Source organism: Abyssisolibacter sp. ZYX002, assembly GCF_056892235.1.
Map to the genome: position 1 here is coordinate 1 of NZ_JARMXH010000012.1, position 57671 is coordinate 57671.

The following is a 57671-nucleotide window of genomic DNA, read 5'->3' on the forward strand; positions in this document are numbered from 1 at the left end:
ATCAAAGAGTTAGGTTATCTTAATATAATATTATTATACTTATAGGATTGCTTGCATTTTTTTGTCTATTCTTTTATACATCTAAATTATTGAAATCTCCTTTAATATAATAGCAGTACCTACTTAAAATTGTATTTTCTACTATTATATTATTAATTAGCTTAAAAACTATTCAAATATTATATAGCTATCTTAAACATATAAAAGCAAGGAGAATCTTCATTATTTAAGCTTCTCCCTTAATATTCAGTAGGTGCTTTTGTAGCTTCTCATTAAATACAATTTCAATGGTATCAATTTTTTACCTTTCTGTAACCGTGATTCTATTTACAGGTAGCTATAATACATCTTTTTATCTGATGTTGTGATTGTTCTATTAACTGATGGAAATTCATCATAGCTACTTTTTAACATGTTTAAATGAAATATGTTCAGTTAATTTTACTTGTAATTGGGCTAAACTTTAATAATTTTAACTCTTCACTAATACAGCTGATTCAAGCATTTTTAGTAATTCACTATGTACTGAATATCTTATATGTACAAAAAACTACCTTTATCTTCTGGTTATACTGTATTTACAAACTTTTCCCAAGCTTTTACATCCCAATTAAATATTTATACCTTATTACCTCAACTTATGCTGAGATTCACACAGATGTCTTATGTTCATAAGTGTACTTTGATACAATGAAACTTACTATTATTATTCCTAGGCACCAAGCTAATGCTATTATCCAGTCGTTACCTATTTCTGTTCCTGAGAATAGTCCTCTAATTGTATTTGTTATTGGTGTAAATGGTTGATAATCCGCGAAGTAACGTAATGCTTGTGGCATAGTTTCAGTGGGAATAAATGCTGAACTTACATATGGAGCAAATTGCACAAACATCATTATTCCTCCTACTGATTCTACATTGCTTCCAAGTAGTCCTATCATTAATGATACCATTGTTATCATCAAAATATAAATAATAATCATTCCTATTATTGCAAACCAATCCATCAATATTGCATCAGTTCTAAACCCTAATAAATATGCAAAAGGTATAATGACTGTCGTTCCTAATAGGTTGCGAACAACGGATGCAAAAATGTGCCCAGTTAGAACTGAAGATTGATTGATATTCATTGTTCTAAATCTATCTATAATCCCTTTTGTCATATCATTGTTTACGCCTAAAGATGTCATATACGCTCCAAATGCAGGTGCCATAATAATTATTCCTGGTAATACGTAATTTAAATATTTTATTCTATCTCCATCTGGACCTAATGCTCCTCCAAATACATATACGAATAGTAATGTTACAAATATAGGTAAAAAAATTGTCATTGCTATGGACTCAGGATTTCTAATCACGTGTATTAAATTTCTCTTTATCATTACTAGTACATTGCTACTGTTTTTTATTATTGTTTGCATCTAAAACCCCTCCTCTCTTCATCATGACCTATCACTTTTAGAAATACATCTTCCATGGATGCTTTTTTCTTCTCAAAGTTTTCAACTTCCAAGTTTACAGCTTTTAGATCATTCAATATATCAATGACTTCATTCACTGAATCATGTGTTTCAATTCTTAATTTATTACTATTTTCAACTATAATTGCATTATATTTATTTAATAGCAAATTTGCTTTTTTTGTTTCTTCTGCTGTTCTAAAATATAACTCTATGATATTGCTAGGGATAATATTTTTTATTTCATCATTTGTTCCTTTTGCAATTATTACCCCCTTATCTAAAATCGCTATTTTATCCGCTAACTCATCTGCTTCTTCAAGATACTGAGTCGTCAAGAAAATAGTTACTCCAGTTTTTGAAAGTTGTTTTATTGTTTTCCACATTGACTTTCTACTTTGTGGATCTAATCCTGTTGTCGGTTCATCTAGAAATATTATGTTAGGAGTTCCCATTAAACTCATTGCAATATCAATTTTCCTTTTCATTCCACCTGAGTATGTTGATACGCGTCTATCAGCGTCATCAAGTAGGTCGAATTGTTTTAGTAGCATTTCTACTTTTGCTTTTGTATTTTCTATACCCAGAAGTTTTCCAATCATAAACAAATTTTCTCTGCCCGTTAAGATTTCATCAACAGCCGTATATTGTCCAGTTAGTGCTATGTTCTTTTTAACTTCCCGAGGTTTTTTTACCACATCAAAACCAGCCAATTTTACTTCACCACCATCTGGTTTTAGCAATGTTGAAAGTATTTTTATTGTTGTTGTTTTTCCTGCACCATTCGAACCAAGTAATGCAAAAATACTTCCTTTTTCCACCTGTAAGTTTATACCTTTCAGTACTTCTACACCTTTATAGGATTTAGATAAGTTCATAACTTCTATCATTACTTGTTTATTCATGCTTCTGCTTACCCCCCCAAATATATAATAGATTAAATAATAACCTTCCACCTAATATTATATCAACTTTATTTTTCTATGTAAAAGAGTTACTATGTAGCAAGTATCATTATACATATTATTTGTTTCAGAATCTTTTCCCATCATATCTTACAATTTTGTAACTTGTTTATATTTACCTATACCATTTACATAAATTACATTTTAGTGTATTTACTATTACTTGCTTACTTTCGCCTAAATGCCTATAACATAAAAAGAGGCGATACACTACAAATTTAATTTGTTAGTATATCAGCCTCTTTTTACAAATATCAATGAGGTCTAGAATAAGAAGAACCGCAGTTATTTATGATACAGTTCATCTCACTTAGCTCAACTGCGTTTTCTCCAAACTTATTAACTACCACATATAAGCAATCAGCCTAGATTTAACCTCACTCGTATATTCTATATCCCCCTCAAGTTTAGTGCATAATGTCTTATACTCCATAAGTGTTCTTAATACGAATAAGACCATAATCAGTACAACTGGTATCAAAGCGATACACGAACGTAAGAGCGATACTGTGGGTATGACAAAACAATACCTGTTTACATCGGCGATCTTCCTATACTGTAAGGATAACTTTTGGCATCCCTCCCCAATCATCCTCCAATGGTAGTCATTTATTTCAAGCTCCACTGTGCTACAATATGTTCCCAAAACCACTTTGAACTCTCTGTTCTGAATTTCCTCACCAAATATATACTTGAACACCATCTTACTCCAGCTTTCATTAAAGACGGTCAGAATATGCATAGAGCCATCTATCTTAATCAATCGTTTACTACAAAGTTTATATTCAGTTTTTAATACTCTTTTTTCTAACTCTGATTAAATATCATCTCTCAACTTTATAGGAAAATACCTTTGCATCTGTTTATATCCAAGTCCCTTTTCTATGTCTTTATAGGCAATATCTCTTCCATCTTCATATAAGTAAGGCATATTGAACATAACATTGCGGCTTTTGTCAAGCTCAAAATTGGTGTTTTGAATCCATCGGCCAACTTTATCTTCCACTTTATTTATGCTCTCGTTATCTTCGTCTATACTGACTGCCATAGCGTATAAACCTCCCGGAAAATCGACCAACTTAAAAGGTGCTACATCCGCATTAGTGACACCATCTTTAACGGCACATATCCATTCAGCTTTGTCATCATTTTTAGAAATCAAAAAATCAAAACAATCGAAAATAACAACCTTATACAAATGACAGTACTGCCATAGTTGGTACATATATCCGCCTTCCTTGAACATCTCCCCCCACGGTTGGTCGCTGCAAGTTACTGCTTTAAATTCTGGTATCTTGACAACCATTATATCAGGAATTTTTTTGTCTAATCTTTCAGTTATTTTATTCAGGCGGTTTATATTGGAAGGTTTGCCTATATAGTCAGTACTTATCAATTGTGTTTCAATCTCTTTTGCCTTGGTATACAGCAGTTTTATATCGGAATTGTTTGCAAAGTTCACTTGTTCAATTTCGTGTATAAAATCCAACACGATTTCCTTCAATTCATGTAAAAGTGAAACCTCGTCGTCTATTCTCTCCACTTTTTTCCCCAGCACTTCTAAAACTACATCTGAACCAGAAGTGTTGAAAACACGTTGAATGTCTTTTATACTAATATTCAGCTTACGTAATATTAGTATTTGTTCAAGCCGTCTAACAGCATTTTCATCATACATTCTATATGCATAGTCTTCACTTCTAGTGCTGGATAGCAATCCCATACTCTCATAATAACGTAATGTACGGGCTGTAATGTTGTAATTCCTTGACATATCTTTGATTTTGATTAAGTTATTCATTTATCTCGACCTCTTTTCTTAAAATATAATGATAAACTTATTATAAAGGATTACCTAAAGGAAGAGTCAAGAATGTAATGCCTTTTCTAGTCTAAAAATTAATACTCCTCTCAAATCATCATTGCCCAATAACTATTACTTCATTACTTGATCTTTTTTTCTTTAGAGCCTTAGAATATTTTTTTCAAGGTCTTTAGCTACCTCAATCCAAATCTTACGACAATCATTGTAGTTTTAGCACTATAGATGTTAATGCCATAACCAATTCCATTGATTCTTTTAGATTTGGTTAAAATCTTCGTTACTTATGATAAGATTCACCGTAATAGAGTTATCGGCAGTTTTTTGCATACTTTCAATAAAATAAGCTAAGTAGATTATATATCAACTCCTACTTAGCTTCATCTAAATTGTAGTTGTATGGTCTAATATAAGCTTACCTGCATCACTAGGGTTTTTCATTATTACCATTGCTTTTTTCTTAGTCTTATTCCATTCTCTCTTTAGCAGGTATCTGTATTTTTCATCTTCTGAGAAATGGCTTCGGTTTTTATGGTACTGGGGTGTTGGCATAGGTGATTATCTCCTTTCGGGGTAAAAGTAAACCTCCAACAGATTCTTTATCCGTTGGAGGTTGTATTATCAATATTATTATACATACTTGTCTTTTTAGTTACTGCAATTTCACATATCAATCCATCAATCTTTAAGTGTATTCTATCCATTCAGTATTAAAAATGATGCTCTGTACATTCTACAATGTCCTTGAATAACTATTTTTCTTGTTGTAAAATTGTAAAATACATCTGTCTTACGTAGTTTTCTTGCAATTTTTTTGCTCTAATGCATCATGTTAGTTGAACTTTTCAACCCTGACTCCATTTTCGTATATAAGCCTATTAAAGCCTGTCATGAATATGTCAATCAAAGCGTACCCATGACATAAAGCAATTATTTATTATGTGTTCTAGCTTAGCCCTCTTCTTCCAGCTTAATGACAAACCCACGATATTTTTATTATAAGTTATGATTTTAAGTGAAAAAATTTGAGTATCATTTTATATATTAAAAGTTATCAGTCTTCAACTGTAGCACATGAGTATTTAAACTCTGGTTGTGTCTGTATATAATAACCTGTTCTTACATAACCCATCCAATTTTGAAAAATTGATTTCCAATCATTCCTTGCAAAAAATGTTTCAATAGGATTTGGTACTGTGGAGTCCCATTCTAAGATTAAGAATGGACCAATTCCAAAAGCCCATATTCCCTTCGACTCTACGCCTGTTTCTCTAATGAGCAGCAAAGGAAGCCCATATTGATAGGCCATTCCAGGCTCAATCTGTGCAAAAGGACTTCCTTCCCACACTTTTTCTCCTATAGGCTCATTAAGATTGTTTTTAATAATCTTAACTTTTTGTTGTCTTAAATTAAGTGCCACCATTCCATAACTATTTATAATCATTCGACGAATATTTGTTAACGGTGTCTCAGGGTATTGCTCAGTTTCAGGTAGTGTTCGTGGAAAGAGCAATGCCTTTTTAATTTGCCTAATCATTGCATCAACAAATTGATGCTGTATAGTATTTAGACGACTTGGATGACTTAAAAATACAGGCACTCTAAATAAAAGATTAGCAGATTCTTTCATAATCGCAGTAGGCACTGGGCACACGTTGCTTGAAATTTTATTTATACCTTCCATTTGTGTCTCTACACCTATTTTAGCTCTATTCATGATTTCTTCCCCCTTCCACTATATCTTATGAAATAGAGCTTGATAATTTACAAATTCTATAACAACAGATTTATATTTCATAGAATAGCCAATAAATAATGAAGGCATGTAAAAATCTTAGCGAGTTCAAATCAAAAACAACTTAAAGGGCAGATTCATCAATGTTTCTTAATGAAGTACTGCCCTTTAAGTCGCTATCTCTTACATTAGTCAAAAGCTCCACCCCTTATAAGTTTTTAGCTAATGTCCTATCAAAGACTTCTGATTCTAAGGTTTAATCTGTTCTAGATTTACATATGTTGAAGGGACAGAGTAGTTATTTACTTCTGTCTTTGCTATAACTTCCAAATAATATTTACTGATACCCCCCTAACTCTTGATAGCTACCTTGTTGATACGCCATTAATATTTAATATCTTTTTAAATATTATTTTCATCTCTTCCTATGACTCATTTCGTATCATCCACGATTCAATTTTAAACTGTTTTGTATTATTTTCCTTAGTCCATCATTTGATAGACTCTTTACTTTATACCCCAAATAACTTTTTTAACAGAGCCTAAAGTTATTCAATTAAATTTTCTATCTGATAATAGTTATAATAAAAATGTATAGAAAATGTAAATTTTTAGCAAAAGTGCCCTACTTCCTCTTATTCTTACAATACACTTCAGGTATATGTCATAAGAAAACATATATAAAACCGTCGTTACTTATGGTATGGTTCACCGTACTGTATGCAACGGCGTTTTTTACATTACTGATGTAAATTTATCGTTTTAAGCCATTCATTAAACTCTCAAGTAATACTAATCTATATTCAACTTGTTTTAGTTCAATTATCTTAGAGGAATTAATCACTTTCAATGTAGCTCCAACTAATTTAGATAAAGTATACTTGAGTAAATAGGTTAACTTTTCATCAACATCATCAATCATATCATTTGGTAAACTCTTTTCGTACTCAGAAAAGCAAGCTAATACTTCACAATAATTTATTTCATCATTCTTATACAGAATCTCCCAATAAATAAAAGACGCAACAGACAAGTAATGTGAATCAACTAATGGTGTAAAATCAATAAATTTAACGTGTTTATGCTTGGTAAGAATCATATTATCAATACCTAAATCAGAATGGATAAGTTGATTTCTTTTTCGAGTCAATAAATCAACTTTCTGCAATACATGATTGGTACAACTGACTATTCTCTTTTGGAGGTCTTTATCAAAACCATAGATACATAAATCCCTTAAGTACTCATCAGATATATAACTTGTATTGAATGCATCATCCCAATAATTATGTCTTTCAATTTTTATGTCATTAATATTTACGTCACGTAACTCAATGTTAAATAATGCTAGCTCTCTCAGAAAACTAGATATTGATAAATCATCAATATTTGAAATTACTTCACCGTCGATATACTCATACAATACATAGTTATCATCAACAATAAATTCTCCTTCAATAGATTCAATAATCCTATTCATTTTTCGTTTCAAACCCAAAGCTTTATTTGCTACTATTTGAACTTGAACATAGTCTTCTCTCTGATTCCTCTTAAGAACATATTTTCCAGCTAATGATTCAATTATCCAAGTGTCATTCGAACCAAATCCTGGCATTACAACACTCTTTATTTCTCCAATTTCATATTGAGCTATTATATCTTCAATACTTTTCATATTTAAATTTCCCATCTCCTTATGAACTTACTAATAGCAATTACTTATGATACGGTTCCCCCATCCTAATCCTAAACGCTCTATAAATCTGCTCAACTAGTACTAACCTCATCAGCTGATGAGGGAAAGTCATTTTTGAGAATGATAGTTTTAATTTGCTTTTTTGTGTTATCTTACTTGATAACCCTAGTGAACCTCCTATTATGAAGGTTATATGGTTGTCTCCTTCTAAAAATACCTTGTCCAACTTTTTTGAAAAATCCTCTGAGGAGAGCTGTTTTCCATCTATACAGAGTGGTATTATGTATGAACTATCATTTAATCTCTTTTGTATCTTTTCAGCTTCTTTGTCTTTTACTATCTGCATATCTGCATCACTGAGATTCTCTGGTGCTTTTTCATCTGGTACTTCTATAATCTCTAGTTTGCAGTATTTAGAAAGCCTTTTTGAATACTCGTTTATACCATTTATTAAATATTTCTCTTTTAATTTTCCTACTGCTATTATAGTTATTTTCATATTTTCTTTCCTTATACCACTAAATATTTTGGTTTTTTATCACAATAGTCACATGTACTTGGGCTAGTCCAGTCTGTGAAATATATCTTCTCTAACTCATAAAAATCTGGACACTGATCATATACATCTAAAAAATCATCTATTGCTATCTCTAAGTGCTCGTTACATACTACATACATGTCAATCATCTCCACTTTTAGTCTTGTCTTTATTATATGATAAAAAAGGTTGTCTTAAAATTGTTTTTTTAATATTTTATTATTAACATTTATATTATGAAGGTGTCCTTCCTAATATAACTTGTATCTTTCTTTGTCTTCTATTTCTAATTATATCTATCGTAACTGAATCGTTGGGACTAAGTTCATATAAGTACCTTCTAAGTGTACTCATATCTTCTATTTGTTTATCATCAATTTTAGCAAGTATATCTGATGCCTTTATTCCCGCTTTAAAGGCAGGTGAGTCTTTGGCTACTTCTACTATTACAACTCCACTGTCCGCCCCTGTTCTCTCTCCTGTGGCTCTCTCGTAGATATCTACAGGGTATCCTCCTATTCCTATGTATGCTAAGTCAAATTTCCCATTTTTTATTATTTGCTCTATTATTGGCTTTGCTGTATTTATTGGTACTGAGAACCCTAGCCCTTCTGCCGATGTAATCTTGGCTGTGTTCACTCCTATTACTTGCCCTTTTGCGTTTAACAATGGTCCTCCGCTATTGCCTGGGTTTATTGATGCATCTGTCTGTATCAAGTCATCTATCAATACTGCCTGTGTTCTTATGCTTCTTTTTAATCCACTTATTATACCCAACGTTACTGTCCTTTGAAACTGTAATCCAAGTGGATTGCCTATAGCTATAGCCAACTCGCCAACTTCCAAATTATCCGAATCTCCAAGTTCTGCTGGCACTAAATTATTTGACTTTGTTTTTATTATAGCTAAATCGAGCGCTTGCTCATACCATACTATAGATGCTTTTTCTTTTGTGCCATTTTCATATTGAACTGTTATGTCCTTTGCTTTACCATCACCTATAACATGTGAGTTTGTAAGTATGTATCCTTTGCTATCTATTATTATTCCTGAGCCAAGTCCCTGAACTTCTTGTAATCTATTAAAATAACTGCTTTTTAGCTCTACTGTTGTTATCCCTACTACTGACTTCATGCTTTTTTTGTATACTGCTGTAACATTTGTTATTCCATTATTAGGATTTATAGTTATCGGCTGTGGATTCTTTATTTCGGGAGCAGGTGTAGTTTCTCCATAAAAATACGTTAAAGCTATATAAGCCACTATTAGTCCACCTATTATTGCTGATATTAGTGAGATTATTATATATATAACTGTACTTTTTCTTTGTCTGCTAGAATATATAATTTGTGGATTGCTTGATTCCCTATTGTAGGTATTTCTTTGATTATTTTCATCCAATGTTAAAGCACCTCTTCATACTATTGTATTATAGAGTATATACTTTAGATGGTTTGGACCTATAAGTCATATCTAGTTTCACATCTTTTTTTATGTCTATACCTGATTGTGTCATGATATCGCTAACTGTTCTATATGCTAGCTCTGGAAAGTTGTTTTCTTGACTTAAATGCGCCAATAATATGACCTTCATATCATAAGTATATACATCTGTTATTGTTTCTCCTGCTACTTCGTTAGATATATGTCCAAAATCTCCCAATATTCTTTTCTTAAGTGGCCATGGATATCTACCTACTCTTACCATCTCTGGATTATGATTTGATTCTAGAAGTAATAGGTTTGATTTTTTTATTTTCTTTTTTATTTCTTCGTCTACATGCCCAGTGTCTGTTAATAAGCTTATTTTTGTACTTTTATGGTTGATACAGTACCCTACTGGATCGGATGCATCGTGATGAATTTTAAAACTCTCTATCCCTAAGTCCGCTATTTCAAAATGATCTCCTGTGGTAAATGTCTTGATATTTTCTTCTTTAACTTTTCCCATACTATTTCTCATACTTTCCCATGTATTAGTATTTACATAAATGGGTAAATTAAACCTTCTGGATAATATTCCCACTCCTTTTACATGGTCTGAATGTTCATGTGTAACTAATATACCATTTATCGTCTTAGGATCTACCTGTATTGATTCTAGTGCTTGTTGTATTCTCTTTCCGCTTAATCCTGCATCTACTAATATTCTTATTTTTTCTGTCTCTATGTATTGACAATTTCCACTACTACCGCTTGCTAATGAACAAAATCTTATCGACATTTAATTCCTCCAATATATTTTTTAGATATAGAAAAAACCGAGAAATCTCGGTCATTATTTTTTTCTACGATTACACTTTTAATAATCTACAAGCTATTATTTGATTTTTATATCCTTACAATTTTAGCTCCTAGATTTTTCATTTTTGTTTCCATTGATACATAGCCTCTATATATATGCTGTATGTTATCAATTTCTGTTGTACCTTCTGCTATCAAGCCAGCTATTACAAATGCTGCTCCAGCTCTTAGGTCGGTTGCTGATATTTTTGCACCACTTAGTTTGTCTATTCCTTTAATTACTGCTGTCTTTCCATCAACTTTTATATTAGCGCCCATGCGCTTCAACTCATCTACATACTTAAATCTTGCTTCAAATACAGTTTCTGTGACCATACTAGTCCCCTTTATTGTTGATAACAATACGGCCATAGGTTGCTGTAAATCTGTTGCTAGTCCAGGGTATGTAAGCGTCTTAATGTTAACATTTTTAAGATTTCTCGTTACTCTTACTCTAACGGAATTATCATATTCTCTTACCTCTACACCCATTTCTCTAAGCTTAGCTATCACAGCCTCTAGATGCTTTGGTATAACATCCTTTACTAATACATCTCCACCTGTTGCAGCTGCAGCAACCATATATGTTCCTGCTTCTATCATATCTGGTATAATGCTATATGTGCATCCATGAAGCTTTTCCACTCCACTAATCTTTATTAAATCTGTTCCTGCACCTCTTATATTTGCTCCCATTGAGTTAAGAAAATTCGCTGTATCAACAATATGTGGCTCTTTTGCAGCATTTTCTATTATTGTATTTCCTTTCGCGAGTACCGCCGCTAGCATTATATTTATTGTTGCTCCTACACTAGCAAAATCTAAATATATGTTTGTACCTTTTAAACCTTCTCCATTACATTTTATTATTCCATGATCTATTTTTACATCTGCTCCTAATGCTTCAAATCCTTTTATGTGTAAATCTATCGGTCTAGCCCCTATATCACAGCCTCCAGGATATACTATACTTCCTCCTTTAAATCTACCAAGAGCTACTCCTGCTAGGTAATATGAAGCTCTTAGTTGCTTTGCAAGCTCATATGGTGCTGTTTTATTTTCTACATTTGTTGCGTCAATTGTCATTACGCCATCATCGCTTAAGTGAACTTTTCCACCTAATGTTTCTATTATATTTTTTAATATATATACATCCTTTATCAAAGGTATATTCTCTATTACACTTTTATCTGCAGCTAGTAATGATGCTGTTATTATTGGAAGTGCTGCATTTTTAAAACCACTAATGCTTACTTCTCCGTTAAGTTTTACTCCACCTTCTATAACTAATTTATTCATAGGTCTAACTGAATAAGTTCAGTCTAACTCACCCCTCTTTATATTTTTTATTTTTAAACGGCGTGTTTTGATCTTTCTGTGTATAAATAGGTTATTCTTATTATATTATATATAATTTTTCGTTTTTTTCAAATAGCAATATTAAAATTACAGTAAAATTTAGTATGTTATTTAACAAATACCAGCCCCAAAATGTATAATATTTATAAATATTCAATTTTAAACTAGTATTCCTCCAATATTATTAACTCTCCATCATTCATTTTGACTCTCCATGCAGGAACCGCATCTCCTTCTTTTGCTTGTTTATTATGGTTTATTATTTCGTCTCTTGACGAAAAATAATAGCACATAGACATATCAACTATTGATTTGCCATATGCTTCTTTTCTTGAAAGCAATCTCAGTAGAGCTTTTTGTGGAGATCCCATTTTTATTTCACTATTTTTCTCTTTTTTGACCTCTAGCCATTTCCTTTTAAAATTTTTTATGCCAAATTGATCTATCTCAAATATCATATATGAATCTTCTATAAGCATATTATTATAAAACTTTGTAAAATGCAAATTATATTTATTTCCTTTTTTGGTGTAATTGGTCAATTTCATATCATCGGTATTGAATTCTAGACGCTTTAGAAAGTCTTTGCACATATTCTCTAATTTTTCTTGATTTATATTTTCTATATCAAGTTTACTTTCTCTTCTATAGTCTCTATATTCTATTACATTATTTGCACCATACAAAATAAGCTCTTCACCTGTACTCTTGTAGGTCAATGTGTGTTCTTTATAGTCTTTTTTTTGAGCATAACTGTTAAAGAATCTACTTGCTAGCTTATTTTTATTAAATTCACTTGAATACGATTCATATTCTATTGTTATTAGTGTCTTTACAGGAGCCTGGTCTAATATTTCACAATCTATTTTTATGTCTTTGTCTTCTAATTCTTTGACTACCATTTGCACAAACTTATCATCTACTGTATTACCTTTCTTAGTACTATTGTCTATATCTATTTTAACATATAGTAAAAATAAGTTTGTTATTATGAATACTACTATTAATATGCTTTTTGCTTTTGACCAATTCATTAGAACACCATCCATATATCTGACATAGTTATTTTTTACTTTTCATCAATCAACAATCCATTTTCCGCATCATATACGTATACATGATCACCTATTTCTATAACCCATGAGGCTCTAAGTTTAGAAAATGTATTGTTATCAATTAAATCATAGTATCTAAAATATACATTATCGATATTATTTAAAAAATCATCCTCAACTTTGCCTTTCTTTTTTTCGTTTTTGCTCTGAAATTTGTTACCCATATAGTTATAGTTTTTCTCTATTATATCTTTTGGTGAAAGCACGTTAAAAGGATTCGTATCCACCAATACTTCTCTTATACATGACTTATATTTTGTCACTGTACTTCCGTATACTTCCATCTCTATAGGACTTGATAAATATTTATTGTTTATCGATGTTCTTACTGGTCTATTAAATATATTATATGAAAAACTAAATCTATAGCCTTTGTTTTTATCATTATCTAAATCTTCTATATGTGTTAAATATATATTACTTGTATACTCTGTTTTCTCTACTATAAAATTAACTGCTGCAATAAAACTATTATACAAATCTTTGTCTAATACACTCTCTCCTGAGTTATCATAATACTCTATTATTCCGTTATTTCTTAATACTAGATTTTTTTGTCCATACATATATATCTTAGTATCGTCATCTTGAACTATCTTTCTTATATAGTTTATGTCTTTTTCTAAGTATTTACTTGCTATATTTTCCATATCTTTCTCTGATACATATTCTTTTACATACGGACTTGTAATCTTCTTTGATACATTTACCGGAATAAATATGTCTTTACTCTTATCGCCTATAAAAAGTTTGTATCCTTCGTAGTATTTAGGTAGCTCATCATCTAACTTTATACTCTCAGCTATTTCATTCAATTCTTCAAGCTTTATTGCTCCATTTTTAAGCTTTACATAGCTTTTATCATTAGCTATGATTACATAATGATCGGAACCTAGATAAAAATATAATACATTCATATCTTTTATATACTTAGAGATTATGCTTATATCCTTTATCCCAAGTACTTTACTAGCAAATTTAATATCAATTAAATCATCAAATTTCATCACTATTGATTTTTGAGAATACATTTCATTTTGTAATTCTTCATCAACTTCTCCGTATAGACTAACGTTTGTCTTATCATCATCTAAATAATCCTTTAAACCACTTTGTCCGAGCGTCCATACTTTGTATTTGTTATTACTATATATCATCTTGTGGTGGCTATCTGAATAATTTATTATAAATCTACTCGGTGCAAGAAAATCACCACTATTGATTACTTCATTTGTAGATATTTTTTTCTTGTTAAAAATAAAATTCGTATTAAAAGAAATCCCTGTCAGAAGTTCATGACAGAGTATTATACTAATTATAAATAATCCTATTAAGGTATATGTTTTTAATCTTTCTATTTTCACCATAGTCATCTCCAAGACTAATCTTTAAGTTTATTGATTGCTATTCTCTGATTTTGGTTTTTCTACATTTATGTTATTTGTTTTTATTTTCTCAATATATTCCTTAGCCTTTTCTTCGTCTGCAATAATAATATTCTTTAGCACTGCTTTTAAAACATTTCCTTTTGAATCTCTTATAAATATTATTATTTTTATGTTTCCAGTTTCTACATTTATTTCTTCTGTAAATATTCCTAATTCTTTTACTTGTATTTCTTTGGCTATCAGCCTAGTTGCTTTATCTATATCTTTAAGTATCTCATCCTTGTTCTCTAGTTTATCTATATCAAGCTCTTTATTGTTTGCATCTAATATCTTAACTTTATCTACTTGATTCGCTTGTGAATTTGTTTCTTTGTTTTCTGTTTTATTTACTGCTGGTTTTACTTCTTTTGCTGTATTTTTAACGTCTTCTTTTTTATCTGTTTCATTTGCTTGATCATTATTTTCTATTTGCAAAAAGTCTTTTATATCTTTTTTACTATCAACTTTATATACTTCTATTAAAACCTTTAGCCCTTCTTTAGCCTTCCCTGAAACTAATATTTTCTTTTCTGATGTGACTAAATTATCTTCAGGAGACGTTATAGCTATGCTCTCTATTAATTTTTGATTTTCCATTTTAACCGCTTCACCAATTTTAGGTTGTACTGAATCCATTTCTGGCTTTGCGTACGAAGCTGTACCCATTGCTAAAACTGCTAGTAAACTTACTCCCATCAAAATTCTTTTTAGCATAATTTATTCCTCCCAAACAATATAGTCACAATTCTACATCATTATTATATACTAGTTTTGTTACAACCGTATTACAAGCGAATTAAGAAAGAATTACACTACTTTCAGTTATCGTTATTCACTAATGGCAACATTATTTTGACTTCTGTACCTTTATTATATTCGCTATTAATTTCAATAGTTCCTTTATGTGCTTGTACTATTTGTTTAGCTATTGATAATCCTAAACCTGTACCTCCCATTTCTCTGGATCTAGCTTTATCAACTCTATAGAAGCGTTCAAATATTCTATTCAAATCATCCTTTGGTATGCCTAGACCATTATCCTTTATTACAATATTCAATGTATCCATGACTTTGAACACATTTAGAGATATAGCTCCTCCATCTGGAGTATACTTGATGGCATTACTTAGTATATTTAGTATTACTTGCTCTATACCATCTCTGTCTACATGTATATTTGGCAATCCCTCTTCTATTGTTGTAGTAAGTGCTTGGTTCTTATCCTTAGCAGCCATTGTTAACTTCATTACTGCTTTATCAATAAGCTCTTTGACTTCTAAGTCTTTAAATTTCCACTTTGTCTGTTTATAATCCATATTAGATAACTGTAATAAATCCCTAACTATTCTAGTCATTCTATCACATTCACTATTCACTATCTCTAGAAAATTAAGTGTTAATTCTTTCTCGTCTATTACGCCATCTATTATCGTCTCTGTATAACTTTTTATAGTTGTTATTGGTGTTTTTAGCTCATGAGATACATTAGCTACAAACTCTCTTCTCATATTCTCTAGCTTTTGTTGCTCTGTTACATCTTGTAATACTGCTATTATTCCACCAATTTCTTGATTGTCATTTTTAAATGGTGCATATTTTACTAAATAGGAATGATTATCTTTACTTATAAGTTCACTACCTCTATAATCACTACTTTGATTCATATGTTTTAGTGTCAATTTTGAATCTAATTTTGATATAACTGTATCGTAATCTACATCAGTTAGTGCATCAAACTCTATATTCAATATATTAAGAGCTATAGGATTTGCATGCAATATATTACCTTTTATATCACATCCAATAACTCCATCTGCCATATGATTAAATATCGTATCCATTTTACTCTTTTCTCTGTATATCTCTGCTAGTGTGATTTTGAGTTTCTCTGTAAGTGTGTTAAACATTGTAGCAAGCTGACCTATTTCATCCTCCGATTTGACTTCTACTCTTTGGTCAAAGTCTCCACTTACCATTTGCTTGGCTTTTATTGTAACATCATTTATTGGTATGGTTACACTCTTTGCTATAACGAAACCTATGCATATAGTAACTAAAAGTGCTAATATTGTACCTTCTATCATTATAACTTTAGACCTATTTAACATAGCATCTACTTCTTTAAGCTCACTCGTTACATATATAAGTCCTATTACTTCATCATTTTCGTCAGTTACTGGATGTACCAAATGATTTTCTCTGGAGTCATCTTGGTGCTGAATCCCTATGGATTCTTTTCCTTCATTTAATGAATATAATATATATTCTGGATTAATTTCTTTAAAATCAAACACACTTTTGCCAATATCTTTATTATTCCAAGGTATCGTTCCAACTATTTTTGGATAATCAGATTTCTCTATTATATATATTTTATAACCTATAGGTACAGGCCAATTGTTAAATGCACTTTCTTTTATTTCGTCCCACTTTCTTGCTTTTATCTCTTGTGACACGTCAAGCACCCTACCTACATATCCGTTCATTGTTTTGTCTATCTGTTCGATTTGTACTTTCTCAAACTGTTTTATTATAAATACCCCTACTATAAGCATAGCTATAAAAACTAATAGGAAATAAATCGTCGTAAATTTCCACCTTATGCTTTTAAACATTACTAGTTCCTCCTAAAATAGTACCCTACCCCTCTTTTTGTAATAATGTATTTTGCATTGCTTGAGTTGTCCTCTATTTTTTGTCTTAATCTTCTAACTGTAACGTCTACTGTTCTAATATCTCCATAATACTCATAACCCCAAACTTCTTCTAATAACTGCTCTCTAGAAAAAACTTGTTCTGTTCTCATGCATAGAAATTTAAGTAGCTCAAATTCTCTTAAAGTTAAATCTACTACTTTCTCATTTTTAGTAACTTCATATTTGTTTAAATCTATCATCAAATCTCCTGAGACAATTATATCTTTATTAGTAGTTGCAGCTACCATTTCTCCTCTTCTGATATTTGCTTTTACTCTTGCTAGTAACTCTCTCATGCTAAACGGCTTTGTAATATAGTCATCCGCACCTAGCTCTAAACCTAATATCTTATCCACTTCTTCTTCTTTTGCTGTAAGCATCAAAATAGGCGTGCTTAGCTTTTGTCTTATCTCTTTTAACACTTGAAATCCATCCTTGTTAGGTAACATTACATCTAACAGTATTAAATCTGGCTCATGTGCAAGTGCTTTTTTTACTGCTTCGTCACCTTCGTATGCTAAGCTAACGTCATAACCTTCTTTTTCCAAATTAAATCTCAAAATATCAGCAATCGGTCTCTCATCGTCTACAACTAAAATCTTTTTGCCCAATACTTTCACCTCTTTATCAATTTACTCTTTCTTATTTATAATAGTGTCAATCTACCAACCATCTCTTTATCAGTATCATAATTTCCATGTATATAACCTATATTTGAAATATTCAGTAGTTCTTCTATAATCAATAATTTCTTTTTCATGCTCTCTTTTTTGTACAATCATTTTCATTATATCATAGTATACTTGAAACTTCATTTCCAATTTATATAATATTAGATTTGTAACATATATTTAATTTTACATTTTGCATTATAATGAATTATTCAGATATTGTCAAATTTTATATAATAAAGGCACAATTAATTCTCTACTAGAAGTTAATCATGCCTTTTCTATGGTTATTTGTTCAGTTTTTTACGAACCGTATTCATATTCCTTGTTCAATTCTTCATCATCTTCGTCATATCTATATCTGGCAGTACTATCATCGTCTTCATCTTCAACGTAGATTTTTATATCTTTATTAAAGCTCTCAGCCATCTGCTCTGCAAAATCTTCTACAAAGTCTCTAAAGTCGCTAACCCCTCTATCATCCCATTCATCGTCAGTTCTATCAAAGTTCTGTCCTTCCATTACAACTTTAATATAATATGAGGATTTTGTTACATCATACTTGAATTTTAGATCACCTTCATCTCCCTCAAATACAGCATAGTTATCCTCTAGTGTATCTTCTGCATCGCTTGTTGATGAAAAATCTAGCGTTTCATTTACCACCTTAAATTTGCTTTGCTCATATATATATTCATATTCTCCAACTACATCGCTATCGTCATCATAAAAGTATATTTTTGAATCTTTTTGGTATAATCTTGACGTTTCTATAAGAATGTTCTTTGCAAATTGCTTGAAATCTTCCTTATCTCTTTTTTTCCACTTGGAATTGTTCTTATCAAAATCTTCTCCCATTCCTTTAACTTTTACGTAGTTAACATAATTTGTTATATTATAACTAAACTCTAAATCATATTTTCCACCATTAAAAGTACCGTACTTAGTGTTTAATGTTTTTACGAAATTGTTAATAGTCGTGTTGTTGTTATTAGGAGTATATGGATTTATAATAGGTCTACCTACCCTATTCATTATATATAGAGTATTAGACTGTTCTATCCATACTGCATCGTAGTTCGTATACTGCGCAATGTCTTTTGCTGATATGTATACATCTCCATTGTATATGATAGGCTTGTTTATTAGATTCACATGATTCCCATTCAATACTGTATTTGCATTACAAATAAATGCTTTAATCTCTTGATTATACGTAACTCCTATTGCAGTACTCGCTAGCATCAATACGGAAATTAACAATACTACTGCTATTTTCTTTTTCATAACGGTCCTCCTATTTACATTTTTATGCAATCTTTTTTATTAAATTATACCACTATTACTACAAAATCTCTATTCTATTTTATAAACAACTAAAATATATGTAAATAGGTATGTATTATCATTTATATATCAAACTTATATAAATATTTTTCTTTCTTCACTCTCTTTCAATAGATAACTAACCTCTCTTTCCCCTTATTAGTGCATGTCAATAATGAATATTGTAATTTTCATTCGCTTTTTAAAACTCATTGTATCATCTGACTTTATTTTGTCTTTATCATATACTAAATAGCTATATATGCTATTGTGGCTGTATATAGTAACTTGATCACTTATTCTAATTCATCAGGTCTCTCGAGCTTCCTTCTATACGTTTTCATACTATGAGCTGTTCTTCCCAGTAGTATGCAGTTCCCATACATGCTCCAAGTAAATCTTTTTATTTTAATATTTCAATGGTCACAGATACTCTTTTTTTCTTGACATATTTATATTTTTTTTATGCCATGTCCACTATATAAATTTATATTTTAAAAAATCCTAAATTATGATTCTATTAATCTTTAAATGTTTACAAATTGGCAATATCCTTTAATCAAATGTACAAAAGTGGGGGTTATCATTAATATATAATTAAAAAAATCAAATTTATGGAGGTAATAAATATGAAAAGAAAATTATTTAAATTAGCACCAGCCTTACTTATATTAACATTAATCACTGGGCATGCTACAGGTGCAAAATCTATGACAGATGTTAAACAAGCTACTACGGAGCAGAATGTGAAAAATACCATTAGTTTTGTAGAGCAAAGCACCTTAAGTAAACTAAAAGGGGTTTCTAACATCTTTCATTATTATGGAAAAGATAAATTAGTTATAGGAATAAATGAGCAAGCAGGTAAACTAGGTGCTCCTAAAGAAAATGAAGATTTAACCAAATATTATAGACAGAAATACGGAAGTGTATATACTGTTAACATTAGTGACTCCAAGGTAACATCAATTAAAGACAATGATGGTATGCTAAATTCTCTTGACTTAGAATTTGGAGCGGGTTATTCGCCTGATGGTAAATATGCAGACTACGTGAAAAATGATAAATCTTATGTGTTAGATGTCCAAAAAGGCGTCTCTAAAGAATATTCTAATATTAATATGAACTATGCTCCTAAAATGTATGGAAATTGGAGCAATGATAGTAATTCCATTATTAAATATGGTAATCGTTGCTTCTTTATATTTGACAATACAGGTACGTTAAAAAACACTATAAAACTTAACGATAACGTAAACTATGTTTCAGGAGCCGATTTTTATAGCAAAGATGGTAAAGATATCTATTTCATTGGTAGAATGCATGAAAACAATTCTATGAAAGCAGGGTTATATAAGTTAAATGTTGATACTGAATCTATAACTCCTATTATTAACTTAGATTATTTGGTTAAAGAAAAGATTAAAAATCCTGGAACTGATCCTGTTGAACATAAAGGTGAATATATTGAAATTCATAAACAAAGCGACATATTCTCTTATAAAATATTAAGTAACGGAAATATTATCGTAGATGCTTTGTTAGATAGTAAGTTGGGTTTATACTTATATGATGTAAAAACTAATAAATTAAATCTGCTTACAAATTATGAAGGAGGACTAAATTTTAGTGTCTCTCCCGATGAAAGCAAAATAGTATATTCTATAACTACACCTATATATGATAACAATAATTCTCAAAAAGACACTATGGAAGGTGGCCCTACTAATGTTAAACCACTTGAAAACAAGTCTAATATTTACGTAGCAAACTTTAAAGATAACAAACTAGATGACATTTCTTATATCACTAAAGACCAGTTTGCAATAGCCTATAAATGGTCAGAAGATAGCAAAAAACTTATTCTATATAGTGGTTCAAATATAAACCACATTACTTTCAAGTAACGCCCTTTTAGATGATTAATATTGTTTTAAGTGTTAGATATCGGAAATATAATAATTTCCGATATCTTTGTTGTTTATATTTAATTATTTATAATATTTTTATTATCCTATAAATTTTTTAATAACAATTATACCTTCTTTAGCATAAATTAAATCATAGGAAGGTGATTTATATGCGTGCAAATAGACAAATGAAATTAGACTCGGTTGTAAGCAAAAAAATTAAATCTAAGACCAAGGATGAACTCCCTGTTATTATTAGATTTAAAGATAATGACCTTAACAGTGTTAGTAATATGATACTAAACATGTCCGGAAAGATAAAACATAATCTTCCTATTGTTAACTCAATAGCTTGTAGTATGAGTTCAAAAACTATTGAAAAGCTATCTAAAAACCCAAACATTGAGTATATATACTATGACGCTAAAGTCTTTGCTTTGATGGATATAGCTAATTATTCTATACACAGCAAATATGCTCATGATTTAGGTTATACTGGAGAAGGCATCACTGTTGCCGTAGTTGATACAGGCGTTTCACCACATGCTGACTTAATTAAGCCAAAGAACAGAATCGTTGGCTTTAAAGACTTCGTAAATAAAAGAACTAAGCCTTATGACGATAATGGTCACGGTACTCATGTTGCTGGTATAATAGCTGGTAATGGTTACTCTTCAAAAGGAAGATATTCTGGAATAGCTCCTAAAGCAAATATACTTGCTATAAAAGCTCTTGATGAAAATGGTAGCGGAACTACATCTGATATTCTAAACTCTGTACAGTATATAGTTGACACAAAAAATGTATATAACACTAAAGTGCTAAATCTATCTTTGGGAACACCAACTAATAACTCATACAAAAAAGATCCTCTTTCTCTTGCTGCTGCTGAAGCTGTTAGAGCTGGTTTAACTGTAGTAGTTGCAGCTGGTAACAGTGGTCCTAGCAAAAAAACTATATTATCACCTGCTAACACTCCAAGTGTTATAAGCGTTGGTGCTGTTGATGACAATAAAACTAAAGAAGTTGGAGATGATTTTATAGCTTCATTTTCTAGTAGAGGACCTACTGTTGATGGCTACAATAAACCTGATGTGGTAGCACCTGGCGTAGATATCTCATCTCTATCAAATAGTAATAATTCATCTTATGTATCTTTGAGTGGTACATCTATGGCTGCTCCTGTTGTTGCTGGTGCATGTGCATTAATATATCAAAAAGAAGGTCATTTATCTCCACAAAAAATTAAAAGTATGTTGAAATATTCTTGCGTTTCATTAAATGATAATAGGGATAATCAAGGTGCAGGTTTAATAAATCTTAAGAAGCTATTTGCTAAAGACTCATCTAGCATACCTGATGTATATGCCTATCCTAAACGAGATGACGTATATTTTGTTCAAGCCATCTTAATTGTTATATTCTTAATGATTGTCCTTGGAGGTTTTTGGTGCTTTAAAAGATATTGATTTTATGACTTACAATAATAGCACTATGTATTTTAAGAAAAATAACTCGGCAAAGCCGAGTTATTTCTTTCTTTTCACATATTTTAATGGATTCTCTTGTACTCCATGTTTTAATATTTCAAAATGCACATGAGGTCCTGAACTTCTACCTGTATTTCCTACTGCTGCTATTATGTCACCTCGAGAAATCTCTTCTCCAATTTTTACATATATTTTGCTACAATGAGCATATCGTGAGTTGTAACCACCGCTATGGCATATCTCTACCATATATCCGTAACTACCTCTATATCCCACAAATACAATCACTCCACCTTCTGAAGCTCTTATGGGTGTTCCTACTCTAGATGCTAAATCAATCCCTCTATGAAATGACCCTTTTCTAGGCCCAAATCTTGATGTTAACTGCCCGTTTGTTGGAAATGCAAATTTTTTAGTGCACTTTAGTTTTTCTTGTTTTTTTAAACTATCAACATTGCTTTTGTCTTCTTTAGCAAGAAGCTCCATTCTGTATGCATATCCTAATATATTATTTCTCGTTTTTGCGTTATTACTTGCTATTGCTCTATCGGAATCTATTCCATCAAAAGCTCTAATATCACATATTAGATTATGATTCTTTGTTACAATTTCATGGACAACTCTATTTCTATGCATTGCTTTTACAGATGCTATTATGAATATCGCTATTAAAAATAGTGATATCATTTCCACGATTATTTTCTTGTATTTTAATTTCATACCATAACCCCTAGAAATATATTTGTTAAAGAGTAAGCATTGTTCTACTATATTCTATGCTAGTAAATCAAAAATATTAATCTTTGGGTTATATATAATCTATACTATTTATATTTTTTATTCAAAATTGTTAATGGGTTTTTTGTCTTTCCGTATTTTATTACTTCAAAATGCACATGAGGACCATCACTGTTTCCTGTATTCCCTACTGCTGCTATAGTTTTGCCCTTATAAACCTTTTCTCCTCTTTTTACATATAGCTTACTACAATGAGCATATCGTGTTGAATAACCTGCTCCGTGGCTTATCTCAATCATGTATCCATAGCTACCTCTATACCCTGCAAATACGACCGTCCCAGCATCTGCTGCTTTTATTGATGTACCTATTCTTGATGCTAAATCAATCCCTCTGTGAAACCTACCCCATCTAGGTCCATACCTAGATGAAAGTCTTCCGTTTGTTGGCGCACTAAATATACCTGTTCCATTTAATGGAGGTACTTTTTTTGTTCCCTTTATTTCAATTTGAGCCATAGGTTTAGCTGTGATGTTTTCACTTAATACATCTCTACTTTTTTCCACTCCATTTTGTTTTTCTATTAAAGCTACTACCTCTCGTTCTCCATATGTACCCTTTCTTTTTATTCTTGATTCATCTTCATAAAGAGTTGGTGTCTTTTCATATTTTGTCTCAAAACCTATCTTTTCTGTAATTTTGGTTTCTTCTTTTGTAACTACTGTTACGAATGATTTAGGAATTTGCAAGCTTAACTTTGCACCTATTTTTAAATATCCATTTACATAATCAGGATTTGCCTTTTCCAAATCGTTTATCGACACATTATATTTTTTAGATACACTCCAAAAACTATCTCCTTGCTCAACGATATGGGTTTTTTCCTCAGTAGTTCCTTTTGTTATGTAGCGCAACAATTCATCATGTTCTTTTATATTAGTAATAGGTTGTTCTTTCTTAACTATCTCAACTTTTTCAAGAAAATTTATCTCTTTAATCTCATTATCATCTTGTTTTGCTCTGTCAATGTAAGGTGTCTTTATGGAATCTAAAATCTTTTGTGCTTCTTCTTTTGTTTTTAGAGCTCCTACATTTTTACCATTAATCAATATACAATATGATTGTATATTAAATGATATCAGGTCTAATATTTCATCTCTCATCAATGATGTAGTTGCTATCTGGGAATCTTCAGCATGAATGTCCTGGTATTTAAGACCCTTTTCTAATAATTCTGAATTAAATTCTTCATAATTACTTAAAAACGACTTTATATCTTTTAGCAATTTTACTGCTGTTTCTTTTTTTCTTACTTTTCCAATAGATTTTTCACCTAAAAATACTTCATATCCTCTAGTCTCAAGTTCTCTTTTTATTCTGTATTTTCTATTATCGTTTAACACTCTAAAAGTTGTCCCACCTATTATTCCTACTAGCAGAAAAATCGATAATCTCAAAGCAATCTTTTTACTAATAAGCTTCTTTAATCTCTCTTTGATATTCTTATTATTATTTTTCATAAAGCCCTCTTCTCTATAATATCTGGTATTTTTCTGTACCCATAATACATTAATATAACAATTTTAATCTTCCGGCTAAACACTGACTAATATTGTATCATGTTTTTAGTGGATTTCAATACTTTCATTAATACTTAATATTATAGACACAAATATTTAATTTAACTCAAATTAGCAAATTACTCTTTAATCTGTATTTCTGTTGATAATTCTGCTTTTCCTTCGCATGCTTCAAAAAAATTATAAATACCATCATCATAGTTTTCATTTTGTGAAAGTAATTTTATCTGATTGTTTATAGATTTTTTCTGATTTTCATTTATATTATCATGGTCTATAACTACAAATAACATATTAAACTTTTTTTGTGAGTCTTTGTAATTTGGCACACGATCTCCGATATTTAATGCTTGCTCTTTGTTGCTTGCCTTACCGTCTATGATATCTTGTATTGTATATGTCTTGGTTTTAATTTTTCCTTTTACTACTATGTCTTGTCCATCAACTCTGTTCCATTCTGTCTGACTTATTATTCTATTTGAGTAATACTGGGCAATAGTGATATTTGGTACTTCTTCTTTAGGTATAAGCCCCATTAAATATAGCTCTAAAGGAGCATATCCACCCTGCCAGTATCTTCTATAGCCTATAACTTTTGAATTATTTCCTACTTGTTGTATTGATTTTTGTCCTCCAAGTCTCCCATAAATATTTGCATTCCCCCAATGTACTCCATAGTCGCAATCTATAAGATAGTTCCCCCATCTATGTAAGATTTCATGCAATATTGGTCCATTATATATAACATCATTGTGTGTTAAAAATATAAGTCCTTGCAGTCTATTCGCATCTTTTGAATAGTGCTTAGTGTAATCAAAAAACGGTGTTCTTGTTACCATAGTACCTATTCCTTTTATATCGTTTTTGACAGCCTGGTAACACCCATTCATAAACAACTTTTTTGGTCTTTCTTCTTCATTTACCACATAAACTATAAAATCATAATCGTCCTTTATATTTTGATATAAAAACTTACACCATTTAGTAGATATAGTCATTCCCATTTTATTATTTTGTTTTGGCATTATTTTATTATATCTACAATTAATAAAATTTGTCCATTCATTCTCTGGAATCTTTAAACTAACAAATCTATTTTCACTAGAATATGAAAATGTATACTTTTTATCTTCTGATATTTTTTTAATATTTACAACTTTTTTTGGTTCTATAATATCTTTTTTCTCTTGCTTTACTTCTTTATCTTTATTAGTTGTTGTATTGTCTAAGTTAGCACTATAGTTTGCTTTACATGATGTGATAAGCAAAACTCCTAGCATCACTAGTACTAGCATTTTTTTCACATACTTATTTTGCATGTTCAAACTCCTTTAATTATCAAATTTTATATACTCTGTTGGGTCTACAAATTCACCGTTATAGAGTATAGATAAATGTAAATGTGGTCCTAAACCACTATAGATTATATTTCCTATTATTTGTCCTTTACTTACATAATTATTTAGCTGTAATTCTCTATTATCTATCCCGCCGTACCACGATTGATATCCATTACCGTGGTCTATTTTCATTATGGATTTATACTTGCCATATTTACCAAAATATATAACCCTACCTGAATCAATTACTTTTACTGACTCTCCTATTGTTGAAAATATGTCTATACCATTATGATGGTGCTCTTTGTCTAGACAATATTTTTGTGTTACTCTACTACTACTGACGGGACAATTGTACGTCGGTTTGTGTTTTTCTATATTAACATTTATATATGATATACTATATGTCTTTTTAAAATCATTTACAAAATACTCATCATCATGCTTCTTAAAACATGGGTTCATAGCAAAGTTTATTGCTATAAATATCACTATAAGTATAGATAATATCTTATTTCTCAGTGATGAATTTTCATAATTAATTATATTTTTAACTCTTATCGTCAAATCAATAATTCCATAACAATTATTGTAGGTTGGTATTATCTTATTTTTTTTAGTTGCAAATGAAACTAGTGTATGAGCATAACCTTGTCTATATTTCCTACCAATTGCTTTAATAACACTTTCATCACATATTATCTCTATATCACGACTCATATATCTAAAAGCTAACCATACAAATGGGTTAAACCAATGGATAGCACTCACTATATAAAATATTGGTTTTAATATATAATCCAAACGCTTAATATGTACAAACTCATGTAATAGTATATATTTTAATCGTGCACCTTCAATCCCCACCGGTACATAAACACGTGGTTTTATTACCCCTAGTACAAATGGTGAAACTATTTGATCTGTTTCATAAACAATTATATTTGTTTTGATTTTTAGTATGTCTTTTACTTCTTGTATTTTTTTCGATTTGTGCCTAGTAGCTAATTTAAGTTTGCTTGATATTATGATATGCATCACCATATTGTAAGTAAATATCACAAGTATAAAAAACAGCCATATATTGCTTAATATAGATTTGGCTTTAGTATTATCATCATTGTTAATAGCTTTGTTATCTACTTCATTGCTGATAATTTCAACCCTTGAAACTGTAATCAAATCATCATTAATATATTTCATATTTACAAAGTTATTTTCTTTGCCGTTTTTTACTATGTTCATAAACGTAAAGTCTGTAGATATAGAAAATGGGCAAGCCAGCCTAAATAATAAAACACACCACAAAGCAAATAGTGCTTTTTTATCCAGTCTATGCATTAATAGTGCTCTTATAGCAAATATAATTATTATCATTATTGTAGCTACTATACTCATATTGAGTACAGCTATAAATAATTCTCTTATAAATAACATATCTTTAGTTCCTGCTACTATCTATTATTTGTTTTAGTTTGTTTATTTCTTCTTCTGATATATCTTTTCCATCTAAAAATGATACTAGCAAATTAGAAAGTGAATTCTCGAAAACTCTCTTTACAAGTTCTTCCCCTTCATATTTTTTTACTTGCTCTAAGGTTATTAAAGATGATACCATAGCGCTTTCGTTTTTTAACACATTTCTTTTTTGTAGCTTTTTAATAACTGTATATGTAGTAGATTTCTTCCACCCTAACTCATGTTCACATATCTTCACTAGCTGAGTAGAATTTACAGGCTCATTTTCCCAAATTATCTTCATAAATTTGAACTCTGCATCATATAACTTGTATTGATGTGTCATAGTTTTTCACCTCTTTATATTGGTCTATTGCAATAGTCCTCTTTTAGTCTATCACGATAGTCCTAATATTGTCAAACTAAATGTAATTAGTATCAAGACATTTATCGCATTAAAAAAGCTATATTGTATTTCTACAATATAGCTAACTATTTCTTATCTGTATTTTTTGCCAAGCACACTAAGCGGATTTTGAGTTTTCCCATATTTCAATATTTCAAAATGTACGTGTGGACCCTTGCTATTCCCTGTATTTCCTACAGCTGCTATCGTCTTATCTTTATATACTTTTTGACCTTTTTTAACGTATATTTTACTACAGTGTGCATACCTTGTGCTATATCCACCACCGTGGCTTATTTCAACCCAATATCCATAGCTCTTACTATAACCTGTAAATATTACTGTTCCACTATCTGCTGCTTTGATTGGTGTACCTATCCCAGAAGCTAAATCTATTCCTCTGTGAAATCCACCCCATCTTGGGCCATATCTTGATGTCAACATCCCTCTTGTCGGCCTTTGGAATACTCCAGTTCCTGCTAATGCTGGTATTGCTTTTGTTCCTCTGATTACGATTTGTGCTTTAGGCTGTGAGATAATACTCTCTTGCAAAACTTCTTTTTTCATCTCCACATTGTTATGCTTTTCTACCAATGCCACTATTTCTCTTTCTCCATAAACACCTTTTCTCTTAACTCTTGTTTCATCTTTATATAAGCTACTTGATTCCTGATACTCAGTATCAAATCCTACTTTCTCTATTAACTTTGCTTTTTCTTTTGTTACTACTGTTATAAATGGTTTAGGCACTGTTAAACTCAACTCATCATTAATTTGCAAATAACCATTTACATATTGTGGATTAGCTTTTTCTAAATCCTTAATTGATATATCATAATCTTTTGATATACTCCATAAGCTATCTCCTTTTTGAACCACATGTGTCTTTTCCTGGGTTGTTCCTTTTTTTATGTAATTTAGCAAATCATCATAATCCATTAATTTGGATAGTGACTGTTCTACTTCTACTATCTCTGTTTTTTCTAAGAAATCTATTTTTTCTAATTCCCCATCTTGCTCTTTTATTCTATCTATATATGGTTGTTTTATTTCACCCAGTAGTCTATTTGCAACTTCTTTTGTTTTAACATGTCCTACTACTTTTCCATTTATCTTTATTGCATATGCTTTAACGTTAAACGACAATACATCTAAAATCTCTTTTTTAAGCTGCGCTGTTGTTGTTATCTCTTCGTCTTCAACATGAATATCTTCAAATCTCAGCTTTTGATTTATTACTATATCACAATTATAATCTGTCTTTATGATTTTCTTTATATCTTTAACTAGCTTTTGCGCTGAATTCTGGTCTCTAACTTTACCTATTTCTTTATCTCCAAAGTATACACTAAAAGCTCTTGTCTCAATTTCACGCCTTACTTTGTATTCATGTCTGTCATTTATAACTCTTATCGTCGTTCCGCACATTATTCCTATTAGTAGAAAAATAGAAAGCCTTAAGCATGTCTTACCATTGGCTAGCTTCTTTAGTCTATCAATTATATCTGAATATTTAATATTCATATAATCTCTCCTATATTTTATCTTTGTATCTTAATTTTTTTTGTAATAAATACGTAATGATTTTGTAACATAATGACCCTAAGTTTTATTATACCATAGTTAATATATATTTCAACTATGTAAACTATTTATTTTCTAGCTTTATTTATTATTTTCAATTTTCGTTAATTTAATACCTCCTTTTTTACTAAATTATTTTATTATTTAAATTTTATATATATTTTTCTTGTTTATTCCTATATATCCAAAACTTAAATATTTCGATTAATAAGCTTATAATAACAGTTTTAAGCACTCCCCTAGAATAGTGAATTAATTGATTTAGAAGGATTTAAAAGAGTTTTTCTTTTTCTACGAATATTTTAGGATTAATACATATTCATATTTACGTATATGTTATAATATATTAAAGATAGTTATATGGAAGGTGGATTTAATTGAATTTCTTTTTAGGTACAACTGAAATTGATTTAGGAAATACAACATTTGAGAATATTTTTATTGATGATTTTATGCCTATGGCTAATGGTACAGCTGTAAAGGTTTATTTGCTTGGGTATAAATTTGCGCACAGCAAAGAAAATAAGTCTATCTCTAATCAAACTATTGCAAAACATCTGAGAACTAGTTTAGATGATGTTTTGAAAGCATGGGATTTTTGGGAAGAAAAAGGGATTATCAAAAAACATTTTACAAATGTAGAAAATGATAATGATTACAGTGTTGAATTTATAAATTTGAAGCAACTCTATATAGATAAGATAATCAAGCCAGCTCAAACCGAAACTAGTAAAAAGAACTACACTTGTACTCCTACTGATATTGTAGAGCTTAATAGCTCTCCTGCAATAAATAACATGTTTAATAATATATCAGGCATTATTGGGAGGACTCTAGTTCCAAATGAATATAAAAAAGTTCTTGAATGGCTTTATAATTACAATATGAGCACTGATGTTATTATTAGAGCTTTTGAATTTGCTAAAGAAAAGAGGAGCATTAAAAACATAAATTATGTACAAGGTATACTAAAAAATTGGTTTGATAATGGTCTAACTAATATAGACAACTTGAATGTACATATGGAGTATAATTACTCTAGGTACAATCTATTCAATCTAATTAAGCAAGCTATCGGATATAAAGGTAGTTTTTCTACGTCTATTAAAGATATTATAAATAAATGGGTTGATGAGTGGAACTTTAGCAATGAAGTAATACTGCTTGCATGTGAGGAAACCCTCAAAATATCACAACCTAATTTTAAATATCTTGATGGAATTTTATCTAGATGGTATAAAAGTAATCTAAAAACTACTGAAGCTGTTAAAGAAAACAAGAAACAATTTTCTGCTAACCAACAGTCTAAAACTTATAGTCGTTCAAATAATAAAAATAGCAAAGAACAGTTTCAAACTAAGTTCCATAATTTTAAACACACTACCACAAAATATACTGACCATGAATTAGAAGAAAAGTTAAATAAAAACCTTCAAAAAAAATTAAAAAATAAAGGTTTAAACAACTTATACAATAAAAAATCTGAGAATGTATAAGGGAGGAAATACCATGAACGATAGTGTTATTAGAGAAATACTAAAAAATTACGAATCTAAGTTAGATCAAAAAAAACGTGAGCAAACTATACGAGTAAGAGAAATCTACAACTTAATTCCTCGTATTGAAGAAATAGATAAAAAAATTGCATCTTTAGGCGTAGCAACTTCAAAGGAGATATTAAAGAACTCTGGTTGTATAGAGAATAAGATAGAGCAATTACAACACCAAATACAATCTCTTAAGCAAGAAAAAGCTATACTAATGACCGAAAACAATATCCCTATAAATTATACAGATATTGCATATGATTGTGTAAGGTGTAAGGATACTGGATATCTTGAGAATGGTAAAAAATGCAATTGTTTTAAGCAAGCATTAATAAGAACTGCTTACAAGATGTCTAATTTAGAGAGAATGCTTGCTAAAGAAAATTTTCAAACCTTTAATATAAATCTGTTCTCTGATGAGTCTTATGAAAATGAACAGCGTACTCCAAAAGAAAATATGAAATTTATAGCTAATGTGTGCGAAGGTTTTGTTATTAATTTTGATAAGGATAATGAAGAAAATTTACTATTTTATGGTACTACTGGTTTAGGAAAAACATTCATGTGCAACTGCATTGCTAAAAACTTACTTGATAAGGGGAAAATTGTACTGTATCAAACTGCTTTTAATATATTAGATATTATTAGAACCTATAAATTTAAGGACATAGCAAAAGATACTTCTTACCAACTAGCATACAATCTATTGTTTAGTTCTGATTTGCTAATAATTGACGACCTTGGTACTGAACTAACCACTGCTTTTACAAATACTGAGATGTTTAACATCATAAATTCTAGACTTGTAAATGGTAAGAAAACTATAATCTCTACAAATCATCATCCTAGAGAACTATCGCAAATGTATTCCGACAGGTTTTTTTCTAGAATATTTGGTAAGTTTATAGAACTAAAGTTTTATGGTAATGATTTAAGATGGGAAGAATAGAATAATAATAAATAAAAAAATCAGCGTTAACGCTGATTTTTTATGGTGGGCACAACAGGGCTCGAACCTATGACCCCCTGCTTGTAAGGCAGGTGCTCTCCCAACTGAGCTATGCGCCCACAAATATGGTGACCCTACCGGGACTCGAACCCGGGTTACCGCCGTGAAAGGGCGGTGTCTTAACCGCTTGACCATAGGGCCTAAAAATGGTGACCCATCGGCGACTCGAACGCCGGACACCCTGATTAAAAGTCAGATGCTCTACCAACTGAGCTAATGGGTCTTACAGACTACTCTTAGTATTTTACATGATAGAAGAATGTATGTCAACAGTTTTTTCTACTTTTTTTTAAAATCTTATCGTATATCAACAAATACTGTTTAAATAGGTAATTTAACGTAATTTTTTTATGTTTATTCCTCTTTATAACTATCTAACAATTCTTTTAACATACTGTCATTATCTGTTATTATATTGTCTACTCCAAGCTCTATCATGTTTTCCATACTAGTTTCTGTATTTATAGTCCATACATGCACTTCTCTTCCTATCGAATAAGCCGTACTTACAAAACCTTCATTAACATTTGTTTCTTCTATACTATAAAAATCTACTTTTAGTTTTTCAAGCTCCCCTACCGCAAAATACATTATATATCCTGTTTTAATTAAATGCTCTTGTCGTTTTATTTCTAATAACGCATCATAATCTAAAGATGTAACTACACAAGATTTTATAAAGTTCTTTTCTTTAATAATTTTTGCAACTTTTTTTATTAAAACCTTGTCACTTTTGTTTGTTTTTAACTCTATATTTAACTTTATCTTTCCTTTAGCATAATCAATAACTTCCTGTAGTGTTGGGACTTTTTCTCCTTTAAATTTTGAATCAAACAGTATTCCTGTATCTAACTGTTTTATTTCCTCTAGAGTCATTTGTGATGGCATTTTGTCAGTTCCAACTGTTCTCTTAAACGTATTATCATGCAACAATATAACCTGCCCATCTTTTGTTTCTTGAACATCTATTTCTGCATAGGTTGCACCATTTTTTATTGCTACCTTTAATGCTGATATTGTATTTTCTGGAGCTAGCTTTGAGCTACCTCTATGAGCTGTTATATCTATATCATATTTAGCATTATCTAATCCATCTAAAATCATAAAAGAATAAACTGATAAAGCCGTTACACATATAACAAATACAAGTACTATTACCTTTTTATTTGTTATAACTTTATCTATAATATTATCTTTATCACGTATTTTTATATCTAATATTACATCATGGCCTTGTAGATGAAAATACAGTTTTGTTAGCTTCAGTATTTCTATTGGTATTAAAAAAAACAATGCTCCAAATATGAATACTCCACCTATACAAAGAAGCAATATAAACACTATTTCGTAATATTGTCCACTAATAGGTAGCAATATTAATGTTGATATTAATGCATATATTAAAATACTTGCTCCCACTGTAATAATATTTAAAAGTCCTGTCCCAAGGGTATATTTTAGTATATACCTAAGATTACCTTTGACTAGTCTAGCACTTTCTTTTAGTGAGTTTTTGACTTTCTTTTTTAACATTATAATATGCAGTGAAAACATCCATCTGATAGATAAAATAACTATTACTATTGTGACTACTACCAAATATGCTATATATGAAGTCTTCGATTGTATTACATCCATTATAAATCCAGGTACTTTAATATTTACTACACTTGTAGTTATTATATTTCCATACAATGGACCAATTAAAAATAGATAAAACGTTATAAGTATACCATTTATTCCTATTAAATATTTACTCTTACTTAGGCTGTATTTAATTACTTGGAAATAACTATATTCTTGTTTCTCTCTCAGTATTGCTTGATAACTAAGAACAATAAGTCCTCCTAACTCTATTAAAACAACTATTATCGCAAATATAACTCCTAGTAGTATGAATATAATTCCCTGTGGTGATAATACGAACTTTTTTATTAAACCGTTAGTTATGTATGAAAGACCTGCACTCTTCATAAGTGTATTTGATATCCAGCCAAATAACGGTAGTAGTATTATTGCTATTAATATTTTAGTAGCTATCTGGTATTTCAAGAATTTAGTTATGTTATCCTTAAATATTCTTACTAAACTTCTGTATTCATTCCATATCTCCTTCATAGTGTGACCTCCCCAAGTGGCATTTATAGATCTTTATTATCCTAATATTATTAAAGGACTGCTTATAATTCAAACAGCCCCTTGCATTATCTGCACTTTTTTAAAATATTTCTTCTCTAATAATTGTTTCACTTCTTTTAGGTCCAATAGATACTAACTGTATTTTTACACCTACTAACTCTTCTATTCTCTCTATATACTTTCTTGCATTCAGTGGTAGCTCTTCATAAGTTTTAGCTCCTGTAATTTCCTCAAGCTTCCATCCCGGCAATGTCTCATATACTGGATGACACTCCGCCAATAAGTTTAAACTTGCTGGAAAATCTTCTATAAATCCGTCTTTGAGTCTATATTTTGTACATATTTTTATCTCTTCTAAATCTGCTAGCGTATCTAGTTTAGTCAAAGCTATTCCCGTAAATCCATTTATATCACATGAATATTTGAGCATCACAGTATCTAACCATCCGCATCTCCTTGCTCTACCTGTTGTAGTTCCATATTCAAATCCTCTATCTCTAATCCAATCTCCTGTATCATCAAATAACTCTGTTGGAAATGGTCCTTTACCAACTCTTGTTGTATAAGCCTTCACTACACCTAGTGCCTTTTTTAAATCAAAAGGACTAATACCTGAACCTATAGCAACTCCACCTGAAATAGGGTGTGAAGATGTTAGATACGGATATGTACCGTAGTCTATATCTAAAAGAGTTCCTTGTGCTCCTTCAAACAATACTTTCTTACCACTTTTAACACTTTTATTAACCAATGCTGTAGTATTTGTAACATATGGCTTTAATTCTTCTGCATACCTCAAGTATTCTTTAACAATGTCATCTTCATTTAACGGCTCGCTATTATATAGCTTTTCTATTATTTCATTTTTAGCTTTTATGTTACCTCTTAATCTTTCTTCAAAGTAATCTGCATAGAACATATCACATATCCTTATGCCGCTTCTTTCAACTTTGTCTTTATAGCAAGGTCCTATTCCTTTTACCGTCGTTCCTATTTTGTTTTTTCCTCTTTTTATCTCTTCTAATTCATCCAACTTAAGGTGGTATGGAAAAATTATATGAGCTCTTTGACTAATTCTCAAATTATCTGTTTTTACTCCGAGGCCGTTTAAATATTGTATTTCTTTTAATAGTGATTTTGGATTTACTACTACTCCATTACCTATTATTGATGTTTTTTCATCATAAAATATTCCTGATGGTATTAAATGCAGTTTATATTTCTTATCTTCTATTTCCACTGTATGTCCTGCATTATCTCCTCCTTGATACCTAACTACCACATCTGCTTTTTCTGATAAATAATCTGTAACCTTTCCTTTACCTTCATCTCCCCATTGAGCTCCTAAAACAACAAGAGTAGACATACTTATCTCTCCTTTAATAAAAAATTTTTATCCATATAGTGCAGTTTTATACAAAAGTGAATATTAATTTATGTAAATTTTGCTTTTACTCTATTATTCCTTCTAAATAATATCAAAATATTACTCCAAAGTCAATCAAACACGAATTTTATTTTGTTTGACTCCATAAATGTTCGTGTAAACTTTTTTGCTTTATTCTATTATGTTATCCACAGTTTTAATTTTTAATTCCCACACTATATCACCCGGTTTATTTGTGTAATTTTCAACATTTACAAATTCTATGTTGAAATTGTTTATTTTTTTATCCACAAGTTATCCACTGTTTTTGTGGATAAGATACATGTGCAAATTACTCAAAATTATAGAGGACGTCAATGACATCCCCTTATTTTTTCATTTGTAGCATTTTATTTAATAGCATTGACAAATTCTTTTCCAAAGTCTCTACATTTATCAATGGTATCTTCGTCTGGTAAAAATATTGCTTTTAAACCTGGCAGTGCCACTTTTAGTTTATGATTCTGTATATTGTCTTCTATTATTTTTATTGATTCTCCGCTCCATCCATATGATCCAAATGTTGCTGCTTTTTTTCCTCTGTTCGTTATTGGGTTTAATACTGCAAACAGTTTATATATAGGTAACAGTATATTTTGATTTATTGTTGGACATCCAATTATTATTGACGTACAGTTTTCAACTTTTTCTTCTAATTCAAATATATCTATGTCCTCCACATCACAAACTTCTACATTTATACCCTCATCTACTGCTTTAATTCCGTTTGCTATCTCATCAGCCATTTTTGCTGTATAACCATAAGCTGATACATACGGTATAAAAATGTTCTTTGTCTGTTCTTTTCTTTTTATCCTACACAAACTTTTTGCCATCTGAATATATTTCTGTGGATTGGTTCTTAGTATTGGTCCATGACCTGGGCATATTATAGCTATTTCTAAGTCTTTAATTTTATCTATAGCACTTAGCATATAGTTACTAAATGGTTTCAATATAACATCAAAGTAATATTTGAAAGCTTCATCAAAATTCCCTACTAAATCATCAAACATCCTTTCATCACAATAATGACAACCAAAAGAATCACATGAGAACAGTATCTTATCTTCGACTAAATATGTATACATTGAATCAGGCCAATGCAAAAATGGAGCTGAAATAAACCTTAATGTTTTATTACCTAAGTCAAGCTCGTCTCCATCTTTTACGACCATGTTCTTAAATTCGATATCTACTAAGTTTTTTAAGAAATTGATTGCTGCTTTAGAACCTACTACTGTCGCATTGGGTGCTAATCTAAGTAAATGCTTAAGATTCCCTGAATGATCTGGTTCTGTATGATTTAATATTATATATTCTATTTCATTTGGATCTACAACGCTTTTTAATTTGTTGATATATTCTTCCTTGTAAGTTTCCTTACTAGTTTCAACTATCGTTTTTTTATCTGCATCTATAAAATATGAATTATAAGTTGTTCCAAATTTAGTCTCCATCACAACATCAAATGTAATTAATGTAGGATCTAATATTCCTATCCATTTAACATCTTTCACTATGTCAAAAACTTTACTGTTATCCATATTATTTTCCTCCTAACACACTTCCTGATATTAATGTTATACCCCAATTTCAAAACCTTTAATCAATTATTGTTAATTATTTATTTAAGTTTTATAATAATAAAAGAAGCATCCATCAAACATTTAATGTTATGCTTCTTTTTATATCGCTCTATTTTTTGTTTAATTATCTCTCTAAATTTAAGAATTTAGTATAATTACCCATAAACGCAAGTTCTATAGTCCCTGTTGGACCATTACGTTGCTTAACTATGATAACTTCACCTATATTTTTCTTTTCTGTATCCTTGTTATAGTACTCATCTCTATATAACATCATAACTATATCAGCATCCTGCTCTATCGCTCCTGATTCTCTTAAGTCTGACATTATAGGTCTATGGTCAGCTCTAAGCTCTGGTGCTCTTGATAGCTGAGCTAGTGCTAGTACTGGGATATTTAGTTCTCTTGCCATACCTTTAAGTCCTCTAGATATTGCAGATATCTCTTGTTGTCTATTCTCTGAGCGACCATCTCCACTCATTAATTGGAGATAATCTATAACAACTAAATCTAATCCCTTTTCCATCTTTAGCTTTCTACACTTTGCTTTCATATCATTGAGTGTTACTGCTGGTGTATCATCTATATATATCTTAGCGCTACCGAGTGGTCCCATTGCCCTACCAAGCTTTGCCCACTCTTCATCATTCAAGTTACCTGTAATGATGTTTTGCAAATCAACATGCGACTCAGAACTTAGTATACGCTGTACTATTTGTGATACTGACATCTCTAGACTAAATATAGCTACTGATGCCCCATGTCTTAATGCACAGTTTTGGGCAAGATTAACACCAAAAACCGATTTTCCCATCGACGGTCTTGCTGCTAGTAATATTAGGTCTGATCTCTGAAGTCCTGAAGTCTTTCTATCTAAATCTGTAAAACCAGTCGCAAGCCCTGTTATTCCTCCACCACTTTGTGATGCTTCCTCTATTCTATTCAACGTTTCCATTAGTGCTTTATTCATTTCTACAAAACCTTGCGAACTTTTCCGTTGGGTTATTTCAAATATTCTTTTTTCTGCTTGATCTATTATATTATTCAGTTCTAGTTCATCTTTGTAACCTTCTGCTATTATTTCATTAGATGCCTTTATTAGTCTTCTAAGTATAGATTTTTCTTCTACTATTTTACAATACACATCTATATTCGCGGTAGTTGACACACCATCTGCTAGATTAGCTAGGTATGTAATACCTCCCACTGCTTCTAGCGTATCTTTCTTCGCCAATTCTTCTGATAATGTTACCAAATCAACTGGTTCATTTTTATTATAAAGACTAGAAATAGATTCAAATATCTCTTTATTTGCTTCCTTGTAGAAATCTTCTCCACTTAGATGCTCTACTGCTGTCACCACTGCATCTTTATCTAGTATCATTGCCCCTAGTACAGATTGCTCTGCCTCTAAGTTATTTGGTGGAATCCTTAGTATGTCTTTTGTTCCTTCCATATTATCATCTCCACTATCTGAAAATAAAATTTATCTAGAGTTTGACAACATCTACTGTGAGTTTAGCTTTTACTTTTGGATGTAACTTAATCTCTACACTACTTGAACCTAGTGTCTTGATGTTATCTTTCATTATTATTTTCTTCTTGTCTATTTTTATCTTATGTTGCTCAAATAGTAAATCTGATATATCTTTAGTTGTTATTGAACCAAACAATCTACCCTTATCTCCTGATTTACTTTTTATTGTAACTGTCAATTTAGACAGGTTATCTGCTAATTCTTTTGCTTGATTTAGAAGTTCTTCTTCTCTATGGTCTTTTGCTTTTTTTTGTTGATCTAATACCTTTATATTTCCTGTTGTTGCCTCTTTGGCTAAGTTTTTAGGGAATAAAAAGTTTCTTACATACCCATCTTTTGCCTTTACTACATCTCCTTTTTTACCTAATCCTTTGACGTCTTGTAAAAGTATTACCTTCATTACTCTTCACCTTCCTCTAAGTATTCTGTAACTGCTTTTTCTACTAGATCTTCAGCTTCCTGGAGCGATACATCATAAAGTTGTGCCCCAGCAACTTCTAAATGGCCTCCTCCGCCTAGCTTTTCAAGCACTAATTGAACATTGATTTTACCTAGCGATCTACCACTTATATGGATTTTATTGTCTTTAGCAGCTAGTACAAATGATGCTGTTATACCATTTATATTTAAAAGTGCATCAGCAGACTGTGCAGCAACTAATATATAATCATCTACATTTTCATCTATTGATGATATTGCAATTTCGTTGTTTATTATCCTTGCTTTTTTGACAACATCTGCCTTCATTATAAATGTTGCAAGGTCATCCTGGAATAATTGCTTAACTGATGTTGTATCAGCTCCATAACGTCTTAGTAAAGCTGCCGCTTCAAATGTTCTAACTCCTGTTTTAAATGTAAAGTTCTTTGTATCCACTGTTATTCCTGCTAGTAAAGCTTCTGCTTCAAATTTATTTAAATTTATTTTGTTTTCCATGTACGATAGAATCTCAGTAACCAACTCGCATGACGATGATGCATATGGCTCTAAGTAGGTCAATACTGGATTTTCTATAAACTCTGCGCCTCTTCTATGATGATCTATCAATACTACTTTATCAACTATCTCTAATAATTTTGGTGCTTCTGTATATGCAGGCCTATGGATATCTACTACTACACACAATGATTCCTCAGTTGCCTTTAGATAGGCTTGACTTGATGTTATTATTGTCTCAAAAAGTTCAGGTTCATCTTGATATAATCTGTTATATAAATTTTTAATTTGAGGGTTAACATCATCTAGAACTATAAATGCTTTTTTCCCTCTACTTCTTACTGCGTTTGATATACCTATTGAAGCTCCAAAGCTATCCATATCACCATTTTTATGTCCCATTATAAACACTTTGTCTGATTGGTCTATTAATTGTCTCAATGCATGAGATATAACTCTCGCTCTTACTTTTGTCCTCTTTTCTACTGCTTTGCTTTTTCCTCCGAAGAAATTAAGCCTTTCAATTTTCTTAACTACAGCCTGGTCTCCGCCTCTACCTAGTGCTATATCTATAGCCGCTCTAGCATATTCGTACATCTGTGCTGGGTTTTTACCAAATACTCCTACTCCAACACTCAGTGTTATAGGCATCTCGTTACCTTGATCTATGTTTCTTATTTTATCTAATACATCGAATTTAGTATCCTCTAATGTTTTTAAAAACCTATTCTCAAATACTATTATGTATTTATCCTGCTCATATTTTCTCATAAATCCATCTATACTTTTTGTAAATTCATTAAGTATTTTATCTACCTCAGCAAATACAACTGGTACTCTTGTACTTTCTGTTTTTTTTCTTACTTCGTCATAGTTATCAACCTCTACTAAACAAACGCTCGTTTTTTCATCTAGATACTTTTCTTTCAGTATAGAAAAGCTAGTATTATCAATAAAATACAACATGAGAATATTATTATCATCATTGTGACTGATTTCCTCATTTGTTTTCACAATATTAAATAGTACTTTATAATCTCTTTTTCCAATGCTCACTTCTATTGAGCTAATTTTATCAGTAACCAATATATCTTTTATACTCAGATCTGGTATTATTTGCTTTATATCTTCTCCTAAAATATGTTCTTCTTTAATAATATCCATAAATTTAGGATTATACCAAAGTACTTTACTGTCTTTACTTAATATAACTAGTGGCAACGGTAAATTAAACAATGAATCCCTTGTAGCATAGTCAAAATCATCTGTTAACTTCTGTATATAACTAGTCCATTCTAATTTTCTTAAATGAATATTTCTCTTATAATAATATATTAGATAACCTAATATAAACAGCATAAATATCGTTATTCTGATTTCATAAAATGCTAATATACACGTTAAAAGTCCTATTATAAGTAGGTATATCTTTGTGTCAACTATTAGGTTTTTGACATTAAATTTGTTTGACATATTTGCCTCCTACTATTTAGCTTCCTTTTTTAACCTTCTTAAGTCTACTAATGCATCTATGAAGCCAAGCATTGATATAATCATATTGATCCTTAAGTTAATTACAAATATTACAAGTATTATTACAACTAAAACTTTGCTTATTCTCAGTTTATTCATAAAATACATCAATACTGCTAAACCTTGTATAAAATAAAACACTGAAATTAATATTACTACATTTAAGAATATTGTATCATAATAAAAGACTTTTAAGTACCTTATTACTAACGATAATGTAAATATAACTACTGTTCCTAATATTATATTGTTCGGTAATCTAAATTTATTAAACTTAGGAGTTTTTATTGTTTTAACTTTTAATCTATTTAATATTACCACTGACAGTAAGTAATTTACGTATGTACATATCAATGAGAATATTATAAACATCGTTGGTAGTATCAGTAGTGTCAATTCTGTAATTGCTTTCCATGTTTGTTTTAACTGATTTATATCTATATCTTGCTTTGCAGACTTGATAATATTAAGCTGCATCGTAAAAGTTTCTTCCAATAGTGTTTTAACTTGTTCAATAAATTCTATCTGAGTTATATAACTTATCAAAGTTATTGAAGCAGAAATACTTATCAAAAATACTATTGTTCCCCCTATACAAATTTCTATTAACTTATATCCTTTATTTATCATATATGCTATAACTACAGCTAATAAACCAAATTGTACAAATATGAATATTCCGGTAACTATATCTGTAACCATCGAAATTAATAGCGATGTGGCTACTAATGATAATATGCAATACTTTATATCAGCTTTAACTCCTAATACTATAAAAACCGTAGGATATAATAGTAAAAAGATTGAAAAGCTATTAATAAATAGTACTGTCAATATAGTAGCTATACCTATCATAGCTGCAGATAGCACAAGTTTGTTAGTATCTTCGTAATGTTTCACGAAATTCACCTCAATTATCTTTTCTATTAAAATGCTCTAACAAAACACTTAACTCCCCATACCATTTTTCAATTTTATGCTCTTCAACTATTTTAAGCTTGATTTTACTTTTGATTTTAGCATCTAGTTTTTGAAAAGGTATGCCCAGTCTTTTGCCCAGTAAATATGTCACAAAAATAATATTAGCTAGCACATCTATTACTACTTCCCTACTTTGTTTAGTCTCATGCATTAACGATTCATATAAAGAAGATATGGATGATAATAGCTCACACTTTAACCATTCAATTACTTTGATGTTTTTTGTAATATCAACATCATTTTTCATATCTTTAGCCCCCTAATATATTATACCAATAAATGGCTATATTTTAATCATTATAATACCTTTGATTAACGCTATTACTATTTTGTAAAATATTTATGTTAAGTTGTTTTAGATTAAACGTTATATATATTTTCTATAAACACGCTTAAAAAGCCTTTAATTTGAGTTCTTTACTATATTTATTTTATAGGTATCTTTAAGTTGTATACAATTTATATAAAAAGAGAAGCTTTATCAACTTCTCTTCTCTTAGCTTTATTCTGCTGTATATGGTAATAATGCTATTGTTCTAGCTCTTTTTATAGCTTGTGTAACTTGTCTTTGATGTTTAGCGCAAGTTCCAGTTATTCTTCTAGGTAAAATTTTACCTCTTTCAGTTATATATTTTTTAAGTTTGTTTATGTCTTTGTAATCTACGCTATCAACTTTATCTACACAGAAGTTACAAACTTTTTTCTTTCTTCTGAAATTCTTTTTAGCCATAATATCCCTCCTTACAAGCTAAAATGGTATATCTTCATCGTCTATTGGTTGAAAACCACCAGTCGCATCAAAATCATTATTAACCGGCTGTTGTTGTTGCTGTTGGAATGAAGTATTTCTACCTTGTGATTTATTACCTTCTCCCCATTCTAAAAATTGCACTTGTTCAGCTACTACTTCTGTAGTGTAAACTTTTTGACCTTGAGCATTTTGATAAGATCCGGTTTGGATTCTTCCTTTTATAGCTACCATTCTGCCTTTAGCAAGGTAATTAGCACAGTTTTCAGCCTGTCTTCCCCAGACAGTTATCCTTGGGAAATCAGCAGTAGGCCTACCCATTCTCTCTGCTTCTGCTTTCTTTTCTTTGGATAAATCTTTATCAACAGCTAAAGAAAACCTAGCTACAGCAGTTCCATTTCCCGGCAAAAATCTTAGTTCAGGGTCAGCTGTTAATCTTCCTATTAAAAATACGCTATTCATACAGTTTGACCACCTTTAATTTATTCTTCAATCTTAATTATCATGTGTCTTAATACAGGTTCTGTTATTCTTGCTATTCTATCTACTTCTTGTATTGCTTCATAAGCAGCTTCAAAATTAACTAAGATGTAATATCCATCTCTTTCATCTTTAATTTCGTATGCAAGCTTTCTTAAACCCCACTCATCCACGTTATCTATAGTACCGTTGCTTTCGATTATACCTTTGAATCTATCAAATAACGCTACTCTATCAGCTTCTTCTAAGTTTGATTTAAAAATAAATACAGCTTCATATTTTCTCATTCGATTCACCTCCTTTTGGACTATGGCCCATTAAAAATGGGCAAGGACTAAATATCACTTTATTATATCACCTAAGTTAAATTATTACAAGGGATAATTTCTGCTTTATCTATTTCTAGTTTGTTAGTATTTTAATACTACATTTAAGAAACGACTTGTACTTAAACTCTACATATTAAATTTGTACAATTTCACCCTTTGAGAGTAAAACACAATTTATTCCTCTCTTTTCTACTTCTGTTTTAAACCATTTGTCATCAGCTTGATTATATGATTTTTTAAAAATATCAGGACAATTATAGTGACATGGTATAACCATTTTAGGATTAATTATTTCTACAGCTCTCAATGCTTCTTGTTCGTCCATCGTATTTTTAGGTATCTTTCCTCCAATAGGTATCATTAGAACATCTGGTCTTTCCTCTTGTTCCCATTTTTTATCAAGTAATAGTGTGTCTCCCAGGTTTATTAGGCATTTATTATTTATTTTAATTTTATAACCTATCGCTCCAAATCCAGCTCTCTCGTTAGGACCTACCTTGAATTTTTTTGTAAATGGGCCCATCTTAAATATAATTGGTCCATGCTCACTATGCATTCCAGTTATTTTTATCCCATCAATTTCTTTTGTTTCGTTATAACAAACAGTATAAACTTTATTGAGTTTTGTTTTGAATGTTAATCCTTTACTTCTTGGTCCAAGCATTACTTTCTTTCCATTAATATTTTTTACTAATGTTCTATTACATATTACCTTTGCTCCTGACATATTTGCAACTTTATCTGTATACCAGTAATGATCAGGGTCTCCATGAGTAATAAAAATATGTGTGATGCTATCCCATTCATATTTAGGTAAAATACTATTAAATCTAAATCTGTATAATTCTGCACCGGGGTCTATGACAATTTTCTTGTCACTAGATTTAATTACAAACGTATTATACAAATAATATTTAATATTCATTATTTCCTCCCTTTAGAATTAAATTATTAACATTTCACATACTTCTTTAGCTTTATTCATTATTTTCATTACACTGTAGTATCTTTTTTACTCTTTTCTCAAAATCTCTTCTAGCTAGCCAAACTTGTCTTGAACAACCAAGACATTTTATTCTAAAGTCAACCCCTACTCTCATTATTTGCCATTTATTCTCACCACAGGGATGCCCTTTTTTTAGCATAACTATATCTCCTACATTATATTTCATATTTTACATCAGAGCAAAAAGCTCTGACTCCTCCTCTCTCAATATTTCTATTTAATCATTATTCTCATTAATTAATACTCTTTTTGGGTAAGGTATCTCTATTCCTTTCTTATCAAACTCATACTTTATAAGCCTTCTAAGGTCTCTCTCTACTGACCATTGCTCCATTGGTTTTGTCTTAGCTACAACTGATATAACGACATCTGAATCTCCTAGATTTGTTACTCCAAGTACTGTAGGTCCTTCTATAATATTAACATTTTCTTTTGCTACTTTATCACAAACTCTCTTTAGAGATTCTACTGCATTATCTATATCTTCTTCGTATGCAATTGATACATCCACCCACGCTCTTGATAAGCCTCTTGATTTATTCGTTACTATCTCTACTTTACCATTTGGTACGATATGCAAGTCTCCATTAAATGATCTGATTTTAGTAGATCTTATAGTCATTTCTTCTACTATTCCTTCGCTAGAGTTTATCTTTATATAGTCACCAACTGAATATTGGTTTTCTAACAATATAAAAAATCCAGTAATTATATCCCTTACAAAGTTTTGTGCTCCAAAACCAATAGCTAGACCTCCTATACCGGCTGTAGCTAGTATTGGTGAAATATCTACCTCATATATATCAAGTATCATTACTCCACCTATAAAATATATACCGTACCTGACTATACTTTTTATTATAGATGAAAAGGTAGTTGACTTCCTATCATCTATTTTGTATTTCATTTTTTGCTGTCCCTCAAAAAATTTATCTACAATTTTATTGATTGCTTTTATGCTAATTTTTATTAATATCAGTAATATTAATGTCATAGCTATCTTCTTTATAATGTTCATAGGTTGAATATCTGAATCAGGAATATTTAGTTTATCTGCTATAGTTATAAAAAAGGTTTTAATCTTATCCAACGTTCTCCTTCTCCTTGTCTATCATAATCTGATTTACAGTTTTATTTGTACCATTTTTTTCAATCTTGTATATCCCTAATATATTTAGCTTTTCTGCTTTTACTATATCAATAATCATGGGGACATTTTCTAAACACGTTTTTATTGCTAATCCACAGCTTGCTGTTATCTCTCTTGGTGTTGGTATCGTCATAATATCATCTAAACCACTAAATAGCTTTTCTCCTCTTATAGCATGATGTGTTGAGTTGAATGCAACTACTGCATAAATATCATTCTTCAATTTATTGTACCTTCCTTTTATTATTATTTTATAGTACTTTAATGTAATAATTATTATGAATACATTTTGTAAACACCACAAAAAGACAGCTAATACTAACTGTCTTTATTTTATCACCTCATACTACGTGACTCAAGGGTATTTTATAATGAATAATCACTATATATTAATAACTCTGTCAGCATTTTTAAGCGTTTCAGTTATTGTATACATATTACTTATCTGTCCAACTTTTAATTTGTCCTTCAACTCAAAATAGTCAAGGCATGTTCCACACGATATAATTTCTACTCCTACCTGCTCTAGATGAATTAGGTTTTGCAATGCTTTCGATCCTTCACAAGTTAGCTTAACACCGTTATTGAAAAAAATAATACTCCTTGGATATGGCTCCACTTCAGTTAGCGAATATATGAATCCATTGATTAAAACTCTCCCTAACTCCTTGTCTCCACTTCCCATTAAATCATTGCTTATAGAAATAACTACATTTTCTGTATCACTTTTTTGCATAGGTATATTCACTACACTTTCTTCATCGTTAGTTATTGTTATTGTATAATCAGTTCCTTTTTGAACAACAATATGTTTTAACCCCATTTTGTTAATAAGTTTTAATACATTCTCTTTTGCTATATCATTATCTACCAAGACATTAATCTCTTTTGCATCTGATTCGTCTAATGCCTTTTTTGTCATTATAACAGGTTTAGGGCATCCCTCGCCTCTTGCATCTACTGTTTTTAGCACATTATCCTCTCCTTATATAGGATCTAAAATTTTTAACCTATATATAATTTTACATTATATGTAGGCAATGTTACAAATATAATTGACATTATCAATGATATTTTAATTTTCTATAAATTTTATCTATTCTCATAAAAGCAAATATGAACAAAATTAATTTTTTATATTATAAATTTAAAAATATTAATTTTATTATTGACAATTTTCATTTTTAGTTATACTATAAAAGCAGATATTAATTTATTTAAACTAAAAGTTTAATTTTTAAATATATTACTGATAAACAAAAGTATAAACAATATAAATATAAATTAACTGTCTTATAATTATAACAATTTTTATAATAAAAAGGAGGTTTTTCTATGAAAAATGAAGTTATTGGTAGATGTCCTGTTTGTGATAGTGAACTACACGTTTCTAAACTGCACTGTGATAGTTGTGAGACCTCTATAGAAGGAAGCTTTTCATTATGTAAGTTTTGTAAGCTAAATCCAGATCAGAAACATTTTGTTGAAGTATTTATAAAAAACAGAGGTAATATTAAGGAAATTGAAAAAGAACTAGGGATATCATATCCAACAGTAAGAAATAAACTAGAAAACGTTATTGAAGCTTTAGGTTATACTGCTAAATATTCACCAAAGGTTGATAGAAAAGACGTACTAGCAAAATTAAGTGCTGGTGAAATCAGTGCTGACGAAGCTGTAAAACTTCTTAAAGAATAAATTTATTACAGGAGGGATAATTTTATGAATGATGAAAGAATGATGATTTTATCAATGTTGAGTTCAGGGAAAATAACAGACGAAGAAGCTGCTAAATTATTAGACGCTTTAGATCAAAAAGAATCAGAAAATGATTTTAAAGTAAATCTTGATAAAAACAAATCAGAAAAATCAAAGCAAAAAAGTAAAACATGGGATATAAAGTTTAAAAAAGAACATCTGGATAATCTAGAAAAATTAGGCGAAGAACTTGGAAGTAAAGTCGAGAAAATAAGTGAAGACCTTGCAGAAGGAGCAACAGCTCTAGCTGATAAATTGCTCGGTAAGCTTGATAACTTTATTAAATCAAATGACGGTATTAATATCAATAGTTTTTTTGGAAGCTATGACACTAAGAGTCAAGCTATTTCTAGGATAATTACTAACGCTGAAGGTAAAACTTTAGATTTTAGCGCGGTTAATGGTCATATAGTGATTAAATCATGGCCAGAAGACAATATGAGAATAGATGCAGAATGTAAATATAAAAAGAGTGTTTACGAAGTTATGGGAGATTTCTATGAAATAAAAGAAACAGATGATAAGATAAGTATTTATCCAAAATATACAAAAAATATAAGCACTAGCTTAGATATAATGATTCCAAATAAAACATTTGAAAGAATTTATGCTAATACGAAAAATAGTAGAATTAAGTTAAATACTATATCAGCAAAAAATTTATTCTGTGAAACAAAAAATTCTTCTATTAGATTAGTAAACTGTACTAGTGAAAAAGCAAGTTTACACGATTCTAATTCAAGTATCACAATTGAAAATTCCACAATAGATGAAGTAGAGGCAATAACTTCTAATGCTAAAATACAGCTAATTAATAGCTCTCTTAAAACTGTAGATGGCTTAACTAAAAATGGCGGTATAATATGTGAATATATTAACTCTGATAATCTAAGCTTAGTTTCATCTAATGCTACTGTTAAATTAAACGATTTGAGATGTAAAGCAATAAAAGCTAAAACTTCTAATGCAACAATAAAAGCGCATAATATTAATACAAATGATTTAAAGCTAGTAAATCTATATACTACTAATAGTTCAATCAATCTTTCTCTGGATAGTAATCCAAAATCATATGACGTTGAAGCTCACACTTCAAATGGTAATATTGCATTAAATATACCTAATATGGTATATAAAAATAATGATATAAGTAATAGAAATAAAAAAATTCTTGCTATTAGCGAAGGTGCTGTTGAGCCAGATATAACTATAAAAACTGTTACTACTAATGGTTCTATAAATATAAACAAAGCCGATAAAACGGTGAATATTGATGTCACGAAATCATAAACAAGATAAAATTAGAATTCTTGAAATGATTGAGAAGGGTCAAATTACTTCTTCTGACGGTTTTGATTTATTAGAAGCGCTAAACGCTAATTATAGCAAAGAGAATGATAAAACGATTAAAATTAATGTGTATGATAAAAATAAAAGACTTAAATCAAATGCTAGTATACCACTTACTATACTAGAACTAAGTGCAAATTTTATATCCAAGTATATATCAAACGTAAGTGGTTCTAAACATTATATTGATAAAGATATTATGATAAATGCAGTCCGTAAAAATAAAAAAGGGATTATTTTTGAGTTTTGGGACGAAGAATCCGAGAAACGTATAGAAATAAGCATAAATTAAATATCTCTATGTCTTTAAAAAGATTATACAAATAGTGTATTCAAAAGTACCAGAGAATTGTAATTTGGTGATAATAGCACCTATCTAGGAAAAGTTTCACTAGCTATGTTACTTACTTGTAAAAAAGCTAATGATAATTTATGTGTGATAAAGAAAAAATGACTGCTATTTGATATAGAAAACAAAATTAATGAATTTGTTTAATCTAAAATTAATAATTCGAAAGCAAAAGGGGTGTTTTTTTGAGTAATATTACAGAGGATAGAATGTATTTTCATAAAGAACAGAAGGTTAATTTACAAGAGTTAAACTGCGATGGTACCATCTTAGATATAGGCGGTGGTGGAGAAGGCGTAATAGGTAATATATTCAAAGAAAAGGTTATTGCAATTGATCCTAGAAGAGATGAATTAGAAGAAGCTTTAGAAGGGCCTGTAAAGCTAGTTATGGACGCTAGAAATATGGATTTTCTAGACAATATGTTTGATTATGTTACTTCATTTTTTACACTTATGTATATAGCAAAGAAAGATCACAAAAAAGTATTGCAGGAGATGTATAGAGTATTAAAACCTAATGGTAAAGTAATGATATGGGATACGTGTATACCTAAACCATTTGTAGAAGATAAGGATATATATGTCGTGCAATTAGATATATCTACAAAAGATAAGAATATAAAAACTGGGTATGGTACTAAATGGTCTGAAGAAAAAATACAGGATATAAGTTACTATATTAAACTATGCGAGGATGTAGGGTTTAGTATTTTAGATAGAAAAGAAGGAGAGATATTCAGTATAGTATTACAAAAATAGAACAATAAAGACAAAGGGACTGTCTATTTTTCCGACAGCCCCTTTTATTAATTTAAAGGAGGTAACTTCAAATGAAAAATAACAATATAAATTGGCAAAAAGAAAGTACTCGATTTGATGTTGCATCTGATTATTACGATAAATATCGACCTAGCTATCCTAGTCAAATGATAGAACACCTTTTAAAGTATACAAATATGGTCCCTACAAAACAAATATTAGAAATAGGTTCTGGTAGCGGGAAAGCAACAGAACTGTTCGTTAATAGAGGCTATAATTTAACATGTATAGAACAAGGTGTAAACCTTGTCTCTAAAGGAAACGAAAAGTTTGCTCATACAAATCAAGTCAGTTTTATTAACACTAGATTTGAATATTGGCATGTATCAAAAAACACTTATGATTTGGTAATTTCTGCTCAAGCGTTTCACTGGGTTGAAAAACCATTAGGTTTTATTAAGAGTGCAAAAGCCTTGAAACCAAATGGTCATGTTGGGTTATTCTGGAATATGTACTATGACGATGAAGATATATCTACAAAGCCACTTATTGATATATGTAAAAAATATGGTGTTGTACCATTTTCAACTCGTAGCAATCTACAGAAATTACAACTAATTAACATTAAAGAAATAAATGAAAGCAATGTCTTTAATAAACCTGATGTTTTTGTGTATCCATGGTCTATTATTACAGATTGGCAAGCCTTTGTAGGCTTTTTAAAAACAGGAAACGGATATATTGCTTTAAAATCTTCCGTTAAAACCCAACTTGAGAACGAATTATTATCAATTTTTAAAGCTTTAGGTGGAAGTTTTGAGTTTAAATTTAAATGCACACTATATATAGCTCAAAAAAAAATAGCCTCATAAAATGAGGCTATTAGATTGATTACAAAGTCATCAAGATAGCAGACTGTGGTAAGAGTTCAAGTTCAAGGCGTGTTAAAATTGAGTAGCACAGCTTACTTAGAGGTAAGTGAGCAACGGAAATTTTGGGACAACGCAGAAATTGGGCTTTTGTCTACAGTCTGATAGCCTCATAAAAATGAGGCTATTACTTATTCTACTACTACCCTAAATAATCTAATACTTTAGCTATATGTAAATCATTTATTAAATACAATATAATGTTATTTGAGTAAAAAAAGTTCCCTATCACTGAACCTTCCATTAACTTTGACAACCACCCATCTGTTGATATAGATATAAATGGTGAAAGTATTACAAACATAAACGAAATAAATAATCCTCCTTTAACAACACCAAGAATCATGCCCATCAACTGATTTAGTTGTTTTATACCAGGTATCTCTGTAAAGCCTTCTATCGCTTTGAATACTATATGTAAAACAATCTTGATTATGATGAACACTAGTAAAATACTAATAACGTTTATAATCAAGTTGGTAAGTATCAAAGTCAGTTCTGAACCTGTATTTAATCCTGCTCCGCCTACAACACTACTATTACTTGCTATTGAATTCTTTACTTGTGATGGTAAATTAACATTATCAAATACATTACTCCCATCTAACATCTTAGCTATTAGTGCATTACTTTTTTTACTTGCAAAATTATATACTGCACTATATATCTTTTCATTTTTTGCTATCAACACTGCCATATTACTATAAAACTTTTTTGTAATAAGGATTGCTATTATAAATCCAGTAAGCTTAAAAACTTCTGAAACAAATCCCTTGCAATAACCTGCTATCATTGAATATAACAGCAAAGCAAGTATTATTATATCTAATGCATTCACTGGCTCCCTCCTATTGTTCTTCAATGTATTTGTATTCTAGTACTGTACATTTGTTTTGTGCTATTAATACTACTTTATTATTTATCATGTCCATATTTGATATGGATTCTTCATGTGTATATTTATTTACAACCTTTTTTGAATCCTCTATCATCGCTAAATCTTGTCCATTTATCAAATAAGTAAACTTGTTAGCAAAAACTATGTCATCATACGTTCCTTTTACTTCTACTTTATTTATAACATTTCCATTGTACCGAATGTATTTTAGAAAACCTTCTACTATACAACATATTATATTTTTGTTTTTGTCTATTTCCACATATGAATCTTCATCTATTTCTTTACTCCAAACTACTGATTCTTTACTTATTCTCCCATAAGTCTTGTCAGAAACATATATTAGATTTTCTCTATCTATAAAACTTATGTCATATACAAACTCGCCATCAAACTCCTTTGAGAATATCAATTTACCATTTATATCAAATGCATAAACATAACTTTTGATTTTATTGTCAAACATCTCAATTGATATACAGGCATACTCTCTATACTTATTAGACACCTCTATGTTTAAGGCAGTTCCTTTTTCCAGCATATTATTTGAAACTAGTTTACCAGAGCTATCTACTATATTGATTCTTGATTTCTGTGATAGATTTTGTGATAGTATAATTAAATTTCCATCCTCTTCTCCAATATTCAATATTGCGTTCTTAGGCTCATATTTCCAAATTATCTGTCCATTGATGTTCAATGCGTTGATTTGTCCACTATCACTATCTGCTACATAAATCTTGTCTTTTCCTAAATGCACTAGGGGATTTAAATAAGCTATAGTTTTACTCCATATTTTTTTCCCAGTATAATCTAAGAGTGTTACTTTATTATTTGAATAATATGCTATCCCTTTATTATAAAATCTAGACTTATCAGGGTTCACTTCATTTATTTCAAAACTATTAATTGGTACTATTTCTACATCCAAACTAGAAAATACTTTTTTTATTTTGTCCATCTTAAAAATAGCTATTATTATAACTGCCAGGATTAATACTGTCAAAAACTTGTAATTTACTTTTCTTACCCTCATATTATCCTCCAAAGTTAACTTGTAATATCTTATATTATTATATATTCTTTAATCTAGAGTGTAAATCTCTAAATACTATAGTTACTATCAATATCACTCCAACATACCCTAAAACAGGATACAAAAGTTCAACTAGTGTAGAAAATCCAAACTGAGATAATGGTATCGCACTTATACAAAATATAAATGAAACTACATATATGTTTAAATCCAATATCTGAGCAAATCTCTTAACAAATCCAAATGCATTACCTATAGCTGTTGTAAACATTGCTATCAATAAAACCATACTATATGTATATTCTGCAAACCTCCCGAGTCTTCCTGCTACTAAGAGCATTGGAATTTCAACTCCCTGCAAATCATTATTAAACATCATAAGTGGTATTATTATAAACAAGCTCATTATAAATAAAATAATCCCACTCATGATACCTGCCTTTATCGCTATCTTTTTGTTTGGTATTATGTCTAATGTAGCTCCAAGTACTACCATTGAAGGTATGCTGTTATAACTAACATACAATATCGATGAAAATAACCAACTCTTTTTCATATCTTCTGCACCATAAAAATTACTATAGTACATTTTTCCTTGACTACTGATAATATATATTGATATAGCAATTATAGCTGCCACTAAAATTGGTATTAGTAATGTATTGGCCTTAGCTAATCCTTCAACATTGTTAATTAGCACTATAAAGACAGCTATAGACATCAAATAAATCCCCATTTGAGGGCTACACTTTAACAGTTGCATTGTTATAGCTCCAGATCCCGCAAGCATAACACAATATATAATATATAAAAATGACAATACTGCTATTTCAAATATCCCAATCAAATTCTTTCCCAATAAAGGATTAATCAACTGAGCAAAACTTCTTGCTCTAGCTTCATACGTCTTTATCAATACTACACTTCCTATTATCATAAAAAAAACTGAGGAAATTATTGCTCCAATCAATCCTCTATATCCATGTATTGAAAAGAAATCCATTAGTTCTTTTCCAGAGGCAAACCCTGCTCCAACTACACTCCCTACATATATACAACTTAGCTTAATCCATCCTTTATTGTGCATTTTACTCCTCCATTACATTATAATACTAAGAGTATATTATTTGAATTTTTTAGTTATTACATTTTGATTACATTTGTGCTTAATTAGGTAGAATATATTATTATTGCTTTTAGACAAAGGAATATCGTTAATCTTATCGAACTATATAAGTATAATCAGAACAAAATATATTATGAAGGGAGTGAAAGTTATCAAGTTCGAAGATTAGTACATAGATCGTACATAGTACTAATTAACCTTGGTAACTATATGATTATGAATTCTGTGGAGCAAGCTGTTTCTAAATATTTTGAGGATTGCAACAAAGGGTGTAACAATATTGTATCTTGCGAAATGCTAGACGAATTGATGGACAATAATAAGGAAGACTTATTTATTTTAGACATAAGAAAAGCAGAAGATTTTAAAAAAGGACACATTGATAGTGCTATAAATATTTTTTGGTATGAGTTAGGTGAATGTATAGATGTCTTACCAAAAGACAAAAAAATTATAGTTGTTTGCTACTCTGGTCAATCTGCAGGGCAAGTAGTTTCATTGTTAAAAATATTAGGATATGATGCATGTTCACTAAAGGGTGGTATGTTGAACGGGTGGTTACAAAGTTCTCTCCCTATTAAAGAGGGCTGCTGAGACTAAACTACTTCTCTAGTTTAGAGAAATTAGTAAAACACTAAGAGGGTGGCTTATATTAAGCCATCTTCTTAGGTTGATGACAAAGTCATCAAGATAGCAGACTTTAGTAAAAGTTCAATTTCAAGGCGTGTTAAAATTGAGTAGCAGAGCTTACTTAGAGGTAAGTGAGCAACGGAAATTTTAACAACAACGCATAAATTGGGCTTTTTTCTACAGTCTGAGAGGATAGCTTATATTAAGCCACCCTATTGGATATTAATTACTAGCGTTTTGCAAAATAATATCTTGTATATCTAATAATAGGTGGTGGTTTCTTTCATTAAATCGGGCTATATCATCACTAATAGTATTTTCTGGGCAATACTTATAACATGCAAGACAGTTTTGACTGATTTTAAAGCTATTGTCGCATAGTTGTCTAAAATATCTATATCAAATACAGCTTCTTTGAAATTACGGATAAACCGAACTATACTTTTGCAACAATTTATAACTAAAAACATAGCATTTGAATCTAAAGACGACAATGATATTTATATTATATAAAATATCATATATATTTTTATATTAAATATCCGAATATCTTTGAGTCTTTATTTTTTAAATAGAACGGAAAAAATCATTGAATTTTTAATTTTAGAACGACTAAAGTGCTTAGCTCCGTTTAAATATCGAAACCAAGCACTCGTGTATTAAATTTTAATTAATTGATTGTCCACTTGACAAAACCCATTTCAACTAATGAATGTTATCTTAATCTTATTACTTGCTTAACATCATAGCAGCTTCTCTGTCTAATATAACAGTTACATCTGGATGTAGTTGTAATATCGAAGCTGGTACTTCTGGTGTGATATCTCCTTTTACTGCACTATATATAGCATGTGCCTTACTTTCTCCACTCGCTAGTAGTACTATCTTTTTTGCTTTCATTATAGATTTTATACCCATACTTATTGCTTTTTTAGGAACTTCATCTACCGAACTAAAGAATCTCGCATTTGCGTTAATTGTATCTTCTTTTAAGTTGACTAGATGTGTCTCACCAACAAATTTGCTATCTGGTTCATTAAAGCCAATATGACCATTCTGCCCTATACCTAATACCTGGATATCTATCCCTCCATGTTTATTAATGATTTGATCATAGTATTTACAAGCTTGATCTAGATCTTCAATCTTTGAACTTGGTATAAAAGTATTCTCTTTTTTGATATTAATATGTTTAAAGAAATTCTCATTCATATAGTAGTTATAACTTTGACTATTATCTTTATTTATTCCGTAGTATTCATCTAAATTAAAAGATAACACATTACTAAAGTCAACATCTCCTCTTTTATATGCTTTCACTAATTCTTTATACATACCCAATGGAGTAGAGCCAGTAGCTAACCCTAAAACACTATTAGGCTTTAATACTACACAACTCATAATAATACTAGCTGCTTTTTTGCTCATCTCTTCATAATTATCTACAATTATTATATTCATCAAATTCCTCCCTAAAGCTGTCCTTTATAAACAATATTTCCATTTACTATAGTTTTAAATATGTTTAAATCTTCATTAAAAATCACTATATCTGCATCCTTATTTTTAGATAAGCTTCCTTTAAATTTATCCACACCAATAGCTCGAGCTGGATTTGATGTGGCCATTCTAACTACTTCATACAAACTTAATGATGTATTATTATAAATATTCCTTACAGCATCATTCATTCTAAGTATACTTCCTGCCAGAGTTCCATCCTGTAATCTAGCTGAATTACTATCAACTATAACCTTTTGTCCTCCAAGGTCATATTCGCCACTACCTAAACCTCCTGCTCTCATAGAGTCAGTTATAAGTACTACTTTATCAATACCTTTTATATCGCAAAACATTTGATATAAACCTGGATGTACATGTATATTATCTGCTATCAATTCACATGTTACATCACTGGATAGTGCTGCTCCAACTACACCCGGCTCTCTGTGATGTAAGGGCGTCATAGCATTGAACATATGAGTTATATGATTAACTCCATGTTTAAAAGATTCCAATGCCTTATCAAATGTTGCATTCGTATGGCCGATAGATACTGTAATATTTTTATATGTTTCTTTAACTTTTGATAAAAATTCAAACTCAATGTCTAATTCAGGTGCTATAACTATAATCTTTATAATGTCCAAATACTCCTGTATCAAATCAAATTCAGGTCTAATTATATACTTTGCATCTTGTGCACCTTTATATACATCACTAATAAAAGGCCCTTCTAAATGAGCTCCTAATATATTAGCTCCTTTGTGCTCTAAACTCATACACTTCTTTATATTATTTAAAGCAAGCTCTATATTTGCTCTACTCATTGTCATAGTTGTAGGCAGAAATGATGTAACACCTGATTTAGTTATATTTCTACCCATCTCTAACATAGACTCTTCATCTGCATCCATCGTATCCTTACCTGCACTACCATGAATATGAATATCAATAAATCCAGGAGAAACATAATTGTTTTTAGCATCAATGATATCCACATTTTCTAAATTTGCTTTGTCTTTATCCACAATATCTTTAATTTTATCATCAAAAAAAATTACTTTATCTTCATCTATTCTATCTTTTAATATAAGTTTGCCCTTAATGATAGCTTTCAAGTTTTTCACCTTCTTTATGCTTTTAACGTAACCTCATATTTATATCTATCACTTCTATATATAGCTCTAACATACTCAATTGGTCTACCTGCCTCTAAATAAGTAATACCCGTAAATAATAACTGCATAGATTCTTCATCAATATTTAAAAGCTCACTTTCATATTCATTGACCTTGATTGGTTCTATAGTTTGTTTT

Annotated in this window: 55 protein-coding genes and 3 tRNA genes (1 of these 58 running past the window's edge); 10 read left to right on the plus strand and 48 right to left on the minus strand. The window is 30.2% G+C overall.

Translation table 11 applies throughout. The features are described 5' to 3' along the window. Positions 1-650: 650 nt before the first annotated feature. The 17 genes from P3X86_RS19705 to P3X86_RS19785 form a co-directional block, all read right to left on the minus strand. Positions 651-1427: an ABC transporter permease gene (locus P3X86_RS19705; protein ID WP_483294455.1), complete on the minus strand. Its 777-nt coding sequence runs from the start codon at positions 1425-1427 to the stop codon at positions 651-653. Then, positions 1415-2371, minus strand: a complete 957-nt coding sequence (locus P3X86_RS19710; RefSeq protein WP_483294456.1) for an ATP-binding cassette domain-containing protein — start codon at positions 2369-2371, stop codon at positions 1415-1417. The genes P3X86_RS19705 and P3X86_RS19710 overlap by 13 nt, the downstream gene beginning before the upstream one ends. A gap of 877 nt (positions 2372-3248) precedes the next feature. Next, positions 3249-4232 carry a MerR family transcriptional regulator gene (locus P3X86_RS19715; protein WP_483294457.1) on the minus strand — a complete coding sequence of 328 codons (984 nt, stop codon included), beginning with the start codon at positions 4230-4232 and terminating at the stop codon, positions 3249-3251. Between the two features lie 405 nt (positions 4233-4637). After that, the gene (locus P3X86_RS19720; RefSeq protein WP_483294458.1) at positions 4638-4805 is read right to left on the minus strand and encodes a DUF1643 domain-containing protein; all 168 of its coding nucleotides are present in this window, start codon (positions 4803-4805) and stop codon (positions 4638-4640) included. 502 nt (positions 4806-5307) lie between these two features. Then, positions 5308-5937, minus strand: coding sequence for a hypothetical protein (locus P3X86_RS19725; protein WP_483294518.1), 630 nt, complete (start codon positions 5935-5937; stop codon positions 5308-5310). A gap of 805 nt (positions 5938-6742) precedes the next feature. After that, on the minus strand, positions 6743-7663 hold the full coding sequence (locus P3X86_RS19730; protein ID WP_483294459.1) for a phosphotransferase: 921 nt from the start codon (positions 7661-7663) through the stop codon (positions 6743-6745). A 40-nt stretch (positions 7664-7703) separates the two neighbouring features. After that, a complete protein-coding gene (gene rlmH / locus P3X86_RS19735) occupies positions 7704-8183 on the minus strand; it encodes a 23S rRNA (pseudouridine(1915)-N(3))-methyltransferase RlmH (RefSeq protein ID WP_483294460.1) in 480 nt (159 codons plus the stop codon). Between the two features lie 11 nt (positions 8184-8194). Next, a complete protein-coding gene (locus P3X86_RS19740; protein WP_483294461.1) occupies positions 8195-8362 on the minus strand; it encodes a CxxH/CxxC protein in 168 nt (55 codons plus the stop codon). Positions 8363-8456: 94 nt separating this feature from the next. Continuing rightward, the gene (gene htrA, locus P3X86_RS19745) at positions 8457-9623 is read right to left on the minus strand and encodes a serine protease HtrA (RefSeq protein ID WP_483294462.1); all 1167 of its coding nucleotides are present in this window, start codon (positions 9621-9623) and stop codon (positions 8457-8459) included. 28 nt (positions 9624-9651) lie between these two features. Next, positions 9652-10446: an MBL fold metallo-hydrolase gene (locus tag P3X86_RS19750; protein ID WP_483294463.1), complete on the minus strand. Its 795-nt coding sequence runs from the start codon at positions 10444-10446 to the stop codon at positions 9652-9654. A gap of 107 nt (positions 10447-10553) precedes the next feature. Next, entirely contained in the window at positions 10554-11804 is a 1251-nt protein-coding gene (locus tag P3X86_RS19755; RefSeq protein WP_483294464.1) for a UDP-N-acetylglucosamine 1-carboxyvinyltransferase, read from the minus strand. A gap of 224 nt (positions 11805-12028) precedes the next feature. Next, positions 12029-12898, minus strand: coding sequence for a two-component system regulatory protein YycI (gene yycI / locus P3X86_RS19760; RefSeq protein WP_483294465.1), 870 nt, complete (start codon positions 12896-12898; stop codon positions 12029-12031). Between the two features lie 35 nt (positions 12899-12933). Next, positions 12934-14346 (minus strand): hypothetical protein, encoded by a 1413-nt coding sequence (locus P3X86_RS19765; protein ID WP_483294466.1) that lies wholly within the window; start codon positions 14344-14346, stop codon positions 12934-12936. Between the two features lie 27 nt (positions 14347-14373). Next, on the minus strand, positions 14374-15120 hold the full coding sequence (locus P3X86_RS19770) for a hypothetical protein (RefSeq protein ID WP_483294467.1): 747 nt from the start codon (positions 15118-15120) through the stop codon (positions 14374-14376). Positions 15121-15224: 104 nt separating this feature from the next. Then, entirely contained in the window at positions 15225-17021 is a 1797-nt protein-coding gene (locus tag P3X86_RS19775) for a HAMP domain-containing sensor histidine kinase (protein ID WP_483294468.1), read from the minus strand. Between the two features lie 2 nt (positions 17022-17023). Beyond that, positions 17024-17713, minus strand: coding sequence for a response regulator (locus tag P3X86_RS19780; protein ID WP_483294469.1), 690 nt, complete (start codon positions 17711-17713; stop codon positions 17024-17026). Between the two features lie 363 nt (positions 17714-18076). Then, positions 18077-19060 (minus strand): stalk domain-containing protein, encoded by a 984-nt coding sequence (locus P3X86_RS19785; protein WP_483294470.1) that lies wholly within the window; start codon positions 19058-19060, stop codon positions 18077-18079. A gap of 668 nt (positions 19061-19728) precedes the next feature. Here P3X86_RS19785 and P3X86_RS19790 point away from each other — a divergent pair. After that, positions 19729-21006, plus strand: coding sequence for a hypothetical protein (locus P3X86_RS19790; protein ID WP_483294471.1), 1278 nt, complete (start codon positions 19729-19731; stop codon positions 21004-21006). A gap of 173 nt (positions 21007-21179) precedes the next feature. Continuing rightward, positions 21180-22478: a S8 family peptidase gene (locus P3X86_RS19795; protein WP_483294472.1), complete on the plus strand. Its 1299-nt coding sequence runs from the start codon at positions 21180-21182 to the stop codon at positions 22476-22478. Positions 22479-22538: 60 nt separating this feature from the next. Here P3X86_RS19795 and P3X86_RS19800 read toward each other — a convergent pair whose 3' ends face one another. The 6 genes from P3X86_RS19800 to P3X86_RS19825 all read right to left on the minus strand — a co-directional run bounded on the left by P3X86_RS19800 (position 22539) and on the right by P3X86_RS19825 (position 29545). Further along, complete coding sequence (locus P3X86_RS19800; RefSeq protein WP_483294473.1) at positions 22539-23219, minus strand: M23 family metallopeptidase; 681 nt, start codon at positions 23217-23219, stop codon at positions 22539-22541. Between the two features lie 104 nt (positions 23220-23323). Next, complete coding sequence (locus P3X86_RS19805; RefSeq protein ID WP_483294474.1) at positions 23324-24757, minus strand: peptidoglycan DD-metalloendopeptidase family protein; 1434 nt, start codon at positions 24755-24757, stop codon at positions 23324-23326. A gap of 179 nt (positions 24758-24936) precedes the next feature. Further along, on the minus strand, positions 24937-26136 hold the full coding sequence (locus tag P3X86_RS19810) for a hypothetical protein (RefSeq protein WP_483294475.1): 1200 nt from the start codon (positions 26134-26136) through the stop codon (positions 24937-24939). 12 nt (positions 26137-26148) lie between these two features. Then, positions 26149-27594, minus strand: coding sequence for a M56 family metallopeptidase (locus P3X86_RS19815; protein WP_483294476.1), 1446 nt, complete (start codon positions 27592-27594; stop codon positions 26149-26151). A 4-nt stretch (positions 27595-27598) separates the two neighbouring features. After that, complete coding sequence (locus P3X86_RS19820; protein ID WP_483294477.1) at positions 27599-27961, minus strand: BlaI/MecI/CopY family transcriptional regulator; 363 nt, start codon at positions 27959-27961, stop codon at positions 27599-27601. 153 nt (positions 27962-28114) lie between these two features. Continuing rightward, positions 28115-29545 (minus strand): peptidoglycan DD-metalloendopeptidase family protein, encoded by a 1431-nt coding sequence (locus P3X86_RS19825; RefSeq protein WP_483294478.1) that lies wholly within the window; start codon positions 29543-29545, stop codon positions 28115-28117. A gap of 437 nt (positions 29546-29982) precedes the next feature. Between P3X86_RS19825 and P3X86_RS19830 the strand changes: the two genes are divergently transcribed. Then, positions 29983-31101 carry a DnaD domain protein gene (locus tag P3X86_RS19830; protein ID WP_483294479.1) on the plus strand — a complete coding sequence of 373 codons (1119 nt, stop codon included), beginning with the start codon at positions 29983-29985 and terminating at the stop codon, positions 31099-31101. Positions 31102-31114: 13 nt separating this feature from the next. Continuing rightward, the gene (locus P3X86_RS19835) at positions 31115-32101 is read left to right on the plus strand and encodes an ATP-binding protein (protein WP_483294480.1); all 987 of its coding nucleotides are present in this window, start codon (positions 31115-31117) and stop codon (positions 32099-32101) included. Between the two features lie 43 nt (positions 32102-32144). Here the strand turns inward: P3X86_RS19835 and P3X86_RS19840 are convergent. From P3X86_RS19840 to yedF, 19 genes are all read right to left on the minus strand, one after another. Further along, positions 32145-32220 (minus strand) — tRNA-Val (locus tag P3X86_RS19840). 7 nt (positions 32221-32227) lie between these two features. Further along, positions 32228-32302: transfer RNA gene (locus P3X86_RS19845), tRNA-Glu, on the minus strand. Positions 32303-32308: 6 nt separating this feature from the next. Beyond that, a tRNA-Lys gene (locus P3X86_RS19850) sits at positions 32309-32384 on the minus strand. A gap of 131 nt (positions 32385-32515) precedes the next feature. After that, positions 32516-34279, minus strand: coding sequence for a glycerophosphoryl diester phosphodiesterase membrane domain-containing protein (locus P3X86_RS19855; RefSeq protein WP_483294481.1), 1764 nt, complete (start codon positions 34277-34279; stop codon positions 32516-32518). Positions 34280-34379: 100 nt separating this feature from the next. Further along, complete coding sequence (locus P3X86_RS19860; protein ID WP_483294482.1) at positions 34380-35666, minus strand: adenylosuccinate synthase; 1287 nt, start codon at positions 35664-35666, stop codon at positions 34380-34382. Positions 35667-36076: 410 nt separating this feature from the next. Continuing rightward, a complete protein-coding gene (locus tag P3X86_RS19865) occupies positions 36077-37273 on the minus strand; it encodes an FprA family A-type flavoprotein (protein ID WP_483294483.1) in 1197 nt (398 codons plus the stop codon). A 166-nt stretch (positions 37274-37439) separates the two neighbouring features. Continuing rightward, positions 37440-38771, minus strand: a complete 1332-nt coding sequence (dnaB, locus tag P3X86_RS19870) for a replicative DNA helicase (RefSeq protein ID WP_483294484.1) — start codon at positions 38769-38771, stop codon at positions 37440-37442. Between the two features lie 34 nt (positions 38772-38805). Then, the gene (gene rplI, locus P3X86_RS19875; protein WP_483294485.1) at positions 38806-39252 is read right to left on the minus strand and encodes a 50S ribosomal protein L9; all 447 of its coding nucleotides are present in this window, start codon (positions 39250-39252) and stop codon (positions 38806-38808) included. After that, positions 39252-41261, minus strand: a complete 2010-nt coding sequence (locus P3X86_RS19880) for a DHH family phosphoesterase (RefSeq protein WP_483294486.1) — start codon at positions 41259-41261, stop codon at positions 39252-39254. Before P3X86_RS19880 ends, rplI begins: the two co-directional genes overlap by 1 nt. A gap of 12 nt (positions 41262-41273) precedes the next feature. Further along, a complete protein-coding gene (locus P3X86_RS19885; protein WP_483294487.1) occupies positions 41274-42221 on the minus strand; it encodes a YybS family protein in 948 nt (315 codons plus the stop codon). A 10-nt stretch (positions 42222-42231) separates the two neighbouring features. Next, positions 42232-42549 (minus strand): MazG-like family protein, encoded by a 318-nt coding sequence (locus P3X86_RS19890; RefSeq protein WP_483294488.1) that lies wholly within the window; start codon positions 42547-42549, stop codon positions 42232-42234. A gap of 255 nt (positions 42550-42804) precedes the next feature. Then, a complete protein-coding gene (gene rpsR / locus P3X86_RS19895) occupies positions 42805-43032 on the minus strand; it encodes a 30S ribosomal protein S18 (protein ID WP_483294489.1) in 228 nt (75 codons plus the stop codon). A gap of 18 nt (positions 43033-43050) precedes the next feature. Further along, a complete protein-coding gene (locus P3X86_RS19900) occupies positions 43051-43512 on the minus strand; it encodes a single-stranded DNA-binding protein (protein ID WP_483294490.1) in 462 nt (153 codons plus the stop codon). 20 nt (positions 43513-43532) lie between these two features. Next, positions 43533-43817 carry a 30S ribosomal protein S6 gene (gene rpsF, locus P3X86_RS19905; protein WP_483294491.1) on the minus strand — a complete coding sequence of 95 codons (285 nt, stop codon included), beginning with the start codon at positions 43815-43817 and terminating at the stop codon, positions 43533-43535. Between the two features lie 175 nt (positions 43818-43992). After that, complete coding sequence (locus P3X86_RS19910) at positions 43993-44784, minus strand: MBL fold metallo-hydrolase (RefSeq protein ID WP_483294492.1); 792 nt, start codon at positions 44782-44784, stop codon at positions 43993-43995. Positions 44785-44836: 52 nt separating this feature from the next. Continuing rightward, a complete protein-coding gene (locus P3X86_RS19915) occupies positions 44837-45031 on the minus strand; it encodes a DUF951 domain-containing protein (protein WP_483294493.1) in 195 nt (64 codons plus the stop codon). A 51-nt stretch (positions 45032-45082) separates the two neighbouring features. Next, positions 45083-45955, minus strand: coding sequence for a mechanosensitive ion channel family protein (locus tag P3X86_RS19920; protein WP_483294494.1), 873 nt, complete (start codon positions 45953-45955; stop codon positions 45083-45085). Next, positions 45948-46238: a putative Se/S carrier protein gene (locus P3X86_RS19925; RefSeq protein WP_483294495.1), complete on the minus strand. Its 291-nt coding sequence runs from the start codon at positions 46236-46238 to the stop codon at positions 45948-45950. Before P3X86_RS19925 ends, P3X86_RS19920 begins: the two co-directional genes overlap by 8 nt. 159 nt (positions 46239-46397) lie before the next feature. Further along, a complete protein-coding gene (yedF, locus tag P3X86_RS19930; protein WP_483294496.1) occupies positions 46398-46988 on the minus strand; it encodes a sulfurtransferase-like selenium metabolism protein YedF in 591 nt (196 codons plus the stop codon). A 362-nt stretch (positions 46989-47350) separates the two neighbouring features. Here yedF and P3X86_RS19935 point away from each other — a divergent pair, with 362 nt between their 5' ends. The 5 genes from P3X86_RS19935 to P3X86_RS19955 all read left to right on the plus strand — a co-directional run bounded on the left by P3X86_RS19935 (position 47351) and on the right by P3X86_RS19955 (position 51105). Further along, positions 47351-47713 carry a DUF2089 family protein gene (locus P3X86_RS19935; RefSeq protein WP_483294497.1) on the plus strand — a complete coding sequence of 121 codons (363 nt, stop codon included), beginning with the start codon at positions 47351-47353 and terminating at the stop codon, positions 47711-47713. A gap of 24 nt (positions 47714-47737) precedes the next feature. Continuing rightward, a complete protein-coding gene (locus tag P3X86_RS19940; RefSeq protein WP_483294498.1) occupies positions 47738-49063 on the plus strand; it encodes a DUF4097 family beta strand repeat-containing protein in 1326 nt (441 codons plus the stop codon). Then, positions 49047-49415: an SHOCT-like domain-containing protein gene (locus tag P3X86_RS19945; protein ID WP_483294499.1), complete on the plus strand. Its 369-nt coding sequence runs from the start codon at positions 49047-49049 to the stop codon at positions 49413-49415. The genes P3X86_RS19940 and P3X86_RS19945 overlap by 17 nt, the downstream gene beginning before the upstream one ends. A 242-nt stretch (positions 49416-49657) precedes the next feature. Further along, a complete protein-coding gene (locus P3X86_RS19950; RefSeq protein ID WP_483294500.1) occupies positions 49658-50233 on the plus strand; it encodes a class I SAM-dependent methyltransferase in 576 nt (191 codons plus the stop codon). A gap of 71 nt (positions 50234-50304) precedes the next feature. Then, positions 50305-51105, plus strand: coding sequence for a class I SAM-dependent methyltransferase (locus P3X86_RS19955; protein WP_483294501.1), 801 nt, complete (start codon positions 50305-50307; stop codon positions 51103-51105). Positions 51106-51304: 199 nt separating this feature from the next. Here the strand turns inward: P3X86_RS19955 and P3X86_RS19960 are convergent, their stop codons facing one another. The 3 genes from P3X86_RS19960 to P3X86_RS19970 are packed head-to-tail and all read right to left on the minus strand — an operon-like array spanning position 51305 to position 54183. Then, a complete protein-coding gene (locus tag P3X86_RS19960; RefSeq protein ID WP_483294502.1) occupies positions 51305-52000 on the minus strand; it encodes a CvpA family protein in 696 nt (231 codons plus the stop codon). Positions 52001-52010: 10 nt separating this feature from the next. Further along, entirely contained in the window at positions 52011-53096 is a 1086-nt protein-coding gene (locus P3X86_RS19965; protein WP_483294503.1) for a DUF5711 family protein, read from the minus strand. Positions 53097-53133: 37 nt separating this feature from the next. Further along, complete coding sequence (locus P3X86_RS19970; RefSeq protein WP_483294504.1) at positions 53134-54183, minus strand: YkvI family membrane protein; 1050 nt, start codon at positions 54181-54183, stop codon at positions 53134-53136. A 249-nt stretch (positions 54184-54432) separates the two neighbouring features. Between P3X86_RS19970 and P3X86_RS19975 the strand changes: the two genes are divergently transcribed. Continuing rightward, positions 54433-54816 carry a rhodanese-like domain-containing protein gene (locus tag P3X86_RS19975; RefSeq protein ID WP_483294505.1) on the plus strand — a complete coding sequence of 128 codons (384 nt, stop codon included), beginning with the start codon at positions 54433-54435 and terminating at the stop codon, positions 54814-54816. 765 nt (positions 54817-55581) lie between these two features. Here P3X86_RS19975 and nagB read toward each other — a convergent pair. The 3 genes in view from nagB to P3X86_RS19990 are tightly spaced (at most 14 nt apart) and all read right to left on the minus strand, a layout consistent with a single transcriptional unit that may run on beyond the window. Next, positions 55582-56313, minus strand: a complete 732-nt coding sequence (gene nagB, locus P3X86_RS19980; protein WP_483294506.1) for a glucosamine-6-phosphate deaminase — start codon at positions 56311-56313, stop codon at positions 55582-55584. 11 nt (positions 56314-56324) lie between these two features. Beyond that, entirely contained in the window at positions 56325-57473 is a 1149-nt protein-coding gene (nagA, locus tag P3X86_RS19985; protein ID WP_483294507.1) for an N-acetylglucosamine-6-phosphate deacetylase, read from the minus strand. Between the two features lie 14 nt (positions 57474-57487). After that, positions 57488-57671, minus strand: partial view of a GntR family transcriptional regulator gene (locus P3X86_RS19990; protein ID WP_483294508.1) — the 3' end only. Its footprint extends 548 nt past the window's final position; the window shows 184 of its 732 coding nt (coding positions 549-732); the start codon falls outside the window, past its right edge — the gene reads right to left on this strand; the stop codon is at positions 57488-57490.

Excerpts from the sequence above, each read along its gene's own strand:
- P3X86_RS19705 (WP_483294455.1), bottom strand. The coding sequence starts at position 1,427 with ATGCAAACAATAATAAAAAACAGTAGCAATGTACTAGTAATGATAAAG.
- P3X86_RS19710 (WP_483294456.1), bottom strand. The coding sequence starts at position 2,371 with ATGAATAAACAAGTAATGATAGAAGTTATGAACTTATCTAAATCCTAT.
- P3X86_RS19715 (WP_483294457.1), bottom strand. The coding sequence starts at position 4,232 with ATGAATAACTTAATCAAAATCAAAGATATGTCAAGGAATTACAACATT.
- P3X86_RS19720 (WP_483294458.1), bottom strand. The coding sequence starts at position 4,805 with ATGCCAACACCCCAGTACCATAAAAACCGAAGCCATTTCTCAGAAGAT.
- P3X86_RS19725 (WP_483294518.1), bottom strand. The coding sequence starts at position 5,937 with ATGGAAGGTATAAATAAAATTTCAAGCAACGTGTGCCCAGTGCCTACT.
- P3X86_RS19730 (WP_483294459.1), bottom strand. The coding sequence starts at position 7,663 with ATGAAAAGTATTGAAGATATAATAGCTCAATATGAAATTGGAGAAATA.
- rlmH (WP_483294460.1), bottom strand. The coding sequence starts at position 8,183 with ATGAAAATAACTATAATAGCAGTAGGAAAATTAAAAGAGAAATATTTA.
- P3X86_RS19740 (WP_483294461.1), bottom strand. The coding sequence starts at position 8,362 with ATGTATGTAGTATGTAACGAGCACTTAGAGATAGCAATAGATGATTTT.
- P3X86_RS19750 (WP_483294463.1), bottom strand. The coding sequence starts at position 10,446 with ATGTCGATAAGATTTTGTTCATTAGCAAGCGGTAGTAGTGGAAATTGT.
- P3X86_RS19755 (WP_483294464.1), bottom strand. The coding sequence starts at position 11,804 with ATGAATAAATTAGTTATAGAAGGTGGAGTAAAACTTAACGGAGAAGTA.
- yycI (WP_483294465.1), bottom strand. The coding sequence starts at position 12,898 with ATGAATTGGTCAAAAGCAAAAAGCATATTAATAGTAGTATTCATAATA.
- P3X86_RS19765 (WP_483294466.1), bottom strand. The coding sequence starts at position 14,346 with ATGGTGAAAATAGAAAGATTAAAAACATATACCTTAATAGGATTATTT.
- P3X86_RS19770 (WP_483294467.1), bottom strand. The coding sequence starts at position 15,120 with ATGCTAAAAAGAATTTTGATGGGAGTAAGTTTACTAGCAGTTTTAGCA.
- P3X86_RS19775 (WP_483294468.1), bottom strand. The coding sequence starts at position 17,021 with ATGTTTAAAAGCATAAGGTGGAAATTTACGACGATTTATTTCCTATTA.
- P3X86_RS19785 (WP_483294470.1), bottom strand. The coding sequence starts at position 19,060 with ATGAAAAAGAAAATAGCAGTAGTATTGTTAATTTCCGTATTGATGCTA.
- P3X86_RS19790 (WP_483294471.1), top strand. The coding sequence starts at position 19,729 with ATGAAAAGAAAATTATTTAAATTAGCACCAGCCTTACTTATATTAACA.
- P3X86_RS19795 (WP_483294472.1), top strand. The coding sequence starts at position 21,180 with ATGCGTGCAAATAGACAAATGAAATTAGACTCGGTTGTAAGCAAAAAA.
- P3X86_RS19800 (WP_483294473.1), bottom strand. The coding sequence starts at position 23,219 with ATGAAATTAAAATACAAGAAAATAATCGTGGAAATGATATCACTATTT.
- P3X86_RS19805 (WP_483294474.1), bottom strand. The coding sequence starts at position 24,757 with ATGAAAAATAATAATAAGAATATCAAAGAGAGATTAAAGAAGCTTATT.
- P3X86_RS19810 (WP_483294475.1), bottom strand. The coding sequence starts at position 26,136 with ATGCAAAATAAGTATGTGAAAAAAATGCTAGTACTAGTGATGCTAGGA.
- P3X86_RS19815 (WP_483294476.1), bottom strand. The coding sequence starts at position 27,594 with ATGTTATTTATAAGAGAATTATTTATAGCTGTACTCAATATGAGTATA.
- P3X86_RS19820 (WP_483294477.1), bottom strand. The coding sequence starts at position 27,961 with ATGACACATCAATACAAGTTATATGATGCAGAGTTCAAATTTATGAAG.
- P3X86_RS19825 (WP_483294478.1), bottom strand. The coding sequence starts at position 29,545 with ATGAATATTAAATATTCAGATATAATTGATAGACTAAAGAAGCTAGCC.
- P3X86_RS19835 (WP_483294480.1), top strand. The coding sequence starts at position 31,115 with ATGAACGATAGTGTTATTAGAGAAATACTAAAAAATTACGAATCTAAG.
- P3X86_RS19855 (WP_483294481.1), bottom strand. The coding sequence starts at position 34,279 with ATGAAGGAGATATGGAATGAATACAGAAGTTTAGTAAGAATATTTAAG.
- P3X86_RS19860 (WP_483294482.1), bottom strand. The coding sequence starts at position 35,666 with ATGTCTACTCTTGTTGTTTTAGGAGCTCAATGGGGAGATGAAGGTAAA.
- P3X86_RS19865 (WP_483294483.1), bottom strand. The coding sequence starts at position 37,273 with ATGGATAACAGTAAAGTTTTTGACATAGTGAAAGATGTTAAATGGATA.
- dnaB (WP_483294484.1), bottom strand. The coding sequence starts at position 38,771 with ATGGAAGGAACAAAAGACATACTAAGGATTCCACCAAATAACTTAGAG.
- rplI (WP_483294485.1), bottom strand. The coding sequence starts at position 39,252 with ATGAAGGTAATACTTTTACAAGACGTCAAAGGATTAGGTAAAAAAGGA.
- P3X86_RS19880 (WP_483294486.1), bottom strand. The coding sequence starts at position 41,261 with ATGTCAAACAAATTTAATGTCAAAAACCTAATAGTTGACACAAAGATA.
- P3X86_RS19890 (WP_483294488.1), bottom strand. The coding sequence starts at position 42,549 with ATGAAAAATGATGTTGATATTACAAAAAACATCAAAGTAATTGAATGG.
- rpsR (WP_483294489.1), bottom strand. The coding sequence starts at position 43,032 with ATGGCTAAAAAGAATTTCAGAAGAAAGAAAAAAGTTTGTAACTTCTGT.
- P3X86_RS19900 (WP_483294490.1), bottom strand. The coding sequence starts at position 43,512 with ATGAATAGCGTATTTTTAATAGGAAGATTAACAGCTGACCCTGAACTA.
- rpsF (WP_483294491.1), bottom strand. The coding sequence starts at position 43,817 with ATGAGAAAATATGAAGCTGTATTTATTTTTAAATCAAACTTAGAAGAA.
- P3X86_RS19910 (WP_483294492.1), bottom strand. The coding sequence starts at position 44,784 with ATGAATATTAAATATTATTTGTATAATACGTTTGTAATTAAATCTAGT.
- P3X86_RS19915 (WP_483294493.1), bottom strand. The coding sequence starts at position 45,031 with ATGAAATATAATGTAGGAGATATAGTTATGCTAAAAAAAGGGCATCCC.
- P3X86_RS19935 (WP_483294497.1), top strand. The coding sequence starts at position 47,351 with ATGAAAAATGAAGTTATTGGTAGATGTCCTGTTTGTGATAGTGAACTA.
- P3X86_RS19940 (WP_483294498.1), top strand. The coding sequence starts at position 47,738 with ATGAATGATGAAAGAATGATGATTTTATCAATGTTGAGTTCAGGGAAA.
- P3X86_RS19945 (WP_483294499.1), top strand. The coding sequence starts at position 49,047 with ATGTCACGAAATCATAAACAAGATAAAATTAGAATTCTTGAAATGATT.
- P3X86_RS19955 (WP_483294501.1), top strand. The coding sequence starts at position 50,305 with ATGAAAAATAACAATATAAATTGGCAAAAAGAAAGTACTCGATTTGAT.
- P3X86_RS19965 (WP_483294503.1), bottom strand. The coding sequence starts at position 53,096 with ATGAGGGTAAGAAAAGTAAATTACAAGTTTTTGACAGTATTAATCCTG.
- P3X86_RS19970 (WP_483294504.1), bottom strand. The coding sequence starts at position 54,183 with ATGCACAATAAAGGATGGATTAAGCTAAGTTGTATATATGTAGGGAGT.
- P3X86_RS19975 (WP_483294505.1), top strand. The coding sequence starts at position 54,433 with ATGATTATGAATTCTGTGGAGCAAGCTGTTTCTAAATATTTTGAGGAT.
- nagB (WP_483294506.1), bottom strand. The coding sequence starts at position 56,313 with ATGAATATAATAATTGTAGATAATTATGAAGAGATGAGCAAAAAAGCA.